41 protein-coding genes and 1 pseudogene (1 of these 42 cut by a window edge) are annotated in these 47,438 nt (G+C 61.0%); 22 read left to right on the plus strand and 20 right to left on the minus strand.

Features of this window, described 5'->3' with window-relative positions:
- The 12 genes in view from trbI to traI are tightly spaced (at most 20 nt apart) and all read right to left on the minus strand, a layout consistent with a single transcriptional unit that may run on beyond the window.
- Positions 1–574, minus strand: partial view of an IncP-type conjugal transfer protein TrbI gene (trbI, locus tag QQZ18_RS23495; protein ID WP_284543575.1) — the 5' end (the start) only. It extends 758 nt beyond the left edge of the window; 574 of the gene's 1,332 nt are visible here — the first part of the coding sequence; its start codon is at positions 572–574; its stop codon lies off the left edge, out of view.
- An 8-nt stretch (positions 575–582) separates the two neighbouring features.
- The gene (gene trbH, locus QQZ18_RS23500; protein WP_284543577.1) at positions 583–1,062 is read right to left on the minus strand and encodes a conjugal transfer protein TrbH; all 480 of its coding nucleotides are present in this window, start codon (positions 1,060–1,062) and stop codon (positions 583–585) included.
- Between the two features lie 4 nt (positions 1,063–1,066).
- Positions 1,067–1,912 carry a P-type conjugative transfer protein TrbG gene (trbG, locus tag QQZ18_RS23505; RefSeq protein ID WP_284543579.1) on the minus strand — a complete coding sequence of 282 codons (846 nt, stop codon included), beginning with the start codon at positions 1,910–1,912 and terminating at the stop codon, positions 1,067–1,069.
- A 14-nt stretch (positions 1,913–1,926) separates the two neighbouring features.
- The gene (gene trbF / locus QQZ18_RS23510; RefSeq protein ID WP_284543581.1) at positions 1,927–2,586 is read right to left on the minus strand and encodes a conjugal transfer protein TrbF; all 660 of its coding nucleotides are present in this window, start codon (positions 2,584–2,586) and stop codon (positions 1,927–1,929) included.
- Between the two features lie 20 nt (positions 2,587–2,606).
- Entirely contained in the window at positions 2,607–3,797 is a 1,191-nt protein-coding gene (gene trbL / locus QQZ18_RS23515) for a P-type conjugative transfer protein TrbL (protein WP_284543583.1), read from the minus strand.
- A gap of 5 nt (positions 3,798–3,802) precedes the next feature.
- Positions 3,803–4,021 (minus strand): DUF2749 domain-containing protein, encoded by a 219-nt coding sequence (locus tag QQZ18_RS23850; RefSeq protein ID WP_446728702.1) that lies wholly within the window; start codon positions 4,019–4,021, stop codon positions 3,803–3,805.
- Positions 4,015–4,809 carry a P-type conjugative transfer protein TrbJ gene (gene trbJ / locus QQZ18_RS23520; protein WP_284543585.1) on the minus strand — a complete coding sequence of 265 codons (795 nt, stop codon included), beginning with the start codon at positions 4,807–4,809 and terminating at the stop codon, positions 4,015–4,017. Before trbJ ends, QQZ18_RS23850 begins: the two co-directional genes overlap by 7 nt.
- Positions 4,806–7,307 (minus strand): conjugal transfer protein TrbE, encoded by a 2,502-nt coding sequence (locus tag QQZ18_RS23525; protein ID WP_284543587.1) that lies wholly within the window; start codon positions 7,305–7,307, stop codon positions 4,806–4,808. The genes trbJ and QQZ18_RS23525 overlap by 4 nt, the downstream gene beginning before the upstream one ends.
- A 10-nt stretch (positions 7,308–7,317) precedes the next feature.
- Positions 7,318–7,617 (minus strand): conjugal transfer protein TrbD, encoded by a 300-nt coding sequence (locus QQZ18_RS23530; protein WP_284543588.1) that lies wholly within the window; start codon positions 7,615–7,617, stop codon positions 7,318–7,320.
- Positions 7,617–7,988: a TrbC/VirB2 family protein gene (locus QQZ18_RS23535; protein WP_284543589.1), complete on the minus strand. Its 372-nt coding sequence runs from the start codon at positions 7,986–7,988 to the stop codon at positions 7,617–7,619. Before QQZ18_RS23535 ends, QQZ18_RS23530 begins: the two co-directional genes overlap by 1 nt.
- A complete protein-coding gene (gene trbB / locus QQZ18_RS23540; protein ID WP_284543591.1) occupies positions 7,978–8,946 on the minus strand; it encodes a P-type conjugative transfer ATPase TrbB in 969 nt (322 codons plus the stop codon). The genes QQZ18_RS23535 and trbB overlap by 11 nt, the downstream gene beginning before the upstream one ends.
- A 14-nt stretch (positions 8,947–8,960) precedes the next feature.
- A complete protein-coding gene (gene traI / locus QQZ18_RS23545) occupies positions 8,961–9,596 on the minus strand; it encodes an acyl-homoserine-lactone synthase (RefSeq protein WP_284543593.1) in 636 nt (211 codons plus the stop codon).
- A 314-nt stretch (positions 9,597–9,910) separates the two neighbouring features.
- Here traI and repA point away from each other — a divergent pair, with 314 nt between their 5' ends.
- The 5 genes from repA (at position 9,911) to QQZ18_RS23570 (ending at position 15,361) form a co-directional block, all read left to right on the plus strand.
- On the plus strand, positions 9,911–11,122 hold the full coding sequence (repA, locus tag QQZ18_RS23550) for a plasmid partitioning protein RepA (protein WP_100082143.1): 1,212 nt from the start codon (positions 9,911–9,913) through the stop codon (positions 11,120–11,122).
- Entirely contained in the window at positions 11,119–12,207 is a 1,089-nt protein-coding gene (gene repB / locus QQZ18_RS23555) for a plasmid partitioning protein RepB (protein WP_284543595.1), read from the plus strand. Before repA ends, repB begins: the two co-directional genes overlap by 4 nt.
- Positions 12,208–12,370: 163 nt before the next feature.
- Positions 12,371–13,576 carry a plasmid replication protein RepC gene (gene repC / locus QQZ18_RS23560; RefSeq protein WP_284543596.1) on the plus strand — a complete coding sequence of 402 codons (1,206 nt, stop codon included), beginning with the start codon at positions 12,371–12,373 and terminating at the stop codon, positions 13,574–13,576.
- 482 nt (positions 13,577–14,058) lie between these two features.
- Entirely contained in the window at positions 14,059–14,244 is a 186-nt protein-coding gene (locus QQZ18_RS23565) for a hypothetical protein (RefSeq protein ID WP_284543598.1), read from the plus strand.
- Between the two features lie 208 nt (positions 14,245–14,452).
- A complete protein-coding gene (locus tag QQZ18_RS23570; protein WP_284543600.1) occupies positions 14,453–15,361 on the plus strand; it encodes a DUF3991 and toprim domain-containing protein in 909 nt (302 codons plus the stop codon).
- Between the two features lie 29 nt (positions 15,362–15,390).
- On the opposite strand, the gene QQZ18_RS23575 is transcribed toward QQZ18_RS23570, so the two are convergent.
- Both QQZ18_RS23575 and QQZ18_RS23580 read right to left on the minus strand, forming a co-directional pair.
- A complete protein-coding gene (locus QQZ18_RS23575) occupies positions 15,391–15,834 on the minus strand; it encodes a type II toxin-antitoxin system VapC family toxin (RefSeq protein ID WP_284543602.1) in 444 nt (147 codons plus the stop codon).
- Positions 15,831–16,070: a FitA-like ribbon-helix-helix domain-containing protein gene (locus QQZ18_RS23580; protein ID WP_284543604.1), complete on the minus strand. Its 240-nt coding sequence runs from the start codon at positions 16,068–16,070 to the stop codon at positions 15,831–15,833. The genes QQZ18_RS23575 and QQZ18_RS23580 overlap by 4 nt, the downstream gene beginning before the upstream one ends.
- Before the next feature lie 260 nt (positions 16,071–16,330).
- Between QQZ18_RS23580 and QQZ18_RS23585 the strand changes: the two genes are divergently transcribed.
- Complete coding sequence (locus QQZ18_RS23585) at positions 16,331–16,936, plus strand: DUF1419 domain-containing protein (RefSeq protein ID WP_284543606.1); 606 nt, start codon at positions 16,331–16,333, stop codon at positions 16,934–16,936.
- Between the two features lie 140 nt (positions 16,937–17,076).
- On the plus strand, positions 17,077–22,215 hold the full coding sequence (locus QQZ18_RS23590; protein ID WP_284543608.1) for a helicase-related protein: 5,139 nt from the start codon (positions 17,077–17,079) through the stop codon (positions 22,213–22,215).
- A gap of 157 nt (positions 22,216–22,372) precedes the next feature.
- Here QQZ18_RS23590 and QQZ18_RS23595 read toward each other — a convergent pair whose 3' ends face one another.
- Positions 22,373–22,774, minus strand: coding sequence for a hypothetical protein (locus tag QQZ18_RS23595; protein ID WP_284543610.1), 402 nt, complete (start codon positions 22,772–22,774; stop codon positions 22,373–22,375).
- 53 nt (positions 22,775–22,827) lie between these two features.
- Here QQZ18_RS23595 and QQZ18_RS23600 point away from each other — a divergent pair, with 53 nt between their 5' ends.
- From QQZ18_RS23600 to QQZ18_RS23610, 3 genes are read left to right on the plus strand one after another with little or no spacing between them, the layout of a single operon-like run.
- Positions 22,828–24,414 carry a recombinase family protein gene (locus tag QQZ18_RS23600; protein WP_342398945.1) on the plus strand — a complete coding sequence of 529 codons (1,587 nt, stop codon included), beginning with the start codon at positions 22,828–22,830 and terminating at the stop codon, positions 24,412–24,414.
- Entirely contained in the window at positions 24,411–25,304 is an 894-nt protein-coding gene (locus QQZ18_RS23605) for a plasmid partitioning protein RepB C-terminal domain-containing protein (RefSeq protein WP_284543613.1), read from the plus strand. Before QQZ18_RS23600 ends, QQZ18_RS23605 begins: the two co-directional genes overlap by 4 nt.
- Positions 25,301–26,203, plus strand: a complete 903-nt coding sequence (locus QQZ18_RS23610; protein WP_284543615.1) for a plasmid partitioning protein RepB C-terminal domain-containing protein — start codon at positions 25,301–25,303, stop codon at positions 26,201–26,203. The genes QQZ18_RS23605 and QQZ18_RS23610 overlap by 4 nt, the downstream gene beginning before the upstream one ends.
- Positions 26,204–26,586: 383 nt before the next feature.
- Here QQZ18_RS23610 and QQZ18_RS23615 read toward each other — a convergent pair whose 3' ends face one another.
- From QQZ18_RS23615 to QQZ18_RS23630, 4 genes are all read right to left on the minus strand, one after another.
- A complete protein-coding gene (locus QQZ18_RS23615) occupies positions 26,587–26,823 on the minus strand; it encodes a hypothetical protein (protein ID WP_284543616.1) in 237 nt (78 codons plus the stop codon).
- Positions 26,824–26,994: 171 nt separating this feature from the next.
- Complete coding sequence (locus QQZ18_RS23620; RefSeq protein WP_284543617.1) at positions 26,995–30,477, minus strand: AAA family ATPase; 3,483 nt, start codon at positions 30,475–30,477, stop codon at positions 26,995–26,997.
- Positions 30,477–31,748 (minus strand): metallophosphoesterase family protein, encoded by a 1,272-nt coding sequence (locus QQZ18_RS23625; protein WP_284543618.1) that lies wholly within the window; start codon positions 31,746–31,748, stop codon positions 30,477–30,479. The genes QQZ18_RS23620 and QQZ18_RS23625 overlap by 1 nt, the downstream gene beginning before the upstream one ends.
- Before the next feature lie 247 nt (positions 31,749–31,995).
- Positions 31,996–32,424 carry a hypothetical protein gene (locus tag QQZ18_RS23630; protein WP_284543620.1) on the minus strand — a complete coding sequence of 143 codons (429 nt, stop codon included), beginning with the start codon at positions 32,422–32,424 and terminating at the stop codon, positions 31,996–31,998.
- Between the two features lie 19 nt (positions 32,425–32,443).
- Between QQZ18_RS23630 and QQZ18_RS23635 the strand changes: the two genes are divergently transcribed.
- From QQZ18_RS23635 to QQZ18_RS23690, 12 genes and pseudogenes are all read left to right on the plus strand, one after another.
- A complete protein-coding gene (locus tag QQZ18_RS23635; RefSeq protein WP_284543621.1) occupies positions 32,444–33,145 on the plus strand; it encodes a hypothetical protein in 702 nt (233 codons plus the stop codon).
- Entirely contained in the window at positions 33,138–33,749 is a 612-nt protein-coding gene (locus QQZ18_RS23640) for a hypothetical protein (RefSeq protein WP_284543623.1), read from the plus strand. Before QQZ18_RS23635 ends, QQZ18_RS23640 begins: the two co-directional genes overlap by 8 nt.
- Complete coding sequence (locus tag QQZ18_RS23645; RefSeq protein WP_284543624.1) at positions 33,742–37,122, plus strand: ATP-dependent helicase; 3,381 nt, start codon at positions 33,742–33,744, stop codon at positions 37,120–37,122. Before QQZ18_RS23640 ends, QQZ18_RS23645 begins: the two co-directional genes overlap by 8 nt.
- Before the next feature lie 77 nt (positions 37,123–37,199).
- The gene (locus tag QQZ18_RS23650) at positions 37,200–37,691 is read left to right on the plus strand and encodes a hypothetical protein (protein ID WP_284543625.1); all 492 of its coding nucleotides are present in this window, start codon (positions 37,200–37,202) and stop codon (positions 37,689–37,691) included.
- A 2-nt stretch (positions 37,692–37,693) separates the two neighbouring features.
- Positions 37,694–38,179, plus strand: a complete 486-nt coding sequence (locus QQZ18_RS23655; protein WP_284543627.1) for a DUF7665 family protein — start codon at positions 37,694–37,696, stop codon at positions 38,177–38,179.
- On the plus strand, positions 38,133–38,651 hold the full coding sequence (locus QQZ18_RS23660; RefSeq protein ID WP_284543628.1) for a Mov34/MPN/PAD-1 family protein: 519 nt from the start codon (positions 38,133–38,135) through the stop codon (positions 38,649–38,651). Before QQZ18_RS23655 ends, QQZ18_RS23660 begins: the two co-directional genes overlap by 47 nt.
- Before the next feature lie 2 nt (positions 38,652–38,653).
- Positions 38,654–40,018 carry a hypothetical protein gene (locus tag QQZ18_RS23665; protein ID WP_284543630.1) on the plus strand — a complete coding sequence of 455 codons (1,365 nt, stop codon included), beginning with the start codon at positions 38,654–38,656 and terminating at the stop codon, positions 40,016–40,018.
- Between the two features lie 564 nt (positions 40,019–40,582).
- Entirely contained in the window at positions 40,583–42,322 is a 1,740-nt protein-coding gene (locus QQZ18_RS23670) for a ParB/RepB/Spo0J family partition protein (RefSeq protein ID WP_284543631.1), read from the plus strand.
- Positions 42,323–42,878: 556 nt separating this feature from the next.
- The gene (locus tag QQZ18_RS23675; protein WP_284543633.1) at positions 42,879–43,466 is read left to right on the plus strand and encodes a hypothetical protein; all 588 of its coding nucleotides are present in this window, start codon (positions 42,879–42,881) and stop codon (positions 43,464–43,466) included.
- A 361-nt stretch (positions 43,467–43,827) separates the two neighbouring features.
- On the plus strand, positions 43,828–44,757 hold the full coding sequence (locus QQZ18_RS23680) for an ArdC family protein (protein WP_284543635.1): 930 nt from the start codon (positions 43,828–43,830) through the stop codon (positions 44,755–44,757).
- Between the two features lie 141 nt (positions 44,758–44,898).
- Entirely contained in the window at positions 44,899–45,954 is a 1,056-nt protein-coding gene (locus QQZ18_RS23685; RefSeq protein ID WP_284543637.1) for a Fic family protein, read from the plus strand.
- Positions 45,955–46,479: 525 nt separating this feature from the next.
- A pseudogene (locus tag QQZ18_RS23690) lies at positions 46,480–46,656 on the plus strand (DUF736 family protein); the annotation flags it as partial.
- Between the two features lie 111 nt (positions 46,657–46,767).
- On the opposite strand, the gene QQZ18_RS23695 reads toward QQZ18_RS23690, so the two are convergent.
- A complete protein-coding gene (locus QQZ18_RS23695; protein ID WP_284543638.1) occupies positions 46,768–47,067 on the minus strand; it encodes a DUF736 domain-containing protein in 300 nt (99 codons plus the stop codon).
- Between the last annotated feature and the right edge of the window lie 371 nt (positions 47,068–47,438).

Here is a 47,438-nt window from a genome sequence, read left to right on the forward strand (position 1 = left end):
CCTGACTGCCTGTGTTGGTCTGCACTGCATCCGTGACCGCGGCCTTCAGCTTGTCAGTGCTGACGGCAAGCGGGGAGTCGAGCGCCACATTGGCGGCCTGGAGACGGGCCATGCGCTGACGCTGCTGCTCGCGGAAAACCTGTTCCTGCTGTTCACGCATAAGCCGTGCCCGCCAGGCCGCTTCGGATTCCAACTCGTTCTGACGGGTTGGGTCTTCCGCTTGCTTTGTCCCGGAACTGAACGGGTTCGGCTTTGCTTCATGCGGATCATTGGCGGGAGCAGCGGCAAAGACCGCCGGCGGCTGAGGCTCGCCGATGATCCCGTCGGTGACACCGCGTTTCATCTGGTCGGCAAAGGTTGACGCGGGCAGGCCTCCGCTCGCGTTTTGGTCGCCACGATCACGGAAGACGAGGCCGCGCGACGTCAGACCGAAAAGGATCACAGCGAAGAAGGCGACGGCGAGCGCGATCGCGATGATGACGGGCAGACGGTTGAGCCGGCGGATGCCGGCGCCGGGCTTCTGATTGCCGCCATGCCCTTGTCCAGAGCCGCCAAGTTTCAGCGATTGAACCATCGATCCCCCTACCCACGCTGCATGACGGAGACGGGACTGGCCGGGATCGCCCCCGTGCCCGAGGTGGTGTAGATCCGGCCGATTTCCAGCGAGCCCGTCGTGAGACGAGCAAGGATCTGGCCGTCAACAGGTGCCAGCACATAGGCGAGGCGGATCGCGTTCTGATCCTTCACTTCCCCGTCCGTGGTGACGGCAAATCCCCAGGTGCGTAGTGCGGCCTCAAGAGCGGCGCCGAAGACGGAGTTGTCAGGCTTCAGGACGATGGTGGCTTTGCCCTGCCCGAGCTGTTCGGCAAGGCGCGGCACGAGATCCCCGGCGATGGCGGACGCCACCAATGTCGTCATCTCGGTCGGAGCCGTGCTGGCGACAAGGCCGCTGGTTCCAAACCCGTCGAACCCCATCCCGGCGCAGCCCGAGACTAGCGTGGCGACCATAACGACCATGGCCGTCCTGGCGAGCATGGGGCGGACGAATAGAGACTTCGTCATCGGATCACCCTCCCCTCTTGATGGTGATCTTTTCCTGATTCCAGCCAACGCCGGAGATCAGGATCGCCTTGTCGACCGCGAAATCGACGATCATCATGTTGCTCTTCATTCGATAGTTGACGATGCGGTTCTGACCTCCCGAGACGACGAAGAGGACTGGGGCCTCACGGGCGGCGACGGACTCCGGGAACTGGATGTAGGTCTTGGTGCCGTCGGTGTAGACGCGTGTTGGCCGGAAGCGGGCGCTGCCTGAAATCGAGTAGCCGAAGTTCAGCTGATCGGCGGGAATGCCGGCGCCTGGAATAGTGCTCGCCTCGATGCGGGCGTTGATGTCGGCCATCCGTGTCGAGACGTCTTCCGGGTAGTCGAAGCCGACGCGGGCCATGTATTGGGTCGGATGGGATTTGAGCTGGATATGATAGGTGCGGCGCGAAGTCGTCACCACCATGGAGGTGAGGAGTCCCGGCTCGGTGGGCTTGACGATCAGGTGGATGGCCTGTCCGCCTGGCGCACCAGAGGTTGCTGGCTCAACCTTCCAGCGCACGGTGTCGCCGACCAGCACGTCGCGCACGATTTCTCCACCCTGGAGCTCGATGTCACAGACCTGGAGCGGCGAACAGATCACCGAGGGCTGAACCTCGCCATAAAGAAAGATGACCTTGCCGTCCGGGCCTTTGGTGACCAGTCCGGTCTGGCCGCGCCATTGTCCGGAGATCTCCACCCCCTTTGCCTCCTTGAAGGTCATCGATTGCGCGTCGGCGCGCGATTGAAGGAGGAACGAGCAGACGAGCGTGAGAGCCAGCAAGGAGCGCAGCCGCACCGCGCTGGAGGTTGGGGAATTCGCCTTCATGGGAGCGCGGCCTTTCAGATCTGGGCGGTCCAGTCAAAGTCCTTGAGGTACAGACCGATTGGGTTGAGGCGGATGACGCTTTCATCCTGGGGCGGGATCAGCACGACATTGGCGATGCCACGAAAGCGGCGCGTGGCGACCTCCTTGCCCTTGCGATCGCGCTCATATTCGGTCCAGTCGATCTGGAAAGATTGACCGGAGAGTGGGACCACATTGTTGACTTCGATGGCGACCGTCGCGGTCTTTGCCTTGTCGAAGGGGGAGGATGAGCGGAACCAGTTGTTGACCTTTTCGGTCGCCGGATCCGAGGTGCGCAAGAGGGCGTAGGTGCGGTCGATATATTGCTTCTGGACGACCGCATCAGGTGTGACCGACCGGAAGTTCGTCACGAAGGCAGCCAGGCTTGCCCGCACGACGCGTGGATCGGCATATTCGATTTGCGCGGGAAACCCGGCATTGACGGCGGAGCCGAGCTTGTCGACCTCGACGATGTAGGGAACGAGCTTGACCTCGGTGCTCTGGTAGAGAGCATAGCCGGTGCTGAGGGTTGCCAGCGACAGGCTCACGATGCCAACGAGGCGCCAGGCAGAGGCGGCGCGAACATAGGAGCCATAGCGTTCGGTCCATTCCTGCCGTGCGGCGAGATAGGGATTGTCGGGATGATGCTCGGCCACGACGGGGCTCCTTCATGAAGTCAATCTTGATGCTTTGGTGGCGGCGGTGGCGAAGCCGGACGCCCCTGCCCGGCCGATTGCCCCTGATCCAGCTTGGCATTAGCCAGCCCAAGGAGAGATCCGGAATAGGCGCCCGGCGAACCGATGGCTTTGTCCTTCGCGGCCGACGCAACGGCACTGCCGGCGGACGCCGCGCCCCTCAGTCCGGAGAGAGCGGCGCTGCCGAAGGAGGAACCGCCTGCGCGCGCCGATGTGTAGGCGGACGCCCCTGCCCTAGCCCCGCCCCAGGCGAGAGCCGCGCCGCCGGCCGCGAAACTCGCCGCTTGACCGCCATGGCGGATCGATTCCATGCCGCCAGTGACTGACGCGCCCTGGACGACGCCCTGAAGGATGGTCGGCACATACATGGCGATGACGAAGACCACGACGGCAATGCCGGCGATCGCAAGGGCGGTTTGATACTGGTCGCCGATGGCGGCGTCATTCGCGAGACCGATCAGCACGTCCGAACCGATCTTGGCGATCATCACGAGCGCCATCAGCTTCATGCCGACGGAAAATGCATAGACGAGATAACGGACTGCAAAATCCTTGGTGTAGGACGAGCCACCGAGGCCAAGAAGGATCATACCGGCAAGGAGCCCGACATACATTTCGACGAGGACCGAAAGGAAGATCGCGGCAACGAGCGAAAAAGCGATCACGCTGACGATCATGGCAAGCGAGGCTGACAGCGCCAGGGCATTGTCCTGGAACACGCCGAAGGAGATTTTCTCCGACATCTTCGAGGCGACGGTGAGCCCGGCGTTGAAAACATTGGCGGGCGAAGCCGATCCGCCGCCGGCACCGATCTGGAACAAGCTGTCGACGATCGCTTTGGCAAGCGCTGGCCCCCGGTCCAGCACGAAGGCGAAGAAGCCGACGAACATGATGCGGCGGGCAAGTTCGGCAAACCAGGCGTCGAGCGAGGCGGCCTGCAAGGCAAGCCAGACGGCGGCAATCCCGATCTCGATCCCGGCGAGGATCCAGAACAGCGACCGCGCCGCATCCATGATGGTGGTCTCCCAGCCCTTGGCCGCTCCCACCACCTGGTTTTCCAGGGTGGTGAGCACGCTGCCGTCGGCGGCAAGGGCGGGGGAAGAAGTGATGAAAACGGCAACGGCGGCACAGGCCGCCACAGCCAAAGCTGGGTTCAGGGCCGCGGGCCTCATGACTGCTACCATCGTGGCCTCATTTCCTGGCCACCGGTAAGGGGTGGGGCCGTCGATTTGAAGAAGTCGCTTTGCCGCCTGTCGGTCGATGCTGTTGGTTGCGCCGGAGCGTTGCCTTCGATGCAGGTTCTCGAACCAGCGACTTGCCAGCTGATCGCTCCGGCGATCGAGGCCGAGAGCAAGCTCGCGATCATCGTGGTAAAGAAAAGAGTGCGGTTCACCATCTCGGGCGCATCTCCTGTCCACCGGATATCGATGGCGCGGTCGACTTGAAGAACTCCTCGCGGCGAGCCTGAGACAGGTCCTTTTCGGACTGCTCGGATTGGTACCAGGTCGCCATCATGGTCATCTGCTGGGAGACAAGACCCCGCAGCTTCTGCATCTGCGCGACCTCTTGGGCGGCGATGTCATGGCCGACCTGAAGCGCCTTCATCTGGCCGTCGGCGCCTTCAGACATCGAGCGCAACTGCGACATGGTCGCCTCCTCACTGCCGAACTGACCGGCGGTGAGGTTTGCGGCCTTTAGCGTTCCCGAGATCGTGTCGCGATTGGTCGCCGACCAGGTCTGGTAGGAGGAAGAGAAACTCGACTCGCTCGGCAGGTTGGTCTTGAAGTCGGCGTAGCTCTGGAAGCGCTGTTTCAGGACATCATCGACATTGCCCATGGAAAAGGCGATGCCCTGCCCCTGATTGACGATCGAGCGTAACTGGTTGAGGTCGCCCTGGACCTCGCCCCAGACGTGGGTCGGCAACTGCGCGGTGTTCTGCAGCATGTTCTGATAAATGCGAAGCTGGTTCTGGATCTGCTCGGCGAGCTGCGAGATCTGGGTGATCTGATTGTTGATCTGCTGCGAGGACTGGCCGACGAGGTGGACGAGTTCGCCATTGTTGAGAATCTGCGTCCATTCGGTCGCTCCGCTGGTGAGCCCGCCGCCAGTGTGCCCCTCGGTGCACGAAAGCGACAAGGTGAGCGCAGCCGCGAGGATGCGGCCGATCGCATGAGGCTTGTTCATTCTGCCCTCTCCGTTTGTGGTTCCACTCGGCTCGGACCAAGCACTTGCTGCGCATGGGCAATTCCGCGCGCTTCCAGCCAATGCACCGGCCAATTGGTGCCATGGGCGGCCTTGAGTTCGAGGATGCGTTTGAGATGGTCGCGACTGGAGGCGCCGACGAAGGCGAGCGCTACGGGGCCGAGTGCCATGTCAAAAAGGCGCCGGCCGTCGGTTGAGGTGACGTAATAGTCGCGCTTCGGAATGGCTGAGGCGATGATGTCGATCTGCCGCTCGTTGAAGCCGAGCTTCTCGTAGAACTCGCGGGTGCCGGGTTCGCGCGCCGAGCCATTTGGCAGACAAATCTTGGTCGGGCAGGATTCCTTCAGGACATCGATGATGCCAGAGCGGTCCGCGTCGGAGATCGACTGGGTGGCGAGTACGACGGCACAGTTGGCCTTGCGCAGCACCTTCAGCCACTCGCGGATCTTGTCGCGAAAGAGGGGGTGGCCGAGCATCAGCCAGGCCTCGTCGAGCAGGATCAGGCTCGGCGCGCCGGTCAGGCGCTTCTCAATCCGGCGGAAGAGATAGGTGAGCACGGCGACGAGGTTGCGTGTCCCCATGTTCATCAGCTCTTCGATCTCGAAGGTTTGGAAGGACTGAAGCGTCAACCCGTCCTGTTCCGCATCCATGAGATGGCCCATGGGGCCATCGACAGTGTAGGCGTGGAGTGCGTCCTTGATCTCGCGCATCTGCACCCCCGACACGAAATCGGAGAGCGAGCGGCCCGGTGCGTTGGCCATCAGGTCGACCTGGCGGGCGATGGCGTTGCGATGATCTGGTGTGATGGTGACGCCCTGCAAAGCAACCAGCATCTCCAGCCAGTCCGTCGCCCAGGCTTTGTCGCCATCGGTTGAGAGCTCGCCGAGTGGGCAAAACGAGAGTGAAGCTCTCAGTTCGTCGTCGCTGTCTCCTCCGATTTCATAGTGATCGCCGCCCGCGGCGAGCGTCAGCGGCATGAGCGATCGGCCCTTGTCGAAGGCGAAGATCTGCGCGCCGTCATAGCGACGGAACTGTGCCGCGATCAGCGCCAGCAGGGTTGATTTGCCCGAGCCTGTCGGCCCGAAGATCAGCGTGTGGCCGACGTCATCGACGTGAAGGTTCAGCCGAAATGGGGTCGAGCCGGAGGCGACTTGGCAGAGTGGCGGCGAGTTAGGCGGATAGAACGGGCATGGCGCCACAGGGCTCCCCGACCAGACGGAGTTGAGCGGCAGGAGATCAGAGAGATTGCGGGTGTTGATCAGCGGTTCGCGGATATTGGCGTACCAGTTGCCGGGGAGGCTGCCGAGAAAGGCCTCGGTGGCGTTCAGCGTCTCGACGCGCGCCCCGAACCCCTCAGCCTGGACGACGCGGCGAATGCTTTCGCAGTTTTCTCGCAAGCGCTCGGCGTCACTGTCATGCAGTACGATGACCGGGGTGTAATAGCCATAAGCCACCAGTTGGGAGGCAGCTTCCGCAATCGCGTCCTCCGTTTCCGTGACCATGGCCATAGCGTCCTGGTCGACGGAGCGCGATTGGGTTTGAAATAGCTGGTCGAAGAAGGGCCGGACCTTCTGCTGCCATTTCTTGCGTGTGCGCTCGAGCCGGTCGCGCGCCTCCAGCTCATCGAGGAACATGAAGCGGCTCGACCAGCGGTAGGTGAGCGGCATCCGGTCGAGGCTGTTGAGGATGCCCGGCCAGCTTTCAGCCGGCAGACCGTCGATGGCGACAACGCCGACAAAGCGACCCTCGACCATGGGCGTCAGGCCATGCTGGTATTCCGCCGTCACCAGCCAGTCGAGATACATGGGGATCTCTGGCAGGCGCACCGGGTGGTTCTCAGCGGTGACGCAATAGCGGATGAACTGAAAGAGATCGTCGAACCGGGCAATGCGGGACCGGCCCGCCTTCCCTCCCCGCTCGACGAGCTTCCGCGTGCGCATGCGCTCGATGGAAATGGCATTTGCGAGATATTGCTCGACCTCGCGGATCGAGGTTTCGAAGGACTGCAGAGCGGTTTCGGCGAATGTGGCCGTCCGACTGGCCTCGTCGGAATAGACATAGCGGGCAAGGCCGGACCTGCGACGTTCCGGCGGCCGCCAGGTCAGGATTAGGGCGTGCCGGCTTTCGAAATGCCCCCGCTCCTGCTTGAAATGCGCCCGCCGTTCCGCGTCGATCGCGCGGGTAACGGCGTCGGGGAAATGGCCGGCGTCTTCCGTCGGGTAGTCGGTTGTCGAAATGCGCAGCGCCTCGACCTGGATCATCCAGCCGGAGCCGAGGCGTGCAAGGATCGCATTGATCTGGCGCGAGACCTCATTGCGCTCGACGTCAGTGGAACTCTCCGAATCCGGCCCTGCGAAATACCAGCCTGCCATCAGCGAGCCGTCCTTCAGGAGAATAACGCCATTTGCGACGAGCCCGGCATAGGGCACGAGATCCGAGAAGGACGGATCGCGGTGGCGGAAGGCGGAAAGCGCGGCCATGACGGATCCCTCAAGCGCGCCGCCAGGGCGACGATGTCGGGCGATAGTGCGAGCGGTAGGTGATGTGGCGCAGATAGACGCGCCGCATCAGCGGATCTGCCTTGGCCATCATGCGCAGAAGGCCGACGATCACCGTCCAGACGGCGAGACCGAAGAGAGCCGAGATCCAGGTCAGCACGACGAAGATCAGGATGATCGAGGCAAGACCCGTGACGAGCACCAGTTCGCGGTCGGCCCCCATCAGGAGATTTGGCCGCGACAGGGCTCGATGGATGCGGGTGCGTTGGAGGGATGAGCCAAGGTCAGCCATCAGCGCTCAGCCCCTGCCCTGTCGGATGCCGGCGTGCTCTCGTCCCCTGCGATGCCGATCGAGGCTCCCGTGGCACCGAACAGCGCGACGATCTGGGTGGCACCGAGCAGGATGCCGGCGACAAGCACGACATACATGAGCCGTCGCGCGAAATCGTTGAGTTCGCCGCCGAAGATAAGCATGCCGCCAGCGACCGCGACAGCGGCGAGCGCAATGAAGCCGGCGACTGGTCCGGTGATCGATTGCTGGATCTGCTGGAGCGGTCCCTCCCAAGGTAGACTGCCGCCAGACGAGGCGAAGGCCGGGTGGCTGAGTGCTGCCCCGACGACGAAAGCAAGGACAATGCGGGCAAGGAGGGCTTTACGCGACATGGGCGCGGTCCTTTTGTGCGTAGGATTCGATCTGGTAGCGGCCGCTGGAGAAACTCTCGACGTGAAGGACGTCCCTGACGATGCGGCCCTTCGGCGTTCGCTCGATGGAGACGATCAGGTCGACGGCTTCGCCAATGACGTCCTGCATTGGCTGCTGGCTTGCTTCGGCCGTCAGCTGTTCGAGCCGGCGTAGTGCTGATTCCGCTGAGTTGGCATGGATAGTGGCGACACCGCCCGGGTGTCCGGTGTTCCAGGCCTTGAGGAGGGTTAGTGCCGCGCCGTCGCGGACTTCACCGACGATGATCCGGTCGGGTCTCAATCGCATGGTGCTTTTGAGGAGGCGCGCCATGTCCACGGTGTCGGAGGTGTGCAGCGCCACGACATTCTCTCCGTCGCACTGGATCTCGGCGGTATCCTCAAGGACAAGCAGGCGATCATCTGGAGCGTTGTCGGCGATCTCGGCGATCACGGCATTGGCCAGCGTCGTCTTGCCCGATCCCGTCCCCCCGGAGATGACGATGTTGAGTTTCGATGCCACCGCATTGCGGATAATGTCGGCCTGAGCGGCGGTCATTACTCTGCCGCTCACATAATCGGCGAGCGGTATCAGCCTTGATGCCCTGCGACGGATGGTGAAGGTTGGCCCACCCACGACGGGCGGCAATAGTCCTTCAAATCGATGACCGCCGATTGGCAACTCGCCCGAGATGATCGGCTGCTCGTCATCTGCCTCCGAGTTCAGAGCGTGGGCAACACTGCCGATGACGATTTCGGCGGTGGCCGCCGTCATCTCGCCGGCTGGAGCAATGCCGTGGCCGAGCCGTTCGATGAAGAGCTTACCATCGGGGTTGAGCATAATTTCGACGACGGTCGGATCGTCGAGAGCGACACAGAGCTGGTCGCCGAGCGCGTCCTGGAGCTTGCGCACCAGACGGGGGTGTGAGCGGAGCTGGGTCATGGACGATGTCCCGCTTATGCTGCTCGCCGCGTCGGCCGGACGATCGGCGAATAGTCCGCTGGCCTAACGACCGCAAAGCTAGTCCTGTCGGCCGGCAGCAAGCCCACCACGGCCTTTGTATTGCCGATGGGTTTGGGTTCGCCAATCCGCGCCATCGGCCAACCGGCCCGCCGCAGGATCCGCTCGATCCGAAGGTCCGTCGCCGTGATCAGCTCGCCGTAGCCATTGGCCATCGACCATTCGATGATGGCGGCAAACAGGGTCCAGGTCGCGCTGTGCAATGCTTGGCCCTGCTCGCCAGGCTCGTATGCAGTGGTGACCGAGGTGTCGACGCAAAAGCGCGAACTCTCGATCATGCCGGCATGCGGCCGGAACAGTCCCTGCCCTCTCAACTCCGGGAAGAGCACGGACAGGAGCGTCGGTCCCGTCGCTGGCAGGAGACGAACGGTACCAACCACCGTTTCCCGCGCATCGACGACAAGAATGTAGGTCGGCTGGCAGAGGTCGAACTCGTCGTGCTCGCGCCCGTCGCGAACCTTCACGTCCCAGTTCAGGCGGTCATGAAAGACCCGTGCTCGCAACTGATGCATCCGGTCGAGAATGGCCGCCTGGGACCGATAATGCTCAGGAGAAATCGCGATCGCTCGCATGTTTCTGGCTCCGAATCTAGCAATTGAGGAGCGCAAGAAGCCATGTCTGGGGTGGCGTGACGACTAATGAAAGTATGAGTGCTTGGGGGCTTGGCTGTGGACTAGACTAGGTCCCGAGTCGGAGATACGGGGCGGCTGCGGGCCATGAGCCAGCAGGGAAAGCCATTATGCACACTCGGTTCTGAGAGGCTGATGCCATCCAAGGGGTCATTAGGATTTCGTTAACCCAATATTCCTTTACGGAATCGGGGAATCGTGTTCATTCTGACGGCAATGAAGCGCTTGAGGGCGTAAATACCGTTGGAGGCCACGGAATGGCGTCGAAAGCCGCCCCGCTCCCCACTTCGAATGAAGTGCCCCAGCAAATGGGTTTCGACCGCCTTGCCGAGGTGCTTTCGTCACGCATCTCCAAGATGCGGCAGAAGATTTATGCGCCCGATGCGCGGAAGCAGCTTCGCAAATTCAGTTCCGGTGAGGCTTCGAAGCTTCTGGGGATCAGCGACTCTCATCTCAGGCAGCTTAGCATAGATGGCATTGGTCCCCAGCCAGAGCTTGGTGCTGGCGGCAAGAGGCTGTACTCGCTTGCGGATATAAACGTTCTTCGGCAGCATTTCGCTGGAACGCGTCCTAAGAACGCGCTTCAGGTGTTCCCACGTCGCCGGCCGGGAGAGAAGTTGCAGGTGATCGCCTGCGCCTCGTTTAAGGGCGGTTCCGGCAAAACGACGACGAGTGCGACGGCGGCGCATTACTTGGCGCTGCGCGGCTACCGGGTGCTGGCTATCGACCTCGACCCGCAAGGATCCATGACGGCCATTTTCGGCATTCAGCCCGAGACAGATCTTGGTGACAACGAGAGCCTCTACGGCGCGATCCGTTACGATGACGATCGCCGCGATATCCGAGACGTAATCCGCGAGACCTATTTCGAAGGCATTGATCTCATTCCGGGTGCCATTGAGCTCCAGGAGTGGGAGCATGAAGTTCCCGTTGCCATGCAGCAGCGCGGAACGTCTCCGTTTTTCCGCCGGATCGCCGAAGTGCTAGCCGAGGTCGAGGACGACTACGACGTCGTCGTGCTCGATTGCCCTCCTCAGCTCGGCTTTCTGACGCTCTCCGCTTTGACGGCCGCCACGGGGGTTCTGATCCCGGTATTCCCCCACATGCTGGACGTAATGAGTTTGTCGGCCTTCCTTCTAATGGCTTCGGACCTGCTCAACGTTGTAGAGAAGCGCGGTGGTGCGTTCCAACGCGATTGGATCAACTTCCTGATCACCAGGCACAACCCGAATGACGCAACGGAGGTCGATATTGTCTCCTTGCTCCGTTCGCTCTTCAAGCAGCAAGTACTGACGCGCCCGGCCGTCCAGTCGGCAGCCATTTCGAGCGCTGGTCTCTTTCGTCGGACGATCTATGAAATCGATCGCGGCGATGTCGGCCGTGGCACCTACGACCGCGCCCTAGAGTCGATGAACGGAGTTTGCGAGGAAATCGAGAGCCTGCTCACCAAGTCGTGGGGGCGCACATGAGCAAGCAGCGTGATCGCAGCCGGGGGATTCTCGGGCTGATTGACGACGATGAAGATGTCTCTGGTGCCCCCTCGCCGGCCGATAAGGCCGACGCATCAACGCGGGCGCTAAAGCACATGCCCTCCGGCAGCATCAAAACGCTGGAGAGTACGCTGACGAGGGCTGAACGCGAAGCCGAAGAGCTTCGCAGGCTGGTCGCGTCCGGTGCGCAGGTCATCGAGCTCGATGTGAGCCTCGTGCAGCCTTCTCCCCATGCTGACCGCATGGAAGATGACAGTGCCGAGGCGTTCGACACACTAAAGGCGTCGATTGCGGAGAACGGGCAACAGGTACCGATCCTGGTTCGACCCCACCCGACTGATCCGGACCGCTACGAGGCTGCCTACGGCCATCGGCGGCTTCGAGCTGCGGCTGATCTCGGGCTAACGGTTCGTGCCGTTGTTAAGCCCCTGACAGACGAACAACTGGTACTCGCCCAGGGCATCGAAAACTCGGCTCGGCAGGACCTTTCCTGGATCGAGCAAGCTGTCTTTGCGTTGAAGCTGGGTGAGCGTGGTTTCCCGCAGCGGGCAATTGCAGCGGCTCTTTCCATTCAGCGTCAGAACGCGAACCAAATGATCTCGGCGGCGCGGAAGATCCCGGCTGACATCATTCACGCTATCGGGCGTGCGCCCAAGGTCGGCCGACCGAGATGGCTGGAACTGGCTGACCGGCTGGCGAATGGTGTTTCGCCCTCTGTTCGCTCTGTCCTCTCCGCTCCGGCTTTTTCCTCGCTCCCTTCGGACGAGCGCTTCGAGGCCCTCCTGATGGCCGCCACGCCAGATACCGAGGTATCCCGGCCGGCGCATGTGCCGCGGTTGTCCGCAGCCACGCTGTCCCTACCGGGCGGCCGTACGGTGGGGTCGTTCGTTCGCGGCGCTAAGACGGCGACGCTAAAACTTGAGGACGTGGATTTCGGAACTTGGCTTGCCGAGCGCGTACCCGCGCTACATGCCGAGTTCTCAGCTCAAACCGGGGACCCAACGCGGAACCCAGAATCAGCTAGTGTTTCCGGCACATCGGTCGGCAACACTCAAGAGGAGTGACTCGGACAAAGGAAAAGGGGCCACCAACGTTTCCGCCGGAAGCCCCATCTCTGATGTGTAGCAACGACAGAGATAATCGCTCCCGGACATAGTCGTCAAGACCTCGGAACGCCCAAACGGGTGATCTCTCTAACTTTGTTCTCGCACGAGAGGACAGGGAACGATGAATCATATCTCTAGCGCCCCCTTTGGGGGGCGCCTGACGGTCGCGCAAGCGGTCGTGCAGGCAACGGCTGCGGCTTGTCCGCAAGAAACCAAAGCCTCAAAATGGGCCGTCCTGCGGTCGATCTCTGATGCCCGCACGCGGCTTGGTGTCTCTGACCGTGCTGTGGCGGTGCTTCATGCCATGCTGTCATTTGTTCAAGGCGATGAGATCAAGGTCGGGGAGGTCGTCTTCCCATCGAATGCCACGCTTTCTGCCCGTGCGCATGGGATGGCCGCGCCGACGCTCCGGAGGCATATCGCCCAGCTCGTTGAGAGAGGGCTCGTCATCCGGCGCGACAGTCCGAACGGCAAGCGGTATGCCCGCAAGGGCGACGACGGCTCGATTGCCCTCGCCTTCGGCTTTGAGCTCACGCCGCTTGTCGTCAGAGCGGCCGAACTTGAGCGCATCGCTGCCGAGATGGCCCGTGACCGCAGGCTTCTCAAGGAGGCGCGAGAAAAGGTCACTTTGCTGCGGAGAGATATTGCCGGGACGGTCGAGTGCCTTGTCAATGAGGGCGCCGCAGTGACCGTGCGGCCCATCCCCCCCGCTCCCTCACGGACGGCATCGCTCACGGAACTTGAAGATTTGGCCTTCGATCTCGGCATGTTGAAGGCGGAAGCCGATAAGGCGCTGACAGTTCTTATTAATTCCAAGAATCCGAGCGGCAATGTGACTCAGACTGAGCGTCACATACAGGATTCAAATCCACACTTTCATGAATCTGAACTGCCCCAGGAAAAGGTGCGGGCGACTGGGCCAGAGGTTACACCCGACATGAAGAGGCCTTCGGCAGCCGCAAGGCAAGGCTCGCATCCCAACGAACCGCCGAGGATCGATCTTCCCGCCGTGCTTGCGGCATGTCCGAGTTTACGTGATTGGACCACGGGTAAGGTCCGGTCGTGGGAGGACTTGGTGCGAGCTGCCGAAGCCGTCCGCCCTGCCCTCGGCATCTCGCCTGACGCCTGGGAGGAAGCCGTTGGAAGCATGGGTGAAAGCGGAGCGGCCGTAACGGTGGCGACCATTCTGCAGCGGGCGGAATCCATCGCCTCGCCTGGTGGGTATTTGCGAAGCCTTTCATCGAGGGCGCGCAGTGGGCAGTTCTCGCCTGGTCCTATCGTGGTGTCACTGCTACGGCAGAGGGCGAAAGCGCAGATGGCAGTATGACAGGTATCGTACGTAAGTGGTCCCGCTTCCAGGGTGTCTCAGCTGAGACACCTTCCTAGGTGTCGGGCCAAACAAGGCTCGATTCTGTAAGAGGTGTCTCAACTGAGACACTATTTCATCCAAACCGCGTGAGCTTCTGTTGCGGATAAGGCACCAACGGCAGCAGGTCGGACGAGCGGCGCGTCACCGCCGTATTTCAAGTTACCTCCACCAGTGAGGTGATGCCGGCGAGCTCCTGCTTGTTTCCAGCTCAAACTAATGCCGTGCTGTTCCAGGGGCGTCCTGCGAGACCTGCCCAATCCCGCTCTTCGTGCGATGGCGTCCTGAACTGATCCGGATCTTCTCCGATCAACCCGCTTCGGGGTCGGCTACGCCAGCGTGCCGTCGCTGCCGCTTTGCTTTCGCGATGACCGCGACCGATCTCAGTTCTTTCGGGGAGCCATCGAGCGGGAATTGGCCCGCTCCCGGTGGAGCCCTTCAAAATGTCACATGACCTCGCTGTTGCTCAACAACACGCCTTTCAGCTCGCCCACATCCTGATGGTCCCGGTCACACTGTTCAAGTCAGGCTCGGAATACGGTGTTCTGCCGTCCAACGAACTCGATGCCGATGACGATTTGGATGTCATCAATGAGTTTGATCCGCACATGTTCCGGCCGGCTAATTGAGCCGGCATTGGTCTGCCTGGTGCCGCTTGCGGGCGGCGCTGGCCAAGGGAGGCTGCCGCCGCGCGCGATTCCACTCCCTATTTCGTTAGTTGCATCACTCGCGCCCTTGGCAAGGCTTGCCCTTCGCGGACTGACGGCGGTGTCGCGCGAGACGCGCGAAGATCCAAGTAAACTCGAAAAGGGCAGGCGGGCCACGTCTGGGAAGACAATGGAAGCACGAGAAATCGAGGATCTGAAAGGGAGGGTGGAATGCTCTGCCGTGCTGGAGAAAGCAGGCTTTGCCATCGACATAAGGGAGAGCACCCGCCGGGCGATCAAGTTCCGCCGAGGCGACGACGTCATCATCGTCATCCATGATGGCAAAGGTTGGTTTGACCCGTTATCGGACGCCAAGGGTGATGTACTCTCCCTGATCCAGCATCTGGAAGGCGCTTCGTTCACAGGCGCGCTCGCCCTAGCCGCCGATCTTGTCGGGTTTACCCCGTGTGAGCCGCGATGGGCGCGGCCGTTACGGTCGCGGGAAAACACGATGTCCTTGGCGGAGCGATGGCGGGTGCGTCGGCCGCCCTGGCGCGGCTCGGCGACATGGAGCTATCTCCGGGACATCAGGGGAATTTCCGAGCAAGTCCTCCGTGTGACGACGGATCAGAATGTCCTGCGAGAGGGGCCACATGGCAGCATGTGGGCGGCTCATGTCGACGATAAGGGGATCGTGACCGGCTGGGAGGAGCGCGGACCGGACTGGCGCGGTTTTGCCCGCGGTGGCGCCAAGATCCTGTTCAGGCTCGGGGCGCTTGACGGCCTTCGGCTTCTGGTCACCGAGGCGGCGATTGACGCCATGAGCCTCGCCAGTTTCGAAGGCTTCCGTGAGGAAAGCCTTTATCTCAGCACCGGTGGCGGCTGGTCCCCGGCAACGGCGGCGGCCATGCGCTCGCTGGCCGACCAGCCCGGCACCCAGCTTGTCGCTGCGACCGATGCCAATGCGCAAGGGGAAGCCTTTGCTGTCCGATTGAGGGAAATTGCTGACGCTGCGGGTTGTGACTGGCTCCGGCTCAAGCCTCCCGCAGAAGACTGGAATGATGCTCTACGAGTGCATGGTTTCTGCCGCCGAAGATGACGCCCGGCACGGCGCCGGTCTTGGCGCGTTCAGCGGATGGGCCGACCGGCATCCTCAAGGGCAAAGCACAATCCTGCAAGCTCCGACGAACCTCTTTGTGCGACCGTCGCCAGCAAGCGCTTGTCCGCGGTGACGAAGCGGAGCTTTTGCCGCAACGCGAGGGCCAGGTAGACGCAGTCATAGGCGGGATGGCCAAGCTCGATGGCAAGGCGCGTTGCCGTTTCGCTGAGGCCCTGCATGGACTGAAACGAAATGCCGGAACGCTCTATGAGGGCGATAGCAAGGGCGGCTTCGTTTGGCTCCAATTCTTTCCGCTGGACCTTCTTCCAGAGAATATTGGCGCATTCCGGCAGCAGGAGTTCCGGCGCGATATAAATGAAGGTCGAGCGTAACCGGACCGCATCTTCGCCGCCATCTTCCGAAATGACCCACTTCACGGCGACGCTTGCGTCGATGACCAGTGTTTCTTTCACCGTTCATCCCGTCCTTCGCGCTGGAGAAGCTCGGACGGGGTCTGTTTGCGCGAGGCGGTGAGCTCCCGCAGTTCGGCAGCCAGATCATCGAAAGAGGGTTCCGGCTCGGTGTCGAGAACCTGACGCAAGATGGCCCGGTGTTCGGCCTCGGCCGAGCGGCCGTGGCGCGCGGCGCGCAGTTTCAATTTCGAGATCAGATCTTCGTCGAGGTTGCGGACGTGCAGGCTTCCGGCCATGGATCACCCCATTGCTAGCAATGCTATCATTATGGGTGAGAAATCGGGAAAAGCAAGAAAGAGGAAATGGAAAGGAACATCAGACCTGCCGCATGTCCGCCGGTCGCGTCAAGGGTGAAGCCTCGCCCGGCTGGCGCCGGCCCTTGACCCGCCCGGACGGAGAGGCGGCGACGGGGAAGGGGTCACGAGGACCCGGAGAAAAGGATCGGATGAGCGATCCGCCGGGCTCGGTCGACCACCTTTGAGCGAAGGAGTTCCCCATGATCTCGTCCGACAACTTCCGCAAAATCTGGTTCGGATGCGCCGACCGGCCGCAGATGTTCCGCCTGTTCGATCGCCATGCCAAGCAACCAGGGCGGTTCGCGGCAGACGCAATCCCGCTCTATGCCGGCGAGTGGTTTGAACTTGGCCAGAGCGAATGCGACTACATGCTGGATGTCCTGCCGCCGCTCTGGATGAGAGGAGGCATGTTCGTCCTGCGCGAGTTCATGATCGGGGCCGTCACCAGCGTCTTCTTCACCATCCCGATCAACGACCGTGTCAGGCATTTTCACGGGTATTGCGATCTCTCCCGGCGCCAGGAAGTTGAGCGAATGCGGCAGGCCATCGTGACAAGGGTGTCTCGTCCGGAACGGGCAATGAGCGAGGCCGAGCGGCTCGAACACATCTGGAGCGACACCAGGGACGCCTATCGGGGCTATGCCGACGAGACTTGGCCCTCCTCGGTTCGAGGCGAGCGCTGGGTGATGGTCTATTCCAGCAAACCACAGGGCGAGGCCAAGCTCCTGACCGATCTCACCGAGGCGGAGATCGTCGCCAAGCTGCCCATCCACTACCGGCCCACGCACCAGGCTCTCGCTGCGTGAAACTCACGGCCGGATCATAGGCCTCCGATCGGACAGCCCTGACATTCGCCATTGCCGGAATATTCGACGTGGCGATGGCGCGCGTCTTCACATCTCACCCTCCGCTTTCTCATTCCTCGAGCTATCAGGAGCCTTTCGGCATGACCCAGGATGCCTCCTTCACCCTTGACCACTTTGGCAATCTCTCCGGTTTCGGGCAGAACGACTTGTCAGCGGGCTTTGGCCTTGGCGTTACCGCGCTCGCCGGCAGCGTCGCTGTCCAACCGGACAATGACGACGATCCCGATCCCGTACCGCCCGCTCCAGGAGCCGGCCGTCCGGTCGGGGCGCCAACGGCTGAACCTCGCACGCAGGGCGCGCCGGCCAACTTCTATCTCGACGAGGGCGACCGGGGCCTGGCTACCAGCTGGAGGGAGAGGGCAGGGGCCAATGTCGCCATAATTGAACTTGCCAATGAGATCGTCCGTGATGGTCGGCAGGCCACACGCGAGGAACAAGCCAGGTTGATCCGCTTCACCGGCTTCGGGGCCTCGGAGCTTGCCAACGGAATGTTCCGCCGTCCCGGCGAAGAGGGATTTCGCGATGGCTGGGACGGGCTCGGCAGTTCGCTCGAAAGCGCGGTTTCGGCCGGTGACTACGCCTCGCTGGCCCGCTCGACCCAATATGCTCATTTCACGCCGGAGTTCATCATCCGGGCGATCTGGAAAGGTCTGATAAGGCTTGGTTGGCGGGGAGGGCGGGTGCTTGAACCCGGCATCGGCACGGGGCTCTTTCCGGCACTGATGCCAGACAGCTTTCGTGATTGCTCCCTCGTTACCGGCGTCGAACTGGACCCAGTGACCGCTCGCATTGTCCGGCTGTTGCAGCCGAAGGCACGGATCTTGGAAGGGGACTTCACGAGGACCAATCTGCCGGAACACTTCGATCTTGCCATCGGCAATCCGCCGTTCTCGGACCGCATAGTGCGCTCGGATCGCGCTTATCGGTCACTGGGGCTGCGCCTTCATGACTATTTTCTCGCGCGGTCGATCGATCTTCTCAAGCCCGGCGCACTCGCCGCCTTCGTCACCTCGCATAGCACGCTCGACAAAGCGGACAAAACCGCAAGAGAACATATAGCGAACAAAGCCGACCTGGTCACGGCGATCCGCCTGCCAGAGGGCAGCTTCCAGCAGGGGGCTGGAACCGATGTGGTCGTTGATATCCTGTTCTTTCGCAAGCGGCGGGCCGGCGACATCGAGGTCGGTCGGTCCTGGCTCGATCTTGCCGATGTTTGCCTCGGTGCCGACACTGACGGGGAGGGCAGGGGAGTGGTCTCCGTCAATGGCTGGTTCGCCCGCCACCCGGAAATGATGCTAGGCACTCATGCGCTCGTAACCGGGCCATTCGGGGAGACCTACACTTGCCTGCCCAGGGCGGGCGAAAATCTGGAAGCCGCACTCGATGCCGCCGTCGCGCGTTTGCCGGAGGGACTCTACGACGGCGCGCCCGACGTCATCGACCTCGAGGCCGAGTTCGCGGAAATGCCGCTGGCGGCCGTTTCCGGCGATACCTCCCATGTCCGGGAGGGCAGCTATGTCATGGATACCCGCAACGGCCTGATGCAGATCACCGACGGGGCGCCCGTTCCGGTGAAGGTGCGCAAGGGCAAGAGCGGCGACGGCATGCCCGAGAAACACGTTCGTATCATCGCAAAACTCATTCCAATTCGCGATGCCGTGCGCGACATCCTGAAGTTTCAAGAAACCGACCGCCCTTGGCAGGACACGCAGGTCCGCCTGCGCATCGCCTGGTCTTCCTTCGTGCGGGAGTTCGGGCCGATCGATCACACGACGGTTTCCATCGCCGAGCACGAAGCGAGCGGCGAGGTTCGCGAGAGCTATCGTCGTCCGAATATTCAGCCCTTCCTGGACGATCCCGATTGCTGGCTGGTCGCGTCGATCGAGGACTATGATCTTGAGACCGACACCGCGCGTCCCGGTCCGATCTTTTCCGAACGGGTGATCGCGCCGCCCGCGGCCCCGACAATCACGTCCGCGGCTGACGCTCTTGCCGTCGTGCTCAACGAACGCGGCCAAGTCGATCTCGACCATATCGCCGAACTCCTGCACAGGGACGTGGACGATGTGCTCGCCGACCTCGGAGCATCCGTCTTCCGCGATCCGGCGAATGGCAATTGGCTGACGGCGGACGCCTATCTCTCGGGCCCGGTGCGCGACAAGCTGAAACTGGCCGAGGCCGTCGCCGAGCTTGATCCGCCCTTCCGGCGCAATGTTCTTGCGCTCCGCGATGTTCAGCCCGCCGATCTTGGCCCGGCCGATATCACGGCGCGGCTGGGCGCCCCGTGGATTCCGGCCGACGATGTGGTCCGCTTCGTCAAGGAAACCATGGATGCCGATATCCGCATCCACCACGTGCCGGAACTCGCCACCTGGACCGTGGACGCGCGCCAGCTCGGGTACCTGGCCTCCGGCACGTCGGAATGGGGCACCGAACGGCGCCATGCCGGGGAACTGCTTGACGATGCGCTCAACAGCCGGGTGCCGCAGATTTTCGACACTGTCAGGGACGGCGACACGGAACGGCGGGTGCTCAACGTCGTCGATACCGAGGCGGCCAAGGAGAAGCTCCAGAAAATCAAGGCTGCCTTCCAGAACTGGGTCTGGACTGACCCAGATCGGACCGACCGGCTGGCGCGGATCTACAATGACCGCTTCAACAATATCGCGCCGCGCGCCTTCAATGGCGACCACCTGAAGCTTCCAGGCGCCAGCACGGCGTTCACGCTCTATCCGCACCAGAAGCGTGGCATATGGCGCATCGTCGCGAGCGGCTCCACCTATCTTGCCCATGCCGTCGGCGCCGGCAAGACCATGACCATGGCCGCCGCCATCATGGAACAACGCCGCCTCGGGCTGATCGCCAAGGCCATGCTGGTCGTTCCCGGCCATTGCCTGGCGCAGGTCGCGCGCGAATTCCTCGCGCTCTATCCCAACGCCCGCATTCTTGTTGCCGACGAGACGAACTTTTCCAAGGACAAGCGCCAGCGGTTCCTGTCGCGAGCGGCAACCGCCACATGGGACGCGATCATCATCACGCATTCGGCATTCCGCTTCATCTCCGTCCCCGCCGCCTTTGAGAAGCAGATGATCGAGGACGAGCTCTCGCTCTACGAGGACCTGATGGGCCGGGTAGAGCGGGATGATCGCGTCTCGCGCAAGCGCCTCGAGCGGCTGAAAGAGGGCCTGAAAGAGCGGCTGGAGGCGCTCGCCACCCGGAAGGACGATCTCCTGACGATCTCCGAGCTCGGTATCGACCAGATCATCGTTGACGAGGCGCAGGAGTTCAGAAAGCTCTCCTTCGCGACGAACATGGCGACTTTGAAGGGCGTCGATCCCAACGGATCGCAGCGCGCCTGGGATCTCTATGTCAAATCCCGGTTCCTGGAGGTGAAGAACCCCGGTCGCGCCCTGGTGCTCGCCTCTGGTACGCCGATCACCAACACCCTTGGAGAAATGTTCTCTGTCCAGCGCCTGATGGACCATGCGGCACTTGAGGCGCGCGGCCTGCATGAGTTCGACGCCTGGGCCGCCACCTTCGGCGACACGACGACGGAACTGGAGCTTCAGCCCTCCGGCAAATACAAACCGGTCAGTCGCTTTGCAAGCTTCGTCAACGTCCCCGAACTGATCGCCCTGTTCCGCAGCTTCGCCGATGTGGTGATGCCGGAAGATCTCAGGCGCTTCGTGAAGGTGCCGAACATTTCGACCGGACGGCGACAGATTATCACCGCCAAGCCGACCGCCGCCTTCAAGCGCTATCAGACGATGCTCGACGCCCGCATCAAGGCGATTGAGGAGCGGGATCGCCCGGCCGAGCCCGGTGACGACATCCTGCTCTCCGTCATCACCGACGGCCGTCATGCCGCCATCGATCTCAGGCTCGTCGACGCGGACAACGACAATGAGCCGGCGAACAAGCTCAATCTGCTGATCGAGACCGCGCTCCGCATCTGGCGGGAGACCGCTGAGAGCACCTACCGACAGACAGACGGGCGGGGCTTTGACCTTCCCGGCGCGGCGCAGATGATCTTCTCCGATCTCGGCACGATAAGCGTGGAGAAGAGCAGGGGGTTCTCCGCCTATCGCTGGATCCGTGGCGAACTCGTCCGGCGGGGTGTTCCCGCCTCCGAAATCGCCTTCATGCAGGACTACAAGAAAGCCGAAGCGAAACAGCGCCTGTTCGCAGACGTCCGCGCCGGCAAGGTGCGCTTCCTGATCGGCTCGTCCGATACCATGGGCACCGGCGTCAACGCGCAGCTCCGGCTCAAAGCCCTCCACCACCTCGACGTGCCCTGGCTACCCTCGCAGATCGAGCAGCGGGAAGGGCGCATTGTCCGGCAGGGCAATCAGCATGACGAGGTCGACATCTTCGCCTATGCGACGGAGGGTTCGCTCGACGCCACCATGTGGCAGAACAACGAGCGCAAGGCTCGCTTCATCGCTGCCGCTCTTTCGGGCGACACCTCCATCCGCCGGCTGGAAGATCTCGACGGGGGGCAGGCCAACCAGTTCGCCATGGCCAAGGCGATAGCCTCGGGCGATCAGCGGCTGATGCAGAAGGCGGGGCTGGAGGCCGACATCGCCCGGCTGGAACGCCTACAGGCCGCGCACCGAGATGACCAGTTCGCCATCCGTCGCCAAATGCGTGACGCCGAGCGCGACATCGAGCACGCGACGCGCCGCATCGCGGACATCGGCGAGGATATCGCCCGCCGCGTTTCGACGACGGGCGATGCCTTCCAGATGGTGGTGGCAGGCGAGCCTCACGTCGAACGCAAACTCGCCGGGCGCGCGCTCATGAAGGATATCATCACCCTCGTCCAGCTTCAGCACGCCGGCGAGACAGAGATCGCCTCGATCGGCGGCTTCGATCTCGTTTTCACGGGGCTCGCCGACAATACTCGGCGCACCGAGGATTACCAGTACAGCACGCATCTCGCCCGCACCGGCGCCGGCCACGAGATCGACTTGCCGCTGACGGTCACCCTGCTCGGAGCCGTCGCCCGTCTCGAACATGCCCTCAATGGGTTCGAAGACGAGCACATGGCACAACGCAACAAGCGTGATGAGGCAGCCACCCGCCTTGCGTCCTACCGCTCACGCGAAGGTGGGACATTCACCTTCGCCGGGGAGCTCCAGGAGAAGAGGAGGCTGCTGGAGGAAGTGGAGAGGGAGCTGATGGAGGAAGCGGGGATGGGAGCGAGGCAAGCGGCATGAAATTGGGCGAAAAGGAAATGGCAGCTTTGCGCCCCCAAACGGATCGTTCTTGCACGCTTTCCGTTTTCCAGAAGCGGCCATTCAAGATGGCCTGGAGGGCGCTGCTGACCTCAAGATTGATGACCTGCAGTAGCCGCTGACGCTCGTCCGGCCTGAGTCAGCCGTCGTCGCGCGACAGCGCCGCCGCCGTACCCAGCTGGGCGGCCCTTACGGCTTCCAGCGCCATCAACGCAGCGGCCACTTTGGCGCGCGCTTCTTCGATGTCGGCCATGACTAGGCAGTCGTTCCGCTGGATGGCCGCCAGAAAGGCAGCAAGCACGGCGGGGCAGTTCGCCGCCAAGCCTAGAAAGTGGTCCCCGCTCGGCGCCCTCTCGCCGGAAAGCCAGTTCTTCACAGTCCGCTCGTTCGCGCCGGTCCAAAGAGCAACCGTCTTGACCTTGGACGACTGCCCTTTGAGCGATGCCCGTAAGGCTGTCGACACCAACCGAGCAAACGACGGCTTGCGCGGCTTCCCGTGCCGCTGACTGGGTAACATATTGCCCGACTTCGGAAAGGACATTCCACTACCTCCGCGCTGTAGTGTCAGGCGACTGCGCCGACACGGCGCAAAGAGTGGAGCGTAAGTGCTTGAGTGGGCGTGACAGACCAGCGCGGACGGCTAAAAGCACCGGGGAGTGGTCAGCCCGTGCTGCCGCTTATGTGCGGATGTCAACCGATCACCAGCGCTACTCGACCGAGAACCAACTCGCCACAATCAAACAGTTCGCGGAGGCTCGGGACATCGAGATCGTGCGGGTCTACGAGGATGCCGGCAAAAGCGGGTTGAATTTGGAGGGGCGCGGCGCTTTCCAGCGTCTGCTTGCTGACGTCGAGCAGGGTACCGCGGACTTCGGTACGATCCTCGTCTACGATGTCAGTCGTTGGGGGCGCTTCCAGAATGCCGACCACGGCGCGCACCTGGAGTTTCTATGCTCCCGGGCTGACATCGTCGTCCACTATTGTGCCGAGCAGTTCGAGAACGATGGCAGCATCGGGTCCAATCTGCTGAAGACCGTGAAGCGTGTCATGGCCGGCGAATACAGCCGCGAACTCTCCGTGAAGGTCTTCGCCGGCCAGTGCCGCCTTATCGAGAAGGGGTATCGCCAGGGCGGGATGGCAGGCTACGGCTTGCGGCGGCTATTGGTCGACGAGAACGGCGAGCCCAAGTCCGAGCTGTCGATCGGTGAGCGCAAAAGCCTTCAGACCGATCGCGTGATTCTGGTTCCCGGACCGATTGAGGAGGTCAAGGTCGTCCAGCGCATCTATCACCTCTTCGTCGAACTTGGAGTCCAAGAAGTCGAGATTGCGGCTAGACTGAATGGCGAAGGCCTTGTCACCGACTTAGGGCGACCTTGGACGCGCGGTACGGTCCACCAAGTCCTGACCAACCCCAAATACATCGGGGACAATGTCTTTAACCGTATATCCTTCAAGCTGAAAATGCGCCGGGTCGTCAACACCCAGGAATATTGGGTGCGCGCCTGCGGCGTGTTCAAGGCGATCGTTGATGTCACAACCTTCGCGTGCGCCGCGAGGATCGTGGAGGATCGAAGCCGAAGGCTCGGCGATGACGAACTCCTCGATCTGCTCCGATCGCTGCTGGAAGCGCAAGGCTCCCTTTCCGGGATCGTCATCGACGAGTGCGAGGATATGCCATCGAGCAGCGTCTACAAAAACCGCTTCGGCAGCCTGTTGCGCGCCTATCAACTCGTCGGCTATAGCCCTTGGCGAGACTATCGCTATATCGAGATCAACCGTCGTCTGCGGATGATGCACCCTGATGTCGTCGCGAAGGTGGTTGACGGCCTCCGCGCTGCCGGCGGCGATGTCCGCGTCGATCACCAAACGGGGCTGATCGATGTCAACGGCGAGTTCACCACCTCGGTCGTTGTGGCCCGCTGTTGCGAGTCGCAAGGGGGAGCGCCTCGCTGGCGCATTCGGTTCGACGCTGGCCTCGCGCCCGATATCACAGTCGCCGTCCGTATGGATCGCGGTAACATGTCCCCACTCGACTACTACCTGCTCCCGCGTCTTGACATGACCGAGCCAAAGCTTCGTCTCAGCGAGAGCAATGGCCTGTCGCTGGACGGCTATCGCTTTGAGACGCTGGACTTCCTGTTCTCTCTCGCGGCACGAGCCCAATTTGGGGAGGCGGCATGACCGAAGCGAAACATACCCATGTGGAGATGATCCCAATCGACCGGATCGTCATCCTGAACCCGCGCGCCCGCAACCGGCGCAAGTTCCTAGAGGTGGTCGAAAGCATCAAATCGGTCGGGCTGAAACGCCCGATCCGCGTCAACACCATGATTGGCCCGGACGGCCAACGATCCTACGGACTTGCTTGCGGCCAAGGGCGCATTGAAGCCTTCCGTGAGCTTGGCCGGACGGAGATTCCCGCCATCGTCACAGAGGCGTCGGAGGAAGAATGCCTTGTCATGAGCCTGGTTGAGAACTGCGCCCGCCGACAGCACCGATCCATAGACCTACTCCAGGATGTCGCGACGTTGCGCAAGCGCGGCTACAGCGACAAGCAGATTGGGGAGAAGATCGGCACGTCGTCGGAGTGGGTCAATATGATGGCCACACTTATCGAGAAGGGCGAGCAGCGCCTCATCGAGGCAGTCGATGCGGGAACCATCCCTATCTCGGTGGCGATTGAGATCGCCCGCGCTGACGACGAGACCGTCCAGCAGATGCTGGCTGAAGCCTACACCGAGGGCAGGATTTCAGGTCCTCGGCTGATAAAGATGCGGCGCCTGATCGAGCAGAGGACGCGGCGTGGCAAACACATGTCCACGAATCCGTTTGGCAAGAAGCTAAGTAAGGCCAAGACATCCGAGGCCTTCGTCCGTGTCTTTCAGCAGGAGGCAGACAAGCAGCGCCTGTTGGTGAAAAAGGCCGAGGTGACACAAACCCGCCTACTCTTCGTCGTGGAAGCCCTCAAAAACCTGCGGACCGACGAGAACTTCGTCACGCTCCTACGAGCCGAACACCTTGACACCTTACCGAAGGACTTGGAGATACGCATCCTGGGAGAGCCAGCATGACGGACCCCGAAACATCGACGAAAATCTCCTTCGAGCCCCAATGCATTATCGTGCCGATCGCCTCCCTCCTGCCCGTACGGCCGCCTCGGGCGTCGGTGAAGGTTAGCTGTAAGTACCAGCAGATACGCAGCTCGGTGATTGAGATTGGTCTGGTCGAGCCGCCCGTGATCGCTAGGATTGACGGCAACCCTCATAACTTCCTCCTGCTCGACGGCCATATCCGCGTCGAGATTCTGAGGGATCTTGGCAGGATCGAAGTAGAATGCCTCGTCTCGACCGACGATGAAAGCTTCACCTTCAACAAGCGGATCAGCCGCCTCTCCGCCGTCCAGGAGCATTCTATGATCCTGAAGGCCATTGCCCGCGGAGTCTCCAACGAGAAGCTCGCCCGGGCGCTCAGCCTTCATGTCAATAGCGTGCGACGGAAGGCGACTCTACTGGACGGAATCTGTCATGAGGTCGTGTCGATGCTGAAGGACACGATGTGCCCAATGGCTGTGTTCGAGATCCTCAAGCGGATGAAACCGCTGCGCCAGATCGAGGCGACCGAGCTCATGATTGCCGCGAACAACTATACGGCAGCCTACGCCACAGCGCTCCTCGCCGGTACGCCAACCAACGAACTCGCTGGCGAGAGGAAGTCGAAGAAGGTACGTGGAGTCACTCCGGAGGCAATGGCCCGGATGGAGAAGGAACTTGCCCGGCTCCAGGAATCCATGGCCGAGATCCAGGACACCTACGGTAAGGAGCATCTCCAACTGACCGTCGTGAAGGGTTATCTTGGCAAGCTACTCGGCAATCCCCGTGTCGTGCGCTACCTTCTTCAGCACCGACCAGAATACCTTGAGCAATTTCAGGCGATCACTGATGTTGCGTCTTTTGCCGACCAGGCCGCATGATCTGCTTTCGCGCTGGCTGATCAGGATGCCACTGACCTCGTCGCAGACTATGGTGTCCGACTTTTGCTATCTCGAAACTTCGAAATTCTCAATTCAACCACGCATCTTCGAAGGCGCCACAATTGGCTGACAGACAATATGGCGTTGGAGCACAACAGAAGGCGCGTCTACAGCCAATTGGATCGCACTGCCATCCGCTGTTGCATGGTTTAATAAGCTATAACATCAGTATGTTTTGCCGGCCTTGGTCGCATTGCGCCCCATTTCGGCCTTTGAACACATTTTCGCGTTCTCCAAAAATCGACGTCCGGCTGGCGCGGCGATGATGTCCCTGACGAGATGGAAAGCAGCAAGAAAGTTATGGACCGGAGGGGCAGATAGGCCTAGATCGCGCCCTCAATGAGCGGGCTGTCTTCTTCCCATCCCGGTCGCTGAAAGGCGGCGAACAGCCAGCTGAGCATAGGGTCATCGAGCAACCCGACAAGAAATACTGACCGCCAGTTGTTGCGACTGCCGTAGGTGTGGTCCTGACGGTCCAGTTCTGCCGCAAGGATGTTCTCCAGCGCTTGCAGCGAAGCTGGTGCCTTGCTACGTCGGCCGCTGCGAGGCTTGGCCGACATAGCAAATTGGTCCAGCTGGTGCACAGATGCAGCAGGATTGAGGTGCGTTCGACCACATTTGCGATATGGAAGCGCACTTCAGCATCAAAGAAATCTCGCAGAACTCTTGCAGTTCGACAACAAGGATTCGCTCAAAGGCGCGCGTGAAATCGAAGTGGGGCGCCGACGCGACTAATGGAGTTCGTGAATTAAGACTCCCGGGACCGTCCGCACGGCCAACTCGCATAAATGCCGGTGATGGGTGAGGTAAATCACCTGTCCTACACCCGCCATCTGTCCGAACAATCGAAACACCTCTTCTGAACGTGGCTCATCAAAGGTCTCCATGATGTCGTCGGCGATGAAGGGAACCGAAGGGCGGGCTGCTGCAAACTCCTCATATCCTGCCAATCGTAGCGCTAAATACAGCTGAAACTGGGTGCCCTTTGACAATTCGGTCGCAATCTTCGAGCCACCCTTGCGCGATAATCCAATCAGGACTTCGCGGTCCTTGTCAGGACGAGTAGCAAGACCGGTATACTCGTCGCGGGTGATGAGCCGGAAGGCTTCAGATGCTCGATCCATCATCGCGCTGCGGTGTTTGTCCCTGTAGGTGCGAATGCCGTATTCGGCGACAAGGCTGCCCGCCTTGAGGCAAAGATAGCGCATTGCGAGGTCCTCGATTTCCAAAAGCAGTGTGCGCCGGTTCGCCTCAAGGCGGGCAGCCGCATCATCGCCGCCGATGGCGGTCAGTCGGTCAGTTGCACGCGCCTTATCAGCGAATAGGTTCTTTGCTCGTCCGTCCAGGTCTTCATTACGCGTTACAAGTTCCGCCTGCTCCCGCTGCAGCTCAGCCAAATCGGCATCAGCAAGGCTGTCCATGGCGACCTCCAGTGATGATGTCTGCATGTCACCGACGATCTGCCGCTCAAGCTTGCTCTGCTGCTCGACCAGTTCATCTCTTTTCCGGCTGCATTCGAGGGCTTGCCGCACATCCGCAAGGGTCTCGACCTGGAAGAAGTCGGTCAATTCCTTCTTGCGGGTGGCATGGACCGCGATCTCGCCGTCTACCCGCTCGCGTTCGATCGCAAGATCGGCAAGGACTCGGTCCCGTTCCTGCCGCTTCGCGTCGACTTGTCTGGCTTCCTCAAGCCGCCGTATCAGGGCCTTGGCAGCGTCAAGGGGATTGCTGCCATCGAATGTGTCGCCGAGAGCTTCATGCCGTTGGGCGACGGCGTTGACGAAGGAATTTCGATCTGCCTCCATGGACCCTATGCGATGTCGCAGATCATCCTTTTCGCGCAGAGCTTCAGGAAGGCCGGCGATCGCGTCGAGAAGCTCCCGGACAGCGCCGACACTGCATTCTTTGTCGGTGAACCATGTGCTTGCAAGAGCGATCGCCCAGTTTCTCTGCCACTCTTCGGAGGCGGTGATCGCCTTGTCGAGTGTCGACTTCCGTTGAACTGTAGCTGTTTCAACTTCACAGAGGCGCTTGTCCGCCTCCAGTCGTTTTGTCTGCGTCGCAATATGATCCGCAAGGATGGTGTCGGCGGCCTGCATCATGGCTGCCACATCCAGTCCATCGACAACGATCCCAACACTAATCAGCGTTGTTGCGAGCGTATCCCGCTCCGTCGCGAGTGCGGCCCCGACATCTTCAACATCACTTAAGGCACGGTGCAGATCATCCCACGCAGTTAACGTCGAAGAGCGGGTCTCAGCCCATTGGCCGATCCTCGCCAGCCAAGACCCGACGGATGCATGGTCGTCCAGATCAATTTCGGGTGGCGTTGCCATCCTGATCTCGCTGCGCAGTGTCTGCAGTTCTTCATTGGTCTCCCGCAGCAATTGGTGTTGGCGGTCAACCCTCGCCCTTGTCACCAACAACCCGGCTGTCACGGAACGCAGTTCCTCGAGTTCCCTGGCGTTGTTAAGACGTGCGACCGCGGCTGCATCGGTCGCTCGCATTCGGGTCTCGAAACGATCGGCCGTTTCCCGATCGAGAACCGACAGATGCTGCGCCCAGGCTTCTTCCCGTTCGACAAGGGCGGCCCTCGTCTCATCATCATCCATGATGTCGATCGCTTCGCGTAGTGCTGCGATGCGTGCAGCATCTTCCTCCTGCTTCGTCGAGAGCTCTCGTTCACGCTCGACGATCTGCGAGCGGCGCTTCTCTATGTCGCTGGAAGCCCCCTTCCAGAACTCAAGACGATCGGCAGCGGGTGGCGACATGCGCCGAAGTTTGTCACCGTCACCGGACCATGGATGCAGCCCGTCGACCGCATCTTCAAAATGCTGGCGTTTGGCGGTAACAGCCCGTTCGGCAAGGTGCAGTTCAGAAACTAGATTACCGTCACGCAGGCGCCGCAGCACCGATTGGAGCTGTGCCACCTTGCCGGCATCAAGCGCAACACTCTGGCTATCGAGTACCTGTCGGTCACGCTGCTCTTTCTCAAGGGCCTGGCGGGCTGACTCATGCTCCTTCTCGGCCGACTGTCGTGCAACATCGACGCCAGACCTGTCGCTGATCAGATCACGGAGCGTTCCAATCGCCGCCGCCGGCATGAGCAGCGAGTTCGGATCATCGACATCCGTCTGGCCCAGCGTGGCGAGGATGACATCAACCTTGCGGTTCGATGCGGACAGTGCATCGTTTCGTTTCGGCAGATCCTCTTGCGCGGTCGCATATCGTGCGGCTGCGTCTGCGAGCTGATTGAGGAGATCTCCCATCTCGAGCAGTCGGTCCTCGACTATGAGTCCTTCGAGTTCCTCCCGGACCTTCTGCTCGCGCTGTCCAATGCTGGCAAGCTGGGTCTGAAGCCGCGTCTCTTCGACTATCAGGTCTGGAAGTTCGGCCGCCCACTCAGCTGGTGGATGCGGCAGGTCCGCATATTCGGAAAGCTGCTCGTCTCCCCGACGGTAGTCAGCGGAAAGGGGGTGCGCACGCAGGACGCGGGCGATCTCGTCATGGCGAGCCTTTGCGGTACCGACCTCCTTCATGACAGAGTTATAGGCCGCCTCGGCCTGCTCGAACGCTGTCTTCAACGTTCTGTAAGCTGAAGCCTGAACGTCGATCTCGTCGCGCTGCAATTTGAGGTCCGCGATCTGTCGTTTGAGAACGGCGATCTTCGTCGAGCTGGCGCGCTTCCGGAAAATGCCGTCGGCCTCAGTGACAGCGGTTTCGAGAATTGAACTGATGCCGGCGAGGCCGGCGCTCGCAGAGAATAGCAATTCCCCCAGATCGCCCTTGCTTTCTAGGATAGCGTTGCCGCCATCCTCCAACGTCTGATCGTCGAGGGAGAACATCATCCGATAGGCGTCGCGAGTTAGACCCGCGAGCGGAGCGCTTAGCAACGCTTCGTTGACCGGCTGACCTTGCTCATTCAGCAGCGAATTGCTCCGCTGCTTAACACGCTTGAACTCATGCAACTGCCCATCAAATTCGAGGCAGGCGCCGATTTCCATTGCCTTGCCCTGATGCAGGAAGCCGTACTTCGTGCGCTCTTCGATCCCAAACAGCAGGTCGAGATAGGCTGATAGCGACGTCGATTTTCCCGCCTCGTTTAGTCCGTAGACGATATGCAGGTCAGGCGTTCCTGCGACATGTTCCCCGAAATTGATCTTATCGGCGGTGAACTTTCCGTAGCGGGTGAGGTCAAGCCGGCGCAGGCGCATCAGTTAATCTCCGACGCTTCCGGCTTCAACCGGGCCAGCATGTCCTCGCTGCCGTCCGTCAGCAGCTGGTCGATCAGGGCTTCGAACGCGGCTTCGTCATCGCCGCTGAACCCACGCGCTTCAGGGGGCAGGTCATCGCGCAGTTCCTTGACCAAATCGCCCACAGCTTCACGAACACCGTGCTGGTGAATGATGTCGCTTCGCATCAGTTCGCCAAGTTCTAGGACCGGGTCGGCGGTTGCAGTTCCAACCTGTGCGCTCACCGGTGCTGTGGTCGCGATCTCGATCTTCTCGATCCAAACCTTACCGAGCCCCTCGGCGCGTTGCTCGATCTCCGCCAGCAGCAGTTCGCGATCGCGACGCAACTGCCATGACAACGGCGTTGCCCCTGCCAATTGAAGGCGGCCGACGAGATGGGCCGAGCGTGCGCCGTCACGAGCGACACCTACTCCTTGCTCAACGAGTTCGGCTGCTTCGCGCCATGATCGGGCGGAAGAGAGATCGACTGAAATCCTTTCGAACTGCGCAATGCTGGTCAGTCGCTCCTCGCTAGAGATGCTTCGATCGTCGTGTACCGTAACGAGGGTGGCCGACTTCTCGCCACCCTCGTTGATATCTCGCCCTTGAGGGATACCAGGCATGATTACCATCCGGTCCCCGGCGTGCTGCGCGCGCGCATGGATATGGCCCAGGGCCCAATAGTCGTACCCCCATCCATGCAAGTCAGCTGCCTTGCATGGCGCATAAAGATCGTGGCCTGGAGCTCCGGCTATACTGGTGTGCATGATGCCGATGTTGACAGTATCTGGGGAGGGCCGTCGATACTTATCGAGGAGGCTTTCAGGAGCCTGAGGTTTGGCAAAACTCAGTCCGTGAACGTGGATTTTCAAGCTGTCTTTCGACAGCTCCACCGCATCGGCGCGACCTTGGAAGACCTTGACTGAGGGCGGAAGGACCAGTTCCTGGGTGATACGGGAGAGAGCATCGTGGTTTCCGCGGATGACAAAGGTGGCGATACCCGCCTCGTGCAGACGCTGCATCTGGCTTGCAAGAAAACGTGCCGTCTTCATCGACGTCTGGTCGCCGTCATACAGATCACCAGCAATCATCAGTGCGTCGACCCGCTCGTCGATGCAGAGGTCGACTATCGACACCAGCGATTGGCGCGTCGCGTCTCCGATCAGGCCGGCAAGATCGCTGTTGCGCATCGCAAGCGAGCGCAATGGCGAATCCAGGTGAATGTCGGCCGTATGGACAAACCGGAATGACATGCCGGCACGCTCCTCTGCCCTGCGAGGAATTTCTACCTATTGTAGGTGAATAGTGCGCTCTGGATACGGTGCGCGGCCGCTCATTCACAAGAAATGACTGAGAGGCTGGAATCTATCGTTCCTAGTGGGCCGCGCGCAGGATGGGCGCGCGAGCGGGAGGGTCTTCGATTGCAGTTGGTGCAACCTCTGCAGATGCTCGTGCTCGCAGATCGAATTTTGTGGCCCATTTCAGCAGACGCGGAGATCGCTAATCTTCTACCTGTCGAGATTGATCGCGCTGGAGCGCTAAGGACCGTTCAAATGCGAGCAAGCGAAGACGGTCTTGGCTGGCTGTTGGAGTACAAAAACGGGCGAATCGCGTGGGTTCTCGACATTGTGGCGGTTCAGCGAGGTGGCTGACATGCGCTGCGTCGTCGGAGATGTCCCGGCAGTTGCGGTAGAGCCAGTCGAACTGGCTACCTTCCAGGAGCGTCGATACTTGGATTGCCTTAGCGCCTTGCAGTCCTTGCGTGAGAAAGTCCTTCGCGTTGAAATGCAACCCCATCAGTTCACCAGCGGGCTTGAGCTGGGTCTTCAATTGAAGATTGCTGCGTATTACAATCAGGGCTTCGTAAAGAAAATTGGATCGTCGCTTCCGAATTTCTGAGCCTGCGTTCGCATTCATATTGAAAGCCATTTTGAGCGGGTAACCCCACATGATTTCAAGTACGAAGATGGTCGAGGAGCCCCCGCCGAGCGATGACTTGCAAGCCTGGCAGGAGATCGCGCATGCGCGGCGTCTAGGCGAGTTTTGCCCCGAAGATCTGGTGAAGGTAGTCCAGCGGATCGGGCCAAATGGCAATCAGCGACTCCTGACGATTCTTGTTGGTCATCTCTCGGAAGTGGTCTTCAAGATGCTGTGCCGCTCTATCCGTAAGTCTGCTTGGCAGAGGGACGACGAACACATCTGGCGGCCGCACCACAAGATCATTGTCGCCATCCTCACGCCGAGTTCAGCGGATGGGAAGGCGCTCTGCCGGACCTTTAAGGCCATCGTTGAGCTGCGCGCTCTCGATGAGATGGTAGAAAGAAAGAAGCAGAAGGCGCGATACATCTCATCGACTTTGCCGGTGAACGACGACAAGCCCAATGCAAGCGATCAACTGGACTCGGCTGATCCAAAGCCGGGCGATTTCCTCGAACAGCAAGCTCACGTCGAGAGCGTGCTCAAGAAAATTTCTGACCCAAGGAAACGCGAAGCGTTTCGTATGCACATGGAGGGAATCTCTATCGGTCCCACAAAGAAGGGCACCCCCTCGATCGCGGAAAGGCTTGGCGTCAGCTCGAAGACCGCGGGAGAGTGGATCGAAGAGGTTCAGACTTTCCTGAAAACAGCGATGGAGAGTCAAAATGACTAACCCCATAATGAGCGCCGATCGCGATCAGGTCCTAATCGCGTTCAATGAAGTGGCTGATGTTCCGTCCGAGAAGCAGGTTCGGGACTGGATGAATCGTTACCCGCAGTTCGCAGAGGACATTCGCGAGCATGCCGAGTTCAAGCGTGAACTGGCTGAAGCGCCGGAGGAGGATTTCGCTGAGCCTGACGATGCAATGCTTGCGACGGCTCGTAGCCGTGCGCTGAACATTCTTCACGACATACAGCAGAAAGCGGCCGCGAATCAAACACAAAGTCCTACCTGGAGCGAGATCCTTTCCTCGTCGGCGATGGATATTCCAGCGCTTGCACGTAAGATCGACATCGACCGTTCGGTGTTGGCGGAATTGAACGCAGGACGCATGAGGTTCCCGATTGGCGAACGACTCCTTTTAGCCTTATGCGATGCGCTCGATCTCTCACGAGGATGCATAGAGATGGCGATCGAACAGTTGTCGTCAGGTCCAAGGAAGCTGGGGCAAGCTAAGGCTCGAGGTCCCATGACAATTAATTCGCGTAGCTACGAGGAGGTCATTAACGCAAGCCAGATGACGCCGGAAAAAAAGCAATATTGGCTCGGTGACTGATCCTATGGACGTTTGGCGTGAGGTTAGGCTCAAGGCCCGTGCCGCACATCTGGCGGCCCTAGAGAAAAACGGTGGCAACTATGTCGCCGCCGAACTCATTAGGGGAGCGCTCGAAGTAGATGACCTGCAACTCGCCCCGTACGAGCCAGGGTCCATTGTCAGCGTGGGTGTTCTCGGTTTTCTCGATCGTGCGAGCAAGATCGTCAACATTGCTAATGGGCAAGGGGCGGCCGAGAAAGCGGTCGTCATTGCTCATGAGATTGGTCACTTTAGGCTTCACAAAGACCCGCGCAATGAAGTAACGGCGGTGGCCCACGGCCTTGGAGGCGACCCGATCGATTCTGGAGCTGGTCGTGTGGAAGGCTATTCTCCACGCGAGCGAAAGGAAGTACAGGCCGACGTCTTCGCAGGCGAGTTTTTGTGTCCGAGCGATTGGCTTCGTAGCGAAATTGTCGATAAGGGTCGCAAGCCTTCCGATATCGCGAGCGAACTTGGCTTACCTAATAGCCTGGTCACGAACCAGACCGTCAGAGCGCTTTTACTACCGCCTTTGCGTCCGTCTCCCGACGCCGAAGAGGGCGTTATTTACGAACTCGACCCAAGTCAGCGAGAAGCGGCACTATGGGACCAAGGACCGTTGCTAGTCGATGCAGGACCAGGGACTGGGAAGACGAGGACGCTCGTGCACCGTGTTCTGCACCTGCTGCTGGTGAAGAAGGTTTCCCCGGCATCCATATTGGCACTGACCTTTTCGAACAAGGCCGCTGAGGAAATGCGCGAGCGCATCGCCGCGGACAATGTCGATGCCAGTATCGAAATGTGGACTGGGACGTTCCATGCGTTCGGGTTGGAGTTGGTTACGAAATATCCTGGTCGTATTAAGCGCACAGGGAACGTGAGGATACTTGACGAAGCCGGACAGTTGGCTCTGCTAGAAGATAATCTTACGCGGCTCCCACTTTATCATTTTCAGAACCTCTATGAGCCCGCCTATGAACTTGTTCACGTTCTGCGCGCCATATCACGGTGCAAGGACGAGCTAATATCTCCAGATTTGTATCACGCGGAAGCAAAGGCTGCCAAAGCTGCGGCGCGATCCGAGGAGGAGAATGAAGCGGCCGACAAAGCGCTGGAGATTGCTGCAATCTACAGAATATACGAGGAGGAGCTTGAAAAGGCGGACGCTGTTGATTTCGGCGATCTCGTACTTCACGCCACCAATCTCCTCAACGACAATCCTGATATTCGTGCCGAGTATCATGCTCGCTTCGACCACATCCTGGTCGATGAATTTCAGGATGTGAATCTCGCTAGCGCGCGGCTATTGAAGGCATTGTGCAAGGCCCAGGCGGATATCTGGGTCGTCGCCGACCAGCGGCAGTCAATCTATCGCTTTCGAGGCGCTGCGCCGAGCAACGTTCAGCAGTTCACAACCGAATTTTCTGGGCAACAGCGCTCTCTGGGCGTGAATTATAGGTCCGGCGCTCCCGTCGTGCGAAGCTTTCAGACATTTGCCAGAACGATGCGATCTGCGCCAGGCGGATCGAGCTGGGTTCCGAACCGAGGGCAAGTTGGCGCTGTTTCGCAAATTCAAGCGCCAACTGTCGTCGAGGAGGCCACTGCCGTCCGCGACCATATCGAGGAAATGCGGGCACAGGGAATAGCATATCGAGATCAGGTCATATTAGCGCGAAGCCATCTCACGCTGGCACGCGTCACAAGCGTGCTCGAACAGCTCGGTGTGCCGCTCCTCTACCTCGGAGATCTGTTTGAGCGAGCGGAAATCCGCGACTTGCTCTCGCTTCTATCCATCGACGCAGAACCTGGCGCCGTCGGTCTGGTGCGCGTGGCCCAGCTTAGCGAATACAACGCCTCCAAGGCCGATGCTCTAGCCGTCATAGCGTGGGCAGCTTCCCAGGATATTTCAGTTTTTGAAGCCCTGCGTCGCACCGATGAGATTAAGGATGTATCCGAGCACGGCAAGGTCGGACTGGGGCTTCTCGGCTTTCACCTCCGGGATATGGGGCCGCATACTTCGCCCTGGGTATTGTTGACGACATGGCTTTTCGAACGAAGTTCCTATCTATCGAAAATGCTCGTCGCCAATCATGCCCAGGCTCAGCAAAAGCTCATCGCGATCTATCAGATTCTGAAAGTATGTGGTGAGGCCGCCGAGGCGGGCATAAACAAGCGCAAGCAGTTCTTGGCCCGGATTCGGCGTATCGAAGCGCTCGATGATGATCGAGTTTATCGGGCGATTTCCTCCGAAGCGTCTGACATGGATGGTGTTCGGGTTATGACCATTCACGGGAGCAAAGGTCTTGAATTTAAGGCTGTGCATCTTCCGGCGCTGGCTACCCGTTATATGCCTTCCAGCCGTCAGGGAACACGCTGCCCTCCTCCTCCAACCTTGCCTCAGCTGGCTCGATCCTCAGATGAGCATGACGCGGAGGAGGAATGTCTGTTCTTTGTCGCCCTGTCCCGTGCGCAAGATTACCTCTTCCTTAGTCGCGCCGAGCGATACAGCGCAGCGCAAAGCGCCAGCCCGTCGAAATTTCTGGCCTCCATAAACGGCCTAGCACCGGCGCGCAGATGCGCATCTAGCGGTCTTCCTCCGCCAAATGCTCCCATTATGGTTCCGTTGGCGACACGCAGCCGTTACGAAGAGCGGGAGCTCAGTTTGTACCTTCAATGTGCGCGTCGATATCAAAGTGAAGCCGTCGATGGCCTTCGCGTGTTCCGGGACGACTCGCCTTACCTGAACTTTCATCGGTGCGTGTTCCGTACCATTGCGTGGCTAGGCTCTCAGCGAACCTCGGGCACTGCCATTACTCGCGAAATGGCGCTTGCGCACCTACGAGAGGAATGGACTGCGCGCGGCCCGAATGGGCATGGCTTCGAGCCGTACTATCGAGCGTCGGCAGAGGCTATGGTCGAACGCATGGCGGATATCACCAATAGCGAGGTTGGCCAGTATGATACAGATGAGTGGAGTATCGATTTCGCAGGCAAGACAATAACGCTCACTCCAGATCGCGTCCTGATAGAGCCAGATGGACGCGTGCGTGTTCAACGGGTTCGCACAGGACGACGCTCTAAGAGCGAAGCCGACAATCGCATCTATGCGCTCCTGCGTCATGGCGCGGGCGCTAGATATCCCGGCACAACAATATCCATCGAGACGCTGTATCTGGCGACGCGCGAAATCGTACCTGTCATGGCCCGGAACGATCAAAAGCTTCTGGACGAGTACGCCGATGCCATCGGCGCCATCGAGCAGGGCATCTTCGGTACCAAGCCCAACGACACCCGCGGCTGCCCGAACTGTCAATGCTACTTTACCTGCGACTTCGTCAACGGCATCGCCAGCTAGGCCACTTCCGAATTTTCGCTCCTGCGTTCGCTTTACCAGTAAGGGCCGCCTGTTGGCCCTCACCCAGGAGAAAAGCGATGACGAAGGCGAATATTTTTGTCCAAGTTCAGGGTAAGCTTGGCATTTCCGATTTGGAAATCACTACTCCCATCACTGTTGGCGGACTCCACGATGCCCTGAAAGAACTGGGCATCGATGTGTCTGACGACATGGAGATCTTCATCGACGAGGCTGACGAGGCCGAGACCAAGAACCGGATGGCTCCAATCAAGGAGCTGAAGCACGGTGCCCGCATTCATGTCACGCGTTGCAAGAAGATCAAGGTGACTGTGAACTATCTCGACCAGAGCGCCGACCACATCTTCGCCCCCGGCAAGCGCGTTCGCGCGGTGAAGAAGTGGGCCGTGAGCCACTTCCACATCAACGCCACGGATGCAGGCGAGCATGTCCTTCGGCTCTGCAATACCAACACGCAGCCACCGACCGACACCCCGCTGGCCGAGTTGGTCTCTGGCCACGAGTGCTCTGTTTGCTTCGACCTCGTTCCCGAGAAGCGCGTGGAGGGGTGAACATGAACCAGGCTGTCCAACCCGACCGCCTGCTTCTCGAAGCAGATCTGTCCGCGCCAACCTTTCGGTGCGGACAGATCGAAGGGAAGTGGCACCACATCGAAACCCACTGGCCGCATGTTATCATCGCCGTGTCGGCTGCCGAGCGTCCCAACGCGCCGACCGAATACGGCTTTCGCTTCGATTGCGCCGGATATCGTGAGACTGCGCCGACGGCGCAACCGTGGGATGTAGCAAAATCCGCGCCACTGGCAGCGGCACAATGGCCGGTCGGCCGAGCCATCGTGCCCTCCGTCTTCAGACCCGAGTGGAAGGGCGGCCTGTGCCTCTATCTGCCATGCGATCGCCTGTCCTTCGACGGCCATCCGAACTGGATTCATGAACATCCCAACCGACTGTGGCAGCCGGCGCGAGGCATCGTCTGCTACCTGGAGCAAATCCATGACCTTTTCAATCAAGAGGACTATTCGGGCGTTCGTGGCGCCTAACTACAAGCTCAATGTGCCCAAAACGCTCTGGCGTGATGTCATACGAAACCTTCATGCCCGCGGACGGCGACAGCACGAGTCGGGCGCCTTTCTTCTCGGTCGCCAAGAGGGCAGACGCTTCGAAGCCGTCAGCGCGATCTTCTACGACGATCTCGACGGAAGCGCTTATGCCTCCGGCGTCTGCGTCCTGAAGGCCGACAGTTTCTCAAAACTGTGGGCGATCTGTCGGGAACAGAAGCTCACTGTCGTCGCCGACATGCATACGCATCCTGGCGCCGCGTTTCAGAGCGAGTCTGATCGGAAGAACCCAATGGTCGCGCGCGCTGGTCACATCGCCATCATCATTCCGAACTTTGCGTCACCGCCGATCGAACACAAGCAACTCGGGTTCTACGAGTATCTCGGCGACCATCGCTGGAACGATCGAAGCGCGGCCCGACGGAGCTTCGTCTACTATGGCTTTTGGAGCTGACCATGAGCATCACTCTCGATCACACCAATCTTCATCGCACTGCAAAATACTTTATGGATAGCGGTCGCGCCCAAACTCACGACGATGCCATGGCGATACTGAGCGGCTTCGGCCTTAGCATCTGGGTGGGACAGGAAGTCTATCACTCTGCCGCTCACCAGATCGCCTTGCTAACTTTGGTCAACCTGGCCCGCAGAACCTTTCTCGGTGGAGTCGAGGTTGTCGGCGCCGAGGATGCTCCATCTCTCACGCCGCTGGCGCAGGGAGCGTCCTTGTCTGAAGCTATTATTGATTTCGGTGGCCGCCCCACATTGGAGGCGCATGCGACCTGGCCTGTCGCCGTGATAGGCACCCACACCTCGCGTTCGCTTGATACCGTCAACGGGTGGCGGCTGACCTGGCAGGGCTGGCGTGGAGGTGTCACGCCTCTTCGCGACCCGAATTATCTCACCGAAGACAGCGCCAATCCGCTCGCGCCTGCCATCGCTGCTGCCGCCTGCGCCGCAGAGGCCTTCGCATGGCATGCGGCCGATCATGTCATGGCTGGGCGCAGACCAGTCGGTCTGTCCCTTTGGGATCCCACGCGTAATTGGTTGGAGCAGGACGCCAGCGAACCCGAGCTTTCGTACTTGCCGTCACGCCTCTGGTTGATCGGTCTGGGCAACCTCGGCCAGGCAATCTCGTGGCTACTGGCCTGCCTGCCTTATGCCGACCGCAGCCAAGTTGAGCTGCTTCTTCAAGACTTCGATGAAATGGCCGAGTCGAATGACAGCACGTCGCTGTTGTCGTCACGGTCCCTCGTCGGTCAGAAGAAGACCAGGGTTGTTTCACAGTGGCTTGAGCAGATCGGTTTCCGTACGCTGATTGAAGAGCGCAGGTTTGGCCGATGGATCGTTCGCGGGCCGCACGATCCTGGCGTGGCTCTATGCGGCGTCGACAATGCCTTGGCGCGATCGGAGCTCGACAAGCCGGGCTTTGACCTTATCGTCGAGGCTGGCCTTGGTGCCGGTCCTGGCGGCTTCCGTAATTTCTCAATGCACAGCTTCCCGTCATCGCTAACGCCCGACCGCATCTGGGGGCGGCAACAACATGGTGAGACGGTCGATGTCTCATCCATGCCCGCATATGATGCTCTAAGGAAGGCGGGTGTCGGCGCCTGTGGCTTGGCGCAGCTTGCCTCCCGCACGGTTGGCGTTCCATTCGTGGGCCTTATCGCCGCTGCCCTTGTCGTCGCCGAACTGCTTCGCAGGCTTCATGGGGCGCGAGGTCTAGAATACGTTTCCGGTTCAACGTTTTGTCTCGACGACGTCGAAAAATCTGAGATGGGTCTCAGTCCCTATCAGTCCGCCTTTGTCAGAGCGCGCTGAGATTCCCATACCGGACTATGCAAGAGTCCGGTATGGGCCCAGAAGCGATCCTTGCTGGAGGGATGCGCCAATGGCAGCAATGTGGTCGGTAGCCAACGCCGGGGCTACCGAGCGCTCAACGGCAGCTTATTGATCCTCACTTCCAGAATCCGGATTGTCTGTCTCCGGCCAATCTCGGTCGTTCGTCAGGCTGCACAGTGATGCCCGGTCCCTTGCGTCGTTTCCTGATAACCCAAAGCGCCGGATTTGGCACCTAAAGCGGCTTTCGCTCCCAAATGCAAACGTCATTGAAGCAAGACGGGAAGGGGAAGAAGGCCTAGAGAAAGCTCCCTCGCAGAGCGGCCGCTCCGGCAACGCTGTCGCTCAAACGCGGCCTGACGCGATCCCGGCCCGTCGTCTTGCGCAAGGGCTGAAAGCCCTGCTTGTCCGGCCGGGCAGGGATGCTCAGCCGCCTTTGTGCCGGCTCGCCCGTTCCGCGGGTGCTGGAGGTGTCTTCGAGAAGAAGACGGAAGAGGACCGGGAAAGGGACCCCGGTTCGCAAACCTCCGGCAAAGGAACGAACCCATGCGCCTCATGACTGTCGATCCGCGCGCGCTCAAGGAAAATCCTGATCGTACGCGCCAGACCAAATCCAGCCCGCAGGCCAACGCCCTGCTGCTGGCCACCATCCGCCAGGTCGGCATCGTCCAGCCGCCGGTCATTGTCCCTCAAGGGGAGGGCGGCAATGGCTACGTCATCAACTCTGGCCACCGGCGCGTCGCCCAGGCGATCGTCGCCGGCCTCACGGAAATCACCGTGCTGGTGGACGAGGCAGCCAATGACAACGGCGCCATGCGGTCGATGGTGGAAAACATCGCGCGCGAGGTGCTGAACCCGGTCGATCAGTGGCGGGCCGTCGAGCGTCTCGTCGCGCTCGGCTGGACCGAGGAAGCCATCGGCGTCGCGCTGGCGCTGCCGGTGCGCCAGATCCGCAAACTGCGGCTGCTTGCCAATGTGCTGCCGGCGATGCTCGAGCAGATGGCCAAGGGCGACATGCCGAACGAGCAGCAGCTGCGCACCATCGCGGCGGCTTCGCTCGAAGAACAGCGCGAGGTCTGGAAGGCACACAAGCCGAAAAAGGGCGACCCGCAGGTCTCCTGGTGGAGTCTGGCCAACGCGCTGACCAAGAAGCGCCTATACGCGCGGGATGCTAGCTTCGGCGACGAGCTTGCCCGGGCCTATGGCATCGAATGGCTGGAGGACCTGTTCGCGCCGGCCGACGAGGACAGCCGCTACACCACCAATGTCGAGGCCTTCCTCGGCGCTCAGCAGGAGTGGATGACGGCCAACCTGCCGAAAGGCGGTCTGGTCGCCGAGGTGAACAATTACGGTCAGGCATCGCTGCCGCTCAAGGCCGAGCGCGTTTATGGCAAGCCCGGCAAGGGCGACCGTGCCGCGCTCTACATCGACCGCGACGGCAAGGTGCAGACAACATATTTCCGGATAGCGGAGCCGAAGAAGGCCAAGGGCCAGGCGAACGGGACCTCGGATTCGGGGATCGGGGCCGACGAGCATGTTGCCACTAGGTCGCGTCCCGACGTGACGCGCAAAGGCGTCGAGATGATCGGCGACCTGCGCACCAATGCGCTGCACGAAGCGCTTGCCCGCGCTCCCATCGAGGACGACACGCTGATGGCTCTCCTGGTGCTGGCGCTCGCCGGCACCAATGTGTCAGTGCAGTCGGGCGCCTCCGACGGTGTCTATGGCTTTGCCCGCATGAGGCGGCACGCGGCCCGATTGGTTGGGGAGGATGGTGGGCTCGATCCTGAACCGGGCACCTTGCGTGTCGCTGCCCGTTCGGCGCTGATCGACGTGTTCTCGGTACGCGAGAACCGCACCAACAGCGGTCTTGTCGCCCGCCTTGCCGGTCAGGCCATCGGAGCTGACCGCTTTCTGCCCAACATGGGGACCGAGGACTTCCTCGCCTGCCTGTCGCGTCCCGCGCTGGAACGGTGCTGCCAGGAGACGCCGGTTCTGCCGCGCGCCAAAGTCCGGGAGACGCGTGCCGCGCTGGTCGACCATTTCAAGAGCGATCGCTTCGTTCACCCATCGGCGTTGTTCGCGGTCGGCGCGGCGGAGATCGCCGGTTGGCGCGGACCATCCGACGGCAGCTTCCGTGACATGCCCCATGAGGACGAGAGCGATGTCGTTCCCTCGGGTGGGGCGCTCGGTTCCCCGGAGAGCATCGACGGAGACGTTGGCTCCGCTGATGACGAATTGACGGACGAGCTGGCTGACGAGCCTTGGTCGGTCGCTGCGGAGTAATCCGGCCGCTCCAGTTCCCTTTCTCCGAACGAACCCGCGCCGCCGGAAGGTTTCTGGCGGCGTGTCCGTTTGAGGTGCCGGCCTTGTGTGCGGAGCAGGGGAGGGCGGCATGAGGGGCGGACCTGGCGGGAGCTGGTGTTGAACGTGGAGGGCGAGCGTACTCGGGTTGGTCCCTTCGCTTTGGATGTCACCGGTCGTGCCTCCGGGCGGGCGATCTTGGGCTTTTCCCAGTCTCCTGTTTGGGCATCTGGACATTGAGCCCCCCTGCCGGGCAACCCCTCGGTTTCGGGCGGTCTTGAACCGTCGGCCGGTCGTTTCAAGGTCGCGTGGCGCCGCGTTGCGGTCCAGTCCAGCTCGCTCGCAAAGCGAACCCGCTCAGGCGCCTGAGGCTGGCTTTGGCCAACCTCGCCCCTCGCAAGCCCGCTTCGCTCGCCGCGCAGGACCGGAACCTCTGAAAACGACCGTCCTCGCGACGGTTCTTTTTGACCGCACCGAGGGGCAGCCGGCAGGGGCCGGTCAAGATCCCGAGGAGCCTCAAAGACAGGAGTTTTCCAAAATGGCCAAGCCCGCAACCGCCTCCCGCCCCGCTTCCAAGGTCGTTCCGCTCCACAAGGGAACCACCCTCGAAATGGTCCGCCTCGCCTGTCCCGACACCACCCAGGCCGCACGCATCTCCTCGAGTTTCGGCCTTCCCCTTCTCGACAGCGATGGCATCCGCGACACCCACTTGCAGCTGATCGCCGAAACGGCGTCGGCGCTCTCCGAGGGTCTCAAGGAGCGCGCCATGCAGATCCATCTGCAGCGGATCGTCGGCGCCTATGTCGGCTCGGCCCATGGTGCCGGTCAGTTCTATTCCCGCGCTGTCACCGAGGCGCGCGATGCAACCGCCAAGGCGGCCTGCGACGCCCGCGACGAAGACGTCGACGGTCCCGTCGGCTTTGATGGTCCTGCCCAGCGCAAACGGGAATTCGCTGCCGACATGGGTCTACAGGCGCACGCTCTGCGCATGGCGGCCGAGGGTGCGGTTGCCGCCTACGAGCAAGTGGTCGGCGAGCGCTGGAAGCCTTTCGAGCGCCCGGCCGATCCGTCCGCGCCGACACTGGACCGCAAGGCGGCCGCAGTGCAGATGGCCGTCTTCGGCTGAAGCTCCCGACATCTGGGCGAGGCCGAAAGGTCCCGCCTCCGACTTTTACCATCCCCGTATTGAGTCGGAACGCTTGGCGTTTCCGGCTCTTTTGCGTCGGCACGACCTTTGGTCGCGGCCGAAAACGGTCTTGAGACCGGTTCATCGCAGCCCCGTCCGGCGCTTGTTGTGCCGGAGCCGGGGTACGGCGCAACGGCTTTCGCCGTCCTCCGCTTCGGTCCGGCCCGTCAACCTGGTTCTACACTTTCGACAAGGGCGACTGCGGGTGCGCCGCTCCCCTGATCGCTCCGGCGTCCAACGCGCCTCGTGGCAGGGCCGCGATGGACGCGGAGCCCCGGAAAAATGATGAAGGGACCAGGAAATGAGTGGACAGAAGGACCAACCGCGCGGCGACATCTACACTCGGATCACCACCAGGATTGTCGCGGACCTTGAGCGCGGCGTGCGGCCGTGGATGCAGCCGTGGAAGGCCAGCAATGTTGTGGGCCGGGTCACGCGCCCTCTGCGGCACAATGGAATGCCCTATTCCGGCATGAATGTGCTGTTGCTGTGGTCGGAGGCGGTGGCGCGCGGCTTCACCATGCCGATGTGGATGACGTTTCGCCAAGCGCTCGAACTCGGCGGTGCCGTGCGGAAAGGCGAGGTGGGCGCGACCGTCGTCTTTGCCAGTCGCTTCACCAAGACCGAGCTTGGCGCGGGCGGCGAAGAGATCGACCGGGAGATTCCGTTCCTGAAGGCCTATTCGGTCTTCAACGTCGCTCAGGTCGATGGGTTGCCCGAGCATTTCTACACCCGAGAGGCCGAGCCCGTCGCCGAGCCGATGCGCGGCTGCGAGCGCGCGGATCGCTTTTTTGCTCAGACCAAAGCCGACATCCGCTATGGCGGGGATAGGGCCTTCTATGCCCCGGCAACGGACCACATTCAGATGCCGCCGCTGCCGGCCTTCCGTGACGCTGACTCTTTCGTGGCGACCCTCAGCCATGAGGCCGTCCACTGGACTGCGGCGCACCATCGGGTCAACCGTGATCTCAGCCGCTATGCCAAGGACCGGAGCGAGCGGGCGCGCGAGGAGCTGATCGCCGAGCTTGGAAGCTGTTTTCTCTGCGCCGATCTCGGCATCGTGCCGGAACTGGAACCTCGCCCGGATCATGCGGCTTACCTTCAGTCCTGGCTGAAGGTGCTCGGCGATGACCGACGGGCGATCTTCTCGGCGGCGGCGCAAGCCCAGAGTGCCGTTGCCTATCTGCATGGCCTGCAGGGGGAGATGACGGAAGAGCAGTATGCGGCGTGACGTTTTCTGCGACTCCTCAGGTCCGTTGTGCACTCTCTGTCTTCTTCTATGACGGCAGCGAACCTTATCGGATGGAAATGGATGGACAAATGGGTGAGGGAGGCGCTACAGGTATTTGGATGGAAATGGATGGAATAATGGATGATGGTCTTTGACACATCGACCGTGCGGATCACGGCGGACATTCTGTCCCTGATAGCGGAGATCGATGAGTTCAAGGGTGCTTGGCGAGCGCTTGGTCGTATCGCGCCCGACCGGTTGTCGAGCCTGCGCCGTGTAGCCACGATCGAAAGTATCGGATCGTCAACTCGCATCGAAGGGGCGAAGCTGAGTGATCGTGACGTTGAGAAGTTGCTCTCTAACCTGAAAATCGGTTCCTTTGTCACGCGCGACGAGCAGGAAGTCGCTGGCTATGCCGAAGTCATGGAGACGGTATTTTCGGCCTACGACGTGGTCCCGCCGACAGAGAACCATATCCGCCAGCTTCATCGCGACCTTCTGATTCACTCATCCAAAGATGAGCGTCATCGTGGCGAATGGAAGTCGCTGGCCAACCATGTCGAAGCGTTCGATGAAAGAGGCCAGAGCCTTGGCATTGTATTTGCCACGGCGTCACCCTTCGATACCCCGCGGTTGATGAGTGAGCTTGTTGATTGGGTGCATGCCCGCGAGATTGATAAAGCTCTACATCCGCTGTTGATGGTCGCCGTATTCATCGTCGTCTTTCTTGAGATCCATCCGTTTCAGGATGGCAATGGACGCCTGTCCCGGGTCTTGACAACTCTCCTGCTTCTGCGTGCTGGCTACGCCTATGTGCCGTACAGTTCATTGGAAAGCGTCATTGAGCAGAACAAGGAAGGCTACTACCTCGCCCTTCGCCGCACACAGGGTACCATCCGCAGCGCCCAGCCGGATTGGAACCCCTGGCTCGAGTTCTTCCTGCGCAGCCTTCAGCTTCAGAAACGGCGGCTTGAACACAAGATCGAGCGCGAGCGAATCGTTCTCGGTGATTTGCCGGAGCTTTCGATCGCGATTCTTGAGCTAGCGCGGGAGCGAGGGAGGGTGACTGTCATGGAAGCAACACGGATAACGGGCGCGAGCAGGAACACGGTGAAGGACCACATAAGAGTGCTGACGGAACATGGTCATCTGTCGCAACATGGCGCCGGGCGGGGAACCTGGTATGGCCTCGCCTGACCCCGCTGCGCGCTGTGAATCTGCCTTCCTCGGAGCCCGGTGCACGCGTCTTTGAACCTCGGTCCCTTCCTTGTGTGTCCGGCCTTCTGGCGGATGTCGTCTCTCTGCCGGCTACCGCGACGTTTGATCGCGCGCCCATATGAATGCCCATGCGGTCGGGCTATCGGACGTTTGTTCGCTTGAGGAGCAGCGCTTCAATGTGAGCCTCGACGGCGGAAGCAATGCCGAATTGCCTTTGACGCATTCTGTTCCTTTCTCGTCTGCTGGCCGACGCTTCAGCGGGCTCGATATGGCATGTCTGACCGGAGCACGGCTTCGCCTCGATCGTCTTCCCGCAACGGCTCGTCCAAAACTTTCTTCCCCTGCTCACAGGTTCGCATTCCTCGCGGGACAAGAAAGCTTTGTCCGTCCGCCCTCCACATGCGTTCCGGCTCTGACGAGTGCGGTTCGATCGTCCCCGGTCTTTTTGACTGCCATCGAGGCCGCGAAGGGAGCGGCCCGAGACACGCGAAAAGGAACACCATCATGGCGACCATCGGTTCTTTCACCGCCTCCGACAACGGCTTCACCGGTTCGATCCGCACGCTGACGCTCAACGTCAAGGCCCGCTTCCAGCGCGTCGACAACCCTTCGGACAAGGGGCCGCACTACCGCATCTACGCAGCCGGCAATGTTGATTATGCGGAGAGCGGGATTATGTGGAGTGTTGGCCTGTAAGGCTTGGTTTTCCGCCGGTTCCGGCGGGTTCTGCTCCGCATAATTTCGGGGCTTGGAAGGCGGGCGCCCCGCCGTGAGCGGAGCGCCGTTGGCCAGTCATCGTGACCAGATGAGCCTGTGCTCGCCCTTGTCGCCCTGAACGAGGGAGGCGTAGACCGGGGCGGTGAAGGACGGATCGTCGAGCTTGAGCGAGAGGTATTCGGCGCCCGTCTCGCGGGCGGTCCGGCTCCAGCCGGCTCCGAACTCGACGCCGTTGGCGGTGACGCGATAGTCGGGCGCCTTGTCGTTGTCGCGGTCGCAGGGCTTGATGGTGGCCTTGACGTTTAGGGTGAGGGTCTTGATCGTGCCGGCAAAAGCGCCGTTGTCGTCGCGGGTGAAGGTGCCGATCTGAGCCATTGTCGTATCTCCTGAGAGTTGCCCGAAGCCGCCCGATGCGACCTCGATGGCGGTCGAGAGGCGCCGGACCGGACGGCTGCACCCCTTGGGGGCCGTAGCGGCAGCGCAGGACGGCGGCAGCCGAGCTTGTTGGTTCGCGAGGAATGACCGCTCGCGGTCAGGGGAAGAAGGTCGGCGGAGCCGTTGCAGGCCAAGGCCGGGCCGGCGCCAGACCAGCCCAAAAGAGAGGCCGCCTGGGGGCTTCGCCGCATGATCGTCAGAGATCGACGCTGGCGGTCGGTACCTCCTCGGCACGCTCATTGCCGCCGGTGCGTCACCCTCCCGCCGTCACGGCCACCCTGCCTCCCGACCCAACGACACCAACCGCGCCC

Origin of the sequence: Pleomorphomonas sp. T1.2MG-36 (assembly GCF_950100655.1) — a bacterium.
Classification (GTDB): Bacteria; Pseudomonadota; Alphaproteobacteria; order Rhizobiales; family Pleomorphomonadaceae; genus Pleomorphomonas.

Coding starts and splice junctions, on each gene's coding strand:
- QQZ18_RS23650 (WP_284543625.1), top strand. CDS start 37,200: ATGACGAAGGCGAATATTTTTGTCCAAGTTCAGGGTAAGCTTGGCATT.
- trbL (WP_284543583.1), bottom strand. CDS start 3,797: ATGAGGCCCGCGGCCCTGAACCCAGCTTTGGCTGTGGCGGCCTGTGCC.
- QQZ18_RS23675 (WP_284543633.1), top strand. CDS start 42,879: ATGGCCAAGCCCGCAACCGCCTCCCGCCCCGCTTCCAAGGTCGTTCCG.
- QQZ18_RS23665 (WP_284543630.1), top strand. CDS start 38,654: ATGAGCATCACTCTCGATCACACCAATCTTCATCGCACTGCAAAATAC.
- QQZ18_RS23625 (WP_284543618.1), bottom strand. CDS start 31,748: ATGTCATTCCGGTTTGTCCATACGGCCGACATTCACCTGGATTCGCCA.
- trbB (WP_284543591.1), bottom strand. CDS start 8,946: ATGACCCAGCTCCGCTCACACCCCCGTCTGGTGCGCAAGCTCCAGGAC.
- QQZ18_RS23605 (WP_284543613.1), top strand. CDS start 24,411: ATGACCGAAGCGAAACATACCCATGTGGAGATGATCCCAATCGACCGG.
- QQZ18_RS23660 (WP_284543628.1), top strand. CDS start 38,133: ATGACCTTTTCAATCAAGAGGACTATTCGGGCGTTCGTGGCGCCTAAC.
- QQZ18_RS23630 (WP_284543620.1), bottom strand. CDS start 32,424: ATGGCTTTCAATATGAATGCGAACGCAGGCTCAGAAATTCGGAAGCGA.
- QQZ18_RS23640 (WP_284543623.1), top strand. CDS start 33,138: ATGACTAACCCCATAATGAGCGCCGATCGCGATCAGGTCCTAATCGCG.
- QQZ18_RS23570 (WP_284543600.1), top strand. CDS start 14,453: ATGGAAGCACGAGAAATCGAGGATCTGAAAGGGAGGGTGGAATGCTCT.
- traI (WP_284543593.1), bottom strand. CDS start 9,596: ATGCGAGCGATCGCGATTTCTCCTGAGCATTATCGGTCCCAGGCGGCC.
- QQZ18_RS23685 (WP_284543637.1), top strand. CDS start 44,899: ATGATGGTCTTTGACACATCGACCGTGCGGATCACGGCGGACATTCTG.
- repB (WP_284543595.1), top strand. CDS start 11,119: ATGAGCAAGCAGCGTGATCGCAGCCGGGGGATTCTCGGGCTGATTGAC.
- QQZ18_RS23530 (WP_284543588.1), bottom strand. CDS start 7,617: ATGGCTGACCTTGGCTCATCCCTCCAACGCACCCGCATCCATCGAGCC.
- QQZ18_RS23670 (WP_284543631.1), top strand. CDS start 40,583: ATGCGCCTCATGACTGTCGATCCGCGCGCGCTCAAGGAAAATCCTGAT.
- QQZ18_RS23615 (WP_284543616.1), bottom strand. CDS start 26,823: ATGTCGGCCAAGCCTCGCAGCGGCCGACGTAGCAAGGCACCAGCTTCG.
- repC (WP_284543596.1), top strand. CDS start 12,371: ATGAATCATATCTCTAGCGCCCCCTTTGGGGGGCGCCTGACGGTCGCG.
- QQZ18_RS23610 (WP_284543615.1), top strand. CDS start 25,301: ATGACGGACCCCGAAACATCGACGAAAATCTCCTTCGAGCCCCAATGC.
- QQZ18_RS23525 (WP_284543587.1), bottom strand. CDS start 7,307: ATGGCCGCGCTTTCCGCCTTCCGCCACCGCGATCCGTCCTTCTCGGAT.
- repA (WP_100082143.1), top strand. CDS start 9,911: ATGGCGTCGAAAGCCGCCCCGCTCCCCACTTCGAATGAAGTGCCCCAG.
- QQZ18_RS23680 (WP_284543635.1), top strand. CDS start 43,828: ATGAGTGGACAGAAGGACCAACCGCGCGGCGACATCTACACTCGGATC.
- QQZ18_RS23635 (WP_284543621.1), top strand. CDS start 32,444: ATGATTTCAAGTACGAAGATGGTCGAGGAGCCCCCGCCGAGCGATGAC.
- trbG (WP_284543579.1), bottom strand. CDS start 1,912: ATGAAGGCGAATTCCCCAACCTCCAGCGCGGTGCGGCTGCGCTCCTTG.
- QQZ18_RS23590 (WP_284543608.1), top strand. CDS start 17,077: ATGACCCAGGATGCCTCCTTCACCCTTGACCACTTTGGCAATCTCTCC.
- QQZ18_RS23535 (WP_284543589.1), bottom strand. CDS start 7,988: ATGTCGCGTAAAGCCCTCCTTGCCCGCATTGTCCTTGCTTTCGTCGTC.
- QQZ18_RS23655 (WP_284543627.1), top strand. CDS start 37,694: ATGAACCAGGCTGTCCAACCCGACCGCCTGCTTCTCGAAGCAGATCTG.
- QQZ18_RS23595 (WP_284543610.1), bottom strand. CDS start 22,774: ATGTCCTTTCCGAAGTCGGGCAATATGTTACCCAGTCAGCGGCACGGG.
- QQZ18_RS23850 (WP_446728702.1), bottom strand. CDS start 4,021: ATGGTGAACCGCACTCTTTTCTTTACCACGATGATCGCGAGCTTGCTC.
- trbJ (WP_284543585.1), bottom strand. CDS start 4,809: ATGAACAAGCCTCATGCGATCGGCCGCATCCTCGCGGCTGCGCTCACC.
- trbH (WP_284543577.1), bottom strand. CDS start 1,062: ATGACGAAGTCTCTATTCGTCCGCCCCATGCTCGCCAGGACGGCCATG.
- QQZ18_RS23695 (WP_284543638.1), bottom strand. CDS start 47,067: ATGGCTCAGATCGGCACCTTCACCCGCGACGACAACGGCGCTTTTGCC.
- QQZ18_RS23585 (WP_284543606.1), top strand. CDS start 16,331: ATGATCTCGTCCGACAACTTCCGCAAAATCTGGTTCGGATGCGCCGAC.
- QQZ18_RS23580 (WP_284543604.1), bottom strand. CDS start 16,070: ATGGCCGGAAGCCTGCACGTCCGCAACCTCGACGAAGATCTGATCTCG.
- QQZ18_RS23565 (WP_284543598.1), top strand. CDS start 14,059: ATGTCACATGACCTCGCTGTTGCTCAACAACACGCCTTTCAGCTCGCC.
- QQZ18_RS23620 (WP_284543617.1), bottom strand. CDS start 30,477: ATGCGCCTGCGCCGGCTTGACCTCACCCGCTACGGAAAGTTCACCGCC.